Here is a 57,671-nt window from a genome sequence, read left to right as displayed (position 1 = left end):
TAGGTATTCATCTAGTACGTACACGTGTAAATCAGGAATTGGTTCGCCTATTAAACTGCTGGATTTCTTTGCAATCATGTCTCGATTGAGTACATTGTACGTAACGTGAACGGTGGTTTCTGTAATGCCATACATGTTAATTAGCTTTGGCTTGCCGTCTGAGTGACGGCTGTACCAATCTTCTAATCTGCTAAGCTCTAATGCTTCACCGCCAAAGATGACATAGCGGAGTGATAATGCTTGACCAAGTGTTTGTTGTTCCTTGTCTACCTGCATGAGCTGATAGAAGGCGGATGGTGTTTGATTAAGCACAGTCACACCTTCATCGACTAGAAGCTGCATCATCTCATCTGGAGAACGAGAGATGGTATGAGGAACAATGACAAGTCGCCCTCCATTTAAAAGGGGTCCCCATATTTCCCAAACTGAAAAGTCAAAGGCATATGAATGGAACATTGTCCAAACATCCTCTTCATCGAAATGGAACCAATGTTCAGTAGATGTCAGAAGACGGATGACATTTTGGTGTGGAATGACCACTCCTTTTGGTTTCCCTGTAGAGCCGGACGTATAAATAATATAGGCCGGATGCAGAGAAGATAGCGACTCAATTCTGTCTATATCAGCCGGGTTGTGATTTGGCGTAGTCAGCAATTGATCAATTGTTTCTTTTTCGTCTAACAAAATCAAATCGCAATCAGCAGGGAGATGCAATGCAGCTGCTTTTGTTGTGATGCTGCAAACTGGTTTTGCATCTTGTATCATGTATGCCAGCCTGTCTGCTGGATAATCAGGATCAAGCGGAACATAGGCTGCGCCTGCTTTATGAACGGCTAATAAACTGACGAGCATATCAATTGATCTAGGCAGGGCAAGTGCAACGAACTGTTCTGGTCCAACGCCTCTTTGTATTAATAAATGAGCCAGACGATTGGCTTTGTTGTTTAACTCTTGATAAGTAAGCTGCTTCTTGCCATCCGTTACAGCCACTCGATCAGGGAATTGCTGCACCGTTTTTTCCAATAAGGCTGGGAGATTAGGTGCTTGGTCTGACTGAGCGAATGTCTGTTTGTCAGGGAGAAATGTTTGTCGTTCTTGATCTGATAAAATGTTCACTTGACCAATCGGCAGATGTGGGAACTCAGCTATCTCTGTTAAAAAGCGCTTCATTCTGTCAGCGATTGCTCGAACGGTACTTTGTTTAAATACATCTGTGCTGAATTCAAACAATCCTGTTAATCCTGCTGCTGATCCAGTTTCAGTTCTTTGTTCTGTCAATTCGATGGTCAGATCAAATTTAGCTGATCCCACTGGTTTCACGTAGAGATCCGAATCAAGTTGTGTCAGCTTCATTTCCGCCTTCGGTGTATTTTGGAAGGCAAGCATGACTTGGAATAATGGATTGCGTGATCTGGAGCGGGTTGGATTTAGGATTTCCACTAGCCGTTCAAATGGCAGATCCTGATGCTCATAGGCTGCTAAGTCAACGTTTCGCACTCGCTTCAATAGCTCACTGAAGGTTGGATTACCAGCTGTATTTGTACGTAATACTAGTGTGTTTACAAACAATCCGACAATATCGTCAAGTGCATCGTCATTCCGTCCAGCAATTGGACTGCCGATTGGGATATCTGTCCCCGCCCCAAGGCGTGTCAGTAATGCTGCAAGTGATGCTTGAAGCACCATGAACAAACTCACTTGATGCTGTTTCGCAAGCTCAAGAAGGTTTTGATGTAAAGCCGGTTCGATCGTAAAATCTATCGTCGCACCGTTGAAGCTTCCTTCCTGTGGACGCGGGAAGTCGTAAGGAAGCTCCAGTTCTTCAGGCAGGTCATGTAAGGCATCTTTCCAATAGCTGAGCTGCTTGGCAAATAGACTATTCGTCTCTTTTTCACTGCCCAACAGTTTCTGCTGCCAAATAGCATAGTCAGCATATTGAACAGGTTCCGCGGGCAAGGAGATGGATTTTCCTTGTATACGGGCTTCATAAGCAGCCGCTAAGTCTCGTGTCAATGGTGCAAGTGACCAGCCGTCACCAGCGATGTGATGCAGCAACAGAAGCAGCACAGACCGATTGGCATCAAGCATGAATAATTCAGCTCGCAGTGCAGGTTCTTCTTCAATCTGAAAGCTATAGCGAATGGCTGCATTTAATTGATTCTCAATTTGTTGATCACTCGAAGCTGTGACATGGAGTTCAGGCTGAACACTTTTTGGGTGTAAAATAACCTGTCTTGGCATGCCATTCTTATTTGGAAAAATGGTTCTAAGGGTTTCATGTTTTTCAGTGATATCTGCCAAAGCACCAGTTAGAGCTTGTTGATCTAGTGTACCTGTCAGCTGAATGACAAGTGGAATATTGTAAGTTGGACTTGGCCCTTCAAGGCAATGAAGGAACCAGAGCCGTTTTTGGGCAAAGGATAACGGTATCTCATCTGGCTTGTTTTCTACCTGAAGCGGCGGCCGAATGTCCTTCGCTTTGTCCAACTGCTGCGCAAGTTCAGCAACCCGAGGTGATTCAAAAATGGTACTCATGTTTAGGTCTGCACCAAATGTATCGCGTATACGTCTAAGCAGACGAGCGGCAAGTAAAGAATGTCCACCTAAGTCAAAGAAACTATCATCTATGCCAATTTGAGGTACGCCAAGGGTTTCTGCAAATAAACTACATAACATGTCTTCTTGGGGTGTTCTAGGTGTACGCTCGGAACTAACTAAAGACATATTTGGCACCGGCAATGCTTTGCGATCGATTTTGCCGTTTGGTGTAAGTGGCAGTTCCGGCAAAAAGACAACAGCAGAAGGCACCATGTAGTCTGGAAGTAATGCAGCCACAAATTGCCTGAGCTCTGAAGGGTGAAGAGCTGAGTCGTCTGTCAGCACAACATACGCACAAAGCAACTGTTGCCCAGGTTGATCTTCACGAACGATCACAGATGTATGCTTTATAGCTTGATGCTGCATAATCACGGTTTCAATTTCACCTAGTTCAATACGGAAGCCGCGAATTTTAATTTGATGATCGGCGCGGCTAATATAATCAATCGAACCATCTTCACGCCATCTGGCTAAATCACCAGTGCGATACATTCTCGTGCCTTTTGTGCCGAACGGATCAGCGACAAATCGTTCTGCCGTTAAGTCGTATCGTCCAAGATATCCTCTTGATACTCCTTCACCTGCAATATAAAGTTCACCGATTGATCCTGCTGGAATTGGGTTTAGTCCTTCATCTAAAATGTAAATGCTCGTATTCCAAATGGGTTTACCAATTGCCGGCCCGCTATTCTCCCGGTGTGCTGTGACATTTTCCATCGTAGACCAGATCGTCGTTTCTGTAGGTCCGTACAAATTGGTAATGTCGCATTGAAGAGATTGCAGTGTGTGCAAAAGGGAGGCAGGAAGTGCTTCTCCTCCAACAAGAACACGCATACCTGTGATCGCGTCAGGGTATTCATCTGCCAATGCATGCCACAACGTTGGTGTTGCCTGCATGATTGTGACTTGATGAGAACGAATCATGTCTGAAAGCTTGGCTGGCTCTTGTATCGTTTCTTTTTTTGCCAATAAAATAGCTGCCCCATGTAAGAGTGGGAGGAACATTTCTAGCCCGGAAATATCAAAGGCTATGGTCGTTACCGCTAAAAGCTGGTCTCCTTGATCTAATAAAAATGAGTCTTGCATGGACAATATAAAGTTGATTACATTTCGCTTTGTTACAACAACACCCTTTGGTTTGCCTGTCGATCCTGACGTGTAGAGGATATAGGCGGGGTGATGTGGAGAGCCCTCGTTCCATGTAGGATTGAGATGCGGACTGCCTGCTATCTCCTGATAAAAAGTTGCATCATCCAGTTGAACGATGTGCGGATAGTCCAAACCATCTGCTGTCTCATTGATTGTGAGCAAGCACGCCGGTTTGGCATCTTCTAGCATATAGGCGACACGATCGTTAGGATAATCAGGGTCTAGTGGCAGATATGCGGCGCCCGTTTTGACGACGGCTAATAGACTTACGACCATATCGATGGATCGAGGCAGAGCGATTGCGACGAATTGTTCTGGTCCAATGCCACGATTTTTCAAATAATGAGCTAATTGATTTGCCCGCTGATTCAACTCTTCATAGGTCAAAATGATTCCTTCAAACTGTAATGCTTTTGCTTGCGGCGTTTTGCTCACTTGTTTTTCAAATAGTTCCCGTAATGATTCTTTTGGTAATTCTCGTTTTGTATCATTCCAGTGCTTGAGAATGTTCTCTTTTTCTTCAGACAAAAGAAGGTTGAATTGACTGATTGTCTGATCTTGCTCTAGTCCGGTTATTTCCTCCAGCAATTGAAGAAAACGATGTTGATGAGCGTCAACGGCTGTCTCTTTGTAAACGGCAGGGTTTGCATCAAAGTCGATTTGAAATCCGTTTCCATCCGCACGGTCGTATATGTTGATCGATAAATCATCTACTGGTCCTGCTGAGAGATTGTGTGCTCGACCAATGCTCTGATCGAACTTGAGATCATAATCAAATGGCATGATATTGATCTGTGGACCGAATAATCGTTGATTTCTTCCGATGAGCTTAAAGTCTCTCCGCATGTCTTCATGACGATATCGTTGATGAGGACGAATGGCTTTCAGTTCATCAGATACTTGACGAACAAGTGCTGAGAGCGTCATTTCTGGTTTGCATGTTAAACGAAGCGGTACCAGGTTCATGACCATTCCAGGTGTTTGCAAGGCGCACGATCCAAGGCGCATCATCACAGGTAATCCTAAAATAATATCATGTGCACCCGTCATACGATGCATATAGAGTGCGGATGCGGCAAGAATCATTTCATGCCACGTACCACCGAAGGCTTGGGCGTTTTTTTTCATTTTGCTTACCTTTTCGGCATCGTATCTAGCCGTTTTTCGGATAAAATGATCCGACGTTCTTGGGGCAAGCTCAGCAAGGCTGACAATTTCCGGTTGATCAGCAAAACGATTTTTCCAAAATGCTCGATCATCTTCAAATCGATTGGACTGTTGATAAGCGATCTCTTCTTGGACTACATCATGTAAAGCTCCAAATGTTTGAGGAGGCACAGGTGTCCCTTGCGATAGGGCTGAATAGATCTCAGCAACACGACGTGCAATGAGCGAAAAGGCGAATCCATCAATGGCAATATGATGAATGCGCTGATACCAAATAAATCGGTCGTCAGCAAGTTGAAAAAGCACTTCACGGAATAATACATCTTTCTCTAAAGAGACTGGTGTGGAAAGGTCGGCTTTCATCCATGCTTTAGCCGCATCAAACGGCTGTTTTTCATTTTGTAAATTGACATATTGAAATGGGATCTCTTTCTTAGATGTTTTCCATTGCTTTGGACCGTCAGTATCCTCAACGAATTGCATATACAAGGAATCTGCTTCTAAGACAGTCTTTCGAATGGCTGCTTCAAAGTGTATGGGATCAATAGAACCTTTAATCTCTATATACTCAGCTGTATTGAAAATAGGGTTAGATGGATCAAGCTGCTGCGCATACCAAATGCCTGATTGGGCACCGGTTAGTGGGAATGAATCGACGGACTGGATCGACAAGGGCCTAAACCTCCTTTACAAGTAATCGATATTTGGGATAGATGGCTGTTTTTCTGGGAAAAGAAGAGTCCGCCAACACATGAGCGTTGGATTTGCTGCAAGCTCAACGAAATTGACTGTTGCTCCTTGCTGTCTCCACTTTTCCGCTAGACTCATCATTCTGATAGAATCAAGTCCAAGGTAGACAAGATTCTCGTCAAGCGGTATTTCATTCGGCTCGATTTGGAGATATTCAGCTACTTGGTGAACGATAGCATCAAAGGATAAATCATCACCATCTGCGTCTTGTCCTGTTAAACGACGAATGATTTGATTGGTCGTAGTGGTGACCGCACAGCGTTCAGCTGCATAGGTCATTGCCATTTTGTGATGCTTAAGTGAAAAGTCAGCGACGGCATCGGCGACAAAAAAGGTTTCAATATCGAGCATGAATGCTTCTGCGGCTGTCAGCATACATCCAATATGTGCATATACGCCAGTAATGATCAGTTGATCACGTCCGCCTTCGTGAAGAAGATCTAAAAAGTTGGATTTTTTGAATGCGCTATAACGCCATTTTGTCAGCATTGTATCTGATTCAGATGGAGCAAGCTGATCAATGATTTTTGTCAATGCTTCATCATCACCAAGACCAGGTCCCCAAAAATCTGTTAATAAGGCACGATCCTTCGGGTCTTGATCACCAGGTTGAGCTGTATAGACGACTGGAATGCCGAGTTCTTTGCATGTATCACGTAATTGTTCAATATGCTGCACTAACTCTGTAATCGGTGAAGTATCTTGTTGAAAAGCATTTAAAAAATATTGCTGCATGTCATGTATCAGCAGGACAGCACGTTTCGGATCAGGGATCCAATTCACTTTATTTTCAGGTAAATCTTGTATGCTTGGCATTGGATACGCAGGAATAGTAGGGATTGCCATGGTTTTCACTCCTCTTTTTTATACGTTGGCAGTATGGATTGCAGCTAATTCTCTTAATGCTTTTTTACTGATTTTGCCTACACCTGTTTGTGGGAACGCATCAATCCATTCAATGCGGTCAGGAATTTTATAGGCAGCGAGCCCGCGTTCTCTTAGAAATAACTTTAAGACATGCGGTGCTGGTTTGTTGTTTCCTTTCGCAATAACAAAGGCACATGAGCGTTCGCCAAGAAATGGATCTGGCATGGACACCATGGCGGCATCATGAATGTCAGGATGCGCAAGTAAATGGTTTTCAACTTCTTCAGCAGCAACCTTTTCGCCACCACGATTGATTTGATCCTTGTCTCTGCCTTCTACAACAACATTTCCTTCTTTGGTTAATCGCACGATGTCACCTGTTCTGTAGAAGCCATCTGGTGTAAATGCTTTTTTGTTTTGTTCATCGGCTTTATAGTAGCCGCGAATCGTATAAGGTCCTCTTGTTAAAAGGTGTCCAGCCACTTCATTTGGGACGGGCTTGTCCTCATCGTCTACCACTAGTACCTCATCATATTCAGACATCGGGCGTCCTTGTGTATGGATAATGACATGTTCAGGGTCATCCAATCTGGTATAGTTGACCAGACCTTCTGCCATGCCAAAAACTTGCTGTAACTTACACCCAAGGGCAGGCATCACTCGTTTTGCTGCCTCAGCACTTAATTTAGCACCACCGACTTGTAAGACCTCAAGACTCGATAAGTCATCTGATCGATGAGGAGCGGCTTCGAGCCAAATCAATGCAATTGGTGGAACGACAGCGGTAATGGTCGCCCGTTCTTTTTCAATGAGTGGAAAGACGACATCAGGGCTTGATCCAGGTGCAAGAACGACTCTTCCACCAGCGTATAATGTCCCAAGAACGCCAGGCGAGCTTAATGGATAGTTGTGTGCAACTGGAAGTGTGGCTAGATACACACTATGTTGTGTGAGCTCGCACACCTCATTGCTTTTCCAAAGGCTATAAATATAGTCATCATGTGTACGAGGTATGAGCTTAGAAAGGCCTGTGCTGCCTCCAGATAACTGAAGAAACGCAATGTCGCTTGCCTCTACATGTATTTGTGGATCGAGCGCTGGGTCCTTTCGCAAATCATCCAAGTCTAGGAATTCCTCAGCTTCTCCTGCAACAATGACATGAGGTAATGAGGGAAGCTTTTCTTTCACTTGACGTGCGAGTGATCGATAATCAAAGCCGCCATCGACATCTGGTATGACATATGCGTCTGCTTCGGCAAACTCAATAAAATAAGTGATTTCACTGCTTCTATGAGATGGCAGTGAGAAGACGGGTAAAGCACCGATTCGAAATAAAGCGAAAACGACTTCAAAAAAAGCAGGAATGTTAGGAAGCTGCACGACAACTCGACTTCCCTTTTGGATTCCAAGCTGATGAAAACCGGCGGCAAGACTGCTGACGCGCTCATCAAGTTCTTGATAGCTCATGTGTGTATCGGCGTATGTAATCGCTGTTTTATTCCCTAACGATACGGCGCGTTCACGAAGCATCCCGCTAAAGGTTTCTCCACGCCAACAGCCGTTTTCACGGTAGCGTTTTGCAAATTCTTCTGGCCATGTAGGTGGTTGAACAAACATGTCTTTTGTCATCTCCTATGTATTTTTATAGCTGATGGATGCCCATCGCATGAAGCATCGTATTGAATTTTGCAGATGTTTCGGCTAGCTCTTCTTCTGACTTTGATCCTTTGACCACTCCTGCACCAGCAAAGAGGCGAAGGGAGTGACCTTCAGCTTCTGCACAGCGAATGGTGACAATCCAATCTCCATCACCATTTACATCTGCCCAACCGACCATTCCTGTGAAAAATCCTCGATCGAAGGGTTCAATCGCTTGAATGGCTTCACGTGCATCTGCTGTAGGTGTTCCGCATACTGCGGGTGTTGGATGGAGGCTAAGCGCTATATCAATGGAGGACACATTGGAATCTGTTAATTCACCTTTGACCACAGTAGATAAATGCCACATCGTTTCTGTCTGTATGACGGATGGTGATGCAGGTACATCTAACGTATGACAGTAAGGAGCAAGCGCTTTAGTGACAGCATCGACAACCACTGCATGCTCGTGTAAATCCTTTGCAGAAGTAAGAAGTTCATCGTGACGACGCTGGTCTTCTACGGGGTCTGAACTGCGTGGCCGAGAACCAGCGAGTGGATTGGAAATCACAGATGAACCAGTTTTTGAAAGAAGCAGCTCAGGGCTTGCCCCAAGAAGTGTGCGCTTTTGGGAAGATTTCGGATCAGCTACGTTTGCAGCAAACGTATAACCAGTTGTATTATGACGAGCCAGCCGTTCGAGTATTGCTTTCGTAGGAATATCTTGATTTGATTTGAGATGGAGAGATCGAGAAATGACGATTTTGCTAAGCTCTCCTTTTTCAATTTTAGCTAACCCTTCGTTCACACCATTCATGTAGACTTCAGGAGAAGGGACAGGTGTCACCTCATAGGATGGTGATGTCACTTCTGAATCCTCATCACCTTGATGAAATTCGAGTGGATCGCTAAACTGTACATGGACTGGCACATTTAAACGAACGGGTTGCGCCGGATCAAACGGAACAGCACCAGCAACAATCGGTGCTTGAATACCAGCTTGTTTGGCAGTCTCAAAAACATGGGCTACCTTTGTGGATAGTTCATCGAGTTGATTGGTTTTAATATGCTGGAATATCCCCTCTGCAAGTAACGCTCGTTTAGGAGAAGCAAGGAAAAATGCTCCTGGCTGATAGTCTTGGATCAGCTGTACTTTTTCTTCTGTCGACAATAATGAATGTTTCATGAAAAGGCCTCCTTTTTGATAAAATGCTAAATTCCGAGTGTTGCACCACCATCAATTGTGAGATTCTGCATCGTAATATGACTGGATTGCTCAGATGCAAAGAAGATGACTGCATCAGCAATCTGTTGAGGGTCAGCGATTTTTTGTAAAGGAATACCGGTTTTATACGTCTCTAATGAACCTTTAATCACCTGATCTGCTCCTTGCTCATCAGACCATAAAGCCCATTGCATAGGTGTTGCGGTAGAGCCGGGAGAGACGACGTTGCATCTGATGCCATAGGTAGCCAGCTCTAATCCAAGCGTTTTTGTAAAAGAAGTAGCTGCTGCTTTTGAAGCGGCATAGGCAGCCATATTCATTCTAGGAATGGCACCTGCGTTAGAACTGACAGTCACAATGACCCCCTCTGATCTTTTCATCATGTATGTGGAGACAGCTTGGGATACGTAAAAGAGACCATGTGTATTGACTGCGAAGGTTTGGTGCCAGTCATCTGTACTAATCTGATCAATCGAACTGATCCGAAGAATGCCTGCTACATTGACCAGTAAATAAATAGGGCCAAGCTGCTTTTCAATTTGATCGACAATGTGCTGAACAGATGCTTGATCGGTAATGTCACCTAGATAGGCAAAGGCACGTATGCCTTTATCATTCAACTTCTGCACGGTGCTTTGCAGCTGATCTTCATTTGTGTCAACTGCTGCAATGATCGCACCTTCATCGGCTAGTCTTTTGGCTACTGCTTGTCCGATACCTTGTCCTGCGCCTGTAATAAGGGCAATTTTATGAGACAGACCACTCTGTTTCATGTGTTCACTACCTTTCTTTCAAGTCTGTAGTTGTTAAAGGGTCTTGATGATAAAATGCAAAACGAAAAGCGTCATTCATCAGCACCGGCAAAACAGACGTATGTCCTTCTTCAGGAAATTCGTGATAGGTCGTATGCAAGCCATACGAGGATAAAGGCAGCATACGATTGGCTAGAGACTTTGCATGAGCATTCATTTGACATGGATGATGTTTTTCTAACTCACCTACACCTACAAGTAGCCTTACATCCATAGGCACTTGACGGATGCGGCTGGTAAATTGGTGTTCTTTTTCTAGAAATAATTCTTTGTTCCAGTGGATAGAAGGACTGCCCGCAATATATGTCTGATAAGCGTCAGGGTGCTCAAATAGTGTGTGTAATACAAAAAGTCCGCCAAGAGAATGGCCAAATAGTGTTTGACGACTTTGATTAATCGGAAAGCGCTGCTCAATATATGGCTTAACCGTCTTTTCTAAAAAAGAAAAGAAAGCAGAGGCGCCGCCATATGTATGGATGGAGAAGTCCTTTCTTTTACCTCCAATGGAAACGTCAGGGCCGGTAAGAGTGAGATCATAATGCCTAAGCGGATGATAGGGCGCTTCTGTCTGATAGCCAATTCCAACAATGATAGCAGGTACGACACCTGTTTTTTCAGGTCTTCTTGACTGTAAACGGATGGCTTCGACCATTGTGCCAAAAAGTGAATTCCCATCAAGCACGTACATGACTGGAAAACCAGTTTCGGGAGGAGTGGTATTCGGTTTAAATATAAAAAGTCTGTATGGGTGTGTTGTGATATCTAGTTGCTCCGTCCCATGTATAAAAAAAGGACGGCTTTCTCCAAAAAGTGAATCATCAGTACCCATTCCTTCAGTGCGTTTGGCCATATGTGAAAAATCCCCTTTCTCAAATTGACCTCATATGATGATAAAGGCAGGCTTGCGGATAGTGGATGAGTGTAGTAATAAAAATTTAAATGAAAATGATTCTCAATTATCACGCAAGCAAATCAAATGATAATGTTTATCAATTAGGAAGTCAAATGTTCATAAAGTTGTATAATCGATAATTCGATCTAAATATTCAGAAAATAAAGGACTAACTAACTACCAAATGATTGGAAATAGAGAATGCCGGATTTTGTCATTAAAACAGAGTAGAAATGCCAAAAAACCTTGACAGTATCAAAAATTTACCATTTTCTTCTGTTTGAATCAGGATTAAATATAGGTTTTTCTTCTTGAAATAATTTTGAGAAAAATAAGTCTATAGACCTTCTTGTGTTTTTAGAAAAAAAGAGGTGGGTTTTGGGGAAAGTTAGTGTTTTTAATTCACAACTTATTCAATATCATGCTTAAATTCATAGACAATTTGAAGACAAGATCGCAGGGAATGTAGGTAGAATGAAACCCCCATTAGGAAAACTGAGGCTACTTGAAAATCAGCTCAAGCTGAAAAATACGTTTACAGTGGCGAAATATCATGAAGCGAAGCAATCATGACAAGCACTGTAGAGTGACGAAATAACATATATCATCAAAAATGAGGCAATAAAAAAAGTAAGGGATGTGCCCTTACTCTTTGATCAATTGGTGTACATATCTGTTAACATCATTCACTTAAAATCCATCTGTGACATCATATTCGTAACGGATATCGGCTTTGACATTGCTCATAGTAGATCTCGCGGTAGCTTTTGCGTTGTACTTAAAGCTCCATTTTTGAGCGACTCTTAATTGATCATCCAGAGATATACGATAAGAACCACTTGTTGCAGAGGAGAAAAGTGATTGATACCAAATATTACTATCACTAGCCATCAGTTTGTGTGTGACATTCCCTTGGTTGGGCGTTTGAGTGCTAGTTGTCGTAATTGATTTAACTACAGCGCGTTTAGGAACTGTGGAATTATTCGTTAAATCCATTGTAATGACTGAAGAGTCAACTCCTAAAAAATTTAAAGAAGAATTCCCCAAGTTCGTAGCAGTCCCTGTAAAATTGAATGTCCCATTTCCAGATTTAATACGATCTTGAATGGAAACAGTAAAATACATGTTACCGGTATATGTACCACGGGTTACTTTCACAAAATAAGTTTCTGAAGATGAAGTCACGTCACCAGTATTTGCAAAAATAAAAGGCGTTACTGAATCAGGATTTATAACTTCGGATCCTGTCCTAGAATATTTCGAATTATACACCTCGATATTCATCCCTGTATATTGCTTATTATACGAACTTCTGACATAAACTCTTTCCCCTTTATTGATCGTAAACTGATAATACGCTTCATTTTCACCTTCAGGTAAGATTGTCGTGTCTGAACGACTGTTTTTCCAATATCCCATTGAACTTGCAGTGTTAGGACTGTTATTCCCCGTAATTGCTGCTTCCGCTGAAGTAGGTGCAAAAAAACTAGTAACAAGCGCCAATAATAATGCTGGTAATAATAAACGTTTAAAGATAGTATTTGTCATATATTAACCCTCCTTGTAATAATTACTATATCGACATTAAACTAACAAATTTTAACTGAATTGCCGATATATTTAATAATCACTATTTTCTTAAAAAAGGAGAATCAAAATGAATATTAATACGTCATATACAGCCAGTTCTTCGAACAATTTGAACCAAATAAACTCTAAAGGTCAATCAGCTATTAAAAGTACAAACGAAGTGATGACCGAATCTGATAGGCGGATGAAAATATTAGATGAAAAATACGAAAAAATAAATGAACAAAATAAACGATTCAAAGATCCTCAGAGCCATATATATGATAAGTATCGAAATCCATACTCTTCTTATTTCAGAAGTGATCTAACTAAAGTGGAGAGAGAAGCTGCTTATACGATGGAAATGAGTTGGGCAAGGAATAATAAAGGTGGACAATATGACTTCAATGATGCTATTTTCCGTAATGAAAAACGGTACGATCCTACCCAAGAAAGTGTAGAAAAGAAACTATTAAATCGTCAGAAGGTGAACGAACAACTGCAAGCTTTGTTTTCTACCAATGGTTTGAATATTCCTAAAAACGCCAATTTAACTTTTACCATTGACCCCAATCATTTTAAATTAGTGGTGAGTGGAACAACAGACGAAACCCTAGCCAAACAAATAGAAGACATATTGAATACAAGCAACAATACAAGAGAACTATTTTTTCATATTATGAAAAGTAGAAATGATGATTCGACTCAATTCACGCCGAATTCACTTGCAAAGTTCCACCTTGTCAATCAAATCAAAACGGTGACAGGCTACGACTTAAAAGATTTAAGCATTGTAAACGGTCAATTTGTAACGGATACCGGAGCGAACATTTTTGATATCTACAAAGAAGAACTTCTGAAAAACCCATACACAGCAGAAAATGCCCGCATTGCTGCATCACATTATGGTGCACAGCTCTTTGATCTAGCGAAGAACGGGTATGATTCTATTCCCGATTTGGTGTTATCTATTAGTTATCAAAATGGCTCCTTACAAGACATTGGGCAACAGGTGAATTATGGAGTTAAGAAAACGATAGATTAAAAAACGCACCTGATATTTGCAAGGTTTGATCATGTGCGTGTTCATGCCATGTTGGAGTATCGATCATATGTGTGAACAACAGCTACAAATTCCATTAGCGATACAAAGGACTCTATAACAATTTATGTTACAGAGTCTTTTCTATTTGAAGTGTGTTGTTTCGCTGTTCAACAAAACATCGACATGGTAATTTTGACTATAGTTGATGTTTTTCACTTTTTTATTGATGAAAATGTTAAAATGATGAGTAGCGTATTTTTTTATGAAAGGACGGTGCTTGGCATGACGGAACTTCTCGATGACCGGCTGCCGCCGCAAAATATAGAAGCCGAGCAGGCCGTATTAGGTGCTGTTTTTTTAGAACCATCTGCGCTAACGCTCGCTTCTGAAGTATTAATTCCAGAGGATTTCTATAGAATGTCGCATCAAAAGATTTACAATGCGATGCTTGTACTTGGTGATAGAGGGGAACCGGTTGACCTTGTCACGGTGACATCAGAACTTGCCAATACAGACTTACTAGAAGAGGTAGGCGGGATTTCGTATTTAACCGATATTGCGAACTCTGTCCCAACTGCCGCAAACATTGAATATTATGCAAAAATTGTAGAAGAAAAATCCATTTTAAGACGTCTGATCCGTACAGCGACAACCATTGCACAGGATGGATATACGCGTGAGGATGAAGTAGAAGATCTATTGAGTGATGCTGAAAAAACCATTATGGAAGTGGCTCAGCGTAAAAACTCAGGAGCTTTCCAAAACATTAAAGACGTTCTTGTTCAGACATATGATAATATTGAACAGCTTCATAATCGAAAAGGTGATATCACTGGGATTCCAACGGGTTTCTCAGAGCTTGACCGGATGACAGCTGGCTTCCAGCGAAATGACTTGATTATTGTAGCGGCTCGTCCGTCCGTAGGGAAAACAGCCTTCGCGTTAAATATTGCACAAAACGTTGCGACCAAGACAGATGAAAGTGTCGCCATCTTTAGTTTAGAGATGGGCGCTGAGCAGCTGGTCATGCGTATGCTTTGTGCCGAGGGAAATATCAATGCACAAAACCTAAGAACCGGTAATCTCACAGAAGAGGACTGGGGTAAGCTGACAATGGCGATGGGTTCGCTATCAAACAGTGGGATTTTCATTGATGATACACCTGGCATTAGAGTCAGTGAAATTCGCTCGAAATGCCGCCGTTTGAAGCAAGAAAACGGGCTTGGCATGATCCTGATTGACTACTTACAGCTCATCCAAGGGAGTGGACGATCAAGCGATAACCGTCAGCAAGAGGTATCTGAAATTTCTAGGGCTTTAAAGTCACTAGCAAGAGAACTTGAAGTGCCGGTCATTGCCTTATCACAGCTTTCTCGTGGGGTAGAGCAGCGTCAGGACAAACGTCCGATGATGTCTGATATTCGTGAATCAGGAAGTATTGAGCAGGATGCCGATATTGTGGCGTTCCTTTATCGTGATGATTACTATGACAAAGAATCAGAGAATAAGAACATTATTGAAATTATTATTGCGAAACAGCGTAACGGTCCAGTTGGAACGGTATCACTGGCTTTCGTGAAAGAATATAACAAATTCGTCAACTTAGAAAGAAGATTTGACGATGCGGGTGTTCCGCCCGGTGCTTAAAGCCCAGCTCAAGAAGCTGGGCTTTTTTTGATCCATCTACATCGAAAGAATGACTGAAAAACATTCGAAATGAGGAGGAGTGGGAGAAAAAGAGAGCGTATACTAAAGGGAGAGAAAAGGAGTGATGACTGATGAAGTTTCAACAATTCGAAGCCGCTCAATTACGCATCGCACGTCCGACCGTCAACATGAAAGAGGTTGTTTCTTTTTATGAAGAAGGTTTAGGGCTGAAACGAATTGGCTCATTTGATCAGCATGAAGGGTATGATGGGGTCATGCTTGGGCTTCCTCACCAGCATGTTCATCTGGAAATCACCAAACATGAAGAAGACGAAAGCTTGCCTGTTCCCCACCCAGAGCAGCTGCTTGTATTCTATATTCCGAATGAAGAAGAATTTCAGCAGATGAAAAAGAGACTGATCGCATTTGGCGGACGGCAAGTCACCTCTACAAACCCGTACTGGGATCGAGGAGGCGTGACGATTGAAGATCCAGATGGATATCGAGTGGTGCTCATGAATACAGAAGGAATTACACCTGATTAAGAAAGACTCCCATCTCGTGGGAGTCCCAGCGTGTAGACAAACCCTCGCATTCGGTGTCAGTCCTGCGTGCTGGTGCTCACGAATGATAAATTCGCTCCGCGCCAGTACTCGTCCTTCCTAGGGCTGCAAAGGTTTTCTATCACGCTGAAAAAGAAGACAAAGGGCTAAAATCAAGTTCATTTTAGCCCTTTGTCAACAATCTGAGACTCCCATCTTGTGAGAGTCTCAGATTGTTAGCAACGAGGCGTGACACGGAGCTTCAGTGCTTTTAGTCCATACATACCGCTGCTTGTCATTGGGACGTAAGAGAGAAGCTCTAGTGATTCATATCGTGACTGTATGGCTTTGATGGCAGTGCAGGCTTCCAGGCGAGCAAGTGGTGCGCCTAGGCAGAAATGAATGCCGTGGCCGAAGCCAATATGAGGATTAGGATGCCGGTGTATATCGTACTCATGTGCGTTTGGAAATTGATGCTCATCCCGGTTCGCAGACGCAAGAAAGACAATCACACTGTCTCCCTTTTTCAAGACTTTCCCTCCAAGTTCGGTGTCTTCTGTGACATACCGGACGATGGTAGGCGCAGGGGCACGAAAACGGACAGCCTCCTCCACAGCACGAGGAATGAGGTCAGGTGATTGAGCGAGCGCTTCATACGACCCCGGATTTTCTAACAAACTAAAGATCATATTGGAGATCAGGTTGGTGGTCGTTTCGTTGCCTGCTAACAGGAGCAGATTGCAGAAAGGAATTAATTCGTCTGCGGACAGCTTGTCTCCATTTTCCTCCGCTTGAATTAAAAGCGAAATCAAATCATCACTAAGGTTCTGCCGCTTCTCTTCAATGATGTCAGCAAAAAACGCCATCATGTCCGCTTCGCCTTGATCCCGTGTTTTCTGCCATTCAACGACATCTCTTTCTTCTTCACTTTTAGGCATGCTGACGAGAATATCGGACCATTCTTTAAAGGATTGTTTATGTTCTGTTGGCACACCTAAAAGCTCTGCAATGACAATCACAGGAAGCGGATAGGAGATGTCTTGAACAAGATCAATCTCTTCCTTACCTTCTATTTGTGCAATGAGATCATCCATTAACTCTTGAATGCGTGGTTCCCACAATTTCATCACCCGGGGTGTAAAGGCTTTGCTTACAATGGAGCGGATTCGTGTATGTTTTGGCGGGTCCATCATGACCATTGTTTTCATCAGTGAATGTTTCCGGTGGTCTTGAGGAGGTTGACTAGAAAAGGTATCTTTATCGATGGTGACGCGCTTTGCTTCTTCATAGGTGAAGACACTCCATGTTTGGCTGTGTTCATCAAAATGAATAGGAGATTCTTGACGCATTTTGGCGTACCAATCAAATGGGTGATACGGGTCCTGCTTATTTTTCCCTCTTAATAACGCTTTTTGAACGGCACTAGGTGTTGTTGTTTCCATGATCATCACTCCTTATGGGTTGTCAGATGATTCCTTTTTTTCACTGTGTTAGATTTAAAGGTAATTCATCAGGAGAAAGGATTCAACCAACAGAAAAGCGAAATCTGTTGAAGAAAATGGGAAGGGGAGAGCGGCTTGTGGCGGACTGCTACAGAGGGGATAAGCGCGCAACTGAATCAAAGCAACAATTAAGAAAAGCATTATTTCAGTTATTAAAGGAGAAGGAATGGGGGAAGGTTTCTGTACAAGATTTGACGAACAAGGCAGGGATCCATCGCACCACCTTCTATCAGCATTATGAGGATAAGTTTGACTTAGCTCAGCAGGTCATGGATGAGATGTTTGATGTCATGAAAACCGCTATTTTTGCTCCTGTACATGAAAATGAGTGGAAGAGCGATCATGCAGCATATGTGTATATTTACCGCTTTTATCAGCATTTGCAGGAACATGAAGAGGAGTATCAGATTCTCTTGAAAAGGGGAAGAGAGCTTAATATTCATCAGATGGCCAGTGCTTTTTTTGAAGAAAGCTTTACTTTGGGGCTAGAAGAAGTCACAGGTTCACCACCTGATCCACAACACGTTCCTCTCGAGATGCAGAAGCAATTTGTCATTTCTGCTTATGTTGGAACAGCTGAGTGGTGGCTGAGAAAAGGCAGACCATATTCACCCGACTTTATGGCAAGTTCGATGATTCAATTGATTGAAAATCACTGAACAAACGGAAATGAGAAAAACAGTAATTTTGATCGAAATCTTCTTGTTTAAGCGTAGAATGAGCAATTAAAGCGCTTTTCCTCACATGTAAAACGAACAAAATTTGATTTCGAGATATTAATGTTCGGATTTCACGTTGACTTTTTCATTGTCCATTGATAAAATAAATGTGTTTGAAAGAGATAACGTTTTGAAAGGTTAACGGAGGTGCACGATATGTCTTCAGTAGTCGTAGTAGGTACGCAGTGGGGTGACGAAGGGAAAGGGAAAATTACCGATTTCCTTTCAGAAAATGCAGAGGTGATTGCCCGTTATCAAGGGGGAAACAATGCAGGTCACACAATCAAATTTGATGGAGTGACTTACAAGCTACACCTCATTCCGTCCGGTATTTTTTACAAAGAGAAAACTTGTGTCATCGGTAATGGAATGGTGGTTGATCCTAAAGCGTTGGTCACTGAGCTTGCGTATCTTCACGAACGGAATGTGAGTACAGATAACCTCAGAATCAGCAATAGAGCCCATGTCATTCTGCCTTATCACTTAAAATTGGACGAGGTAGAAGAAGAGCGGAAAGGGGCTAACAAGATCGGTACGACGAAAAAAGGAATCGGACCAGCTTATATGGACAAAGCTGCCCGCGTCGGAATCCGTATCGCAGATTTATTAGATCGTGAAGTATTTGAAGAGAAGCTTGCCCGTAATCTAGAAGAGAAAAATCGTCTTTTAGAGAAAATGTACGACACAGAAGGCTTCAAAATTGAAGATATTTTAGATGAGTATTATGAATATGGTCAGCAAGTGAAAAAATATGTCGTGGACACATCTGTTGTATTGAACGATGCTCTAGATGAAGGCCGCCGTGTTCTTTTTGAAGGGGCACAAGGCGTTATGCTTGATATCGATCAAGGGACATATCCGTTCGTGACGTCATCTAACCCAGTGGCTGGAGGCGTGACGATTGGTTCTGGTGTAGGTCCTACGAAAATTCAACATGTGGTCGGCGTATCAAAAGCTTACACAACTCGTGTAGGTGATGGCCCATTCCCGACAGAACTCCATGATGAAATTGGCGATCAAATCCGTGAAGTTGGCCGTGAATACGGTACGACAACTGGCCGCCCGCGCCGTGTTGGCTGGTTTGACAGTGTTGTTGTCCGTCATGCGCGCCGTGTGAGCGGAATTACAGATTTATCTCTTAACTCCATCGATGTACTGACAGGGATTGAGAAATTGAAAATCTGTGTTGCTTATAAATTGAACGGAGAAATCACTGAAGAATTCCCAGCAAGTCTAAATGAATTAGCGAAATGTGAACCTGTCTACGAAGAAATGCCAGGATGGACAGAGGATATTACAGGTGTGAAGAATTTAAGTGAACTGCCTGCAAATGCCCGTCATTACTTAGAGCGCATTTCACAATTAACAGGTATTCCACTTTCTATTTTCTCAGTCGGACCAGACCGTTCCCAAACGAACGTTGTCCGCAGCGTGTACCGTCCATCATTATAGACTGATCAGACACCAGTAAAATCACACATTTTACTGTTGTCTTTTTTGTTTAAATATTCCTTAATTTCTACGGAACTGACTTCCCGATATTACCAAAATATGATAACTGTATAAAAGGGAAGGAGCATTCTAGTGAAAGAAAGAATACGATTATTAGATATTTTACGAGGTTTTGCGATATTAGGTACATTGGGTACAAACGTCTGGTTTTTTGCATACGCAGGGGATACTTTTGCGACAGATCAGATTGCGGATGAATATGAAAATGGCAGTTTTCTTGAAAGTCTTGTCTCTATGTTCGTTTATGGCAAAATGCTATCGCTGCTCACAATCATGTTTGGCGTAGGGCTAGAGCTGAAATACCAGCAGGCGAAAAGAAAAAATATGACTTGGCCGGGTACATATTTATGGATTCTTTTATTCTTATTGATTGAAGGCTTTGTCCATTTTGCGCTAGTGATGGAATATGATGTGCTCATGAGTTACGCCGTCACGGGTTTGCTTGTGGCGTTTATTGTCCGTGGAGGAAGTCGGCGTATCAAAAAAGGCATGATTGTCTCGGGTGGCCTTCATTTGTTGGTGATGGTTTTTCTCGTTGTATTTTCTTTCTCTGAATTGGAAACTGAATCCTATGACGAGAGCAGTGAACCAGCGTACGAAGAACAACTGCCGGAGACATGGATATCTCAAGTTCAAGACCGATTACAGCACTTTTTGATGTACCGAGAAGAAGCGATCTTTATTATCCCAATGAATACCTTTTTGTTTTTATTAGGTGTGCGGATGATGAGAGCCGGTGTATTTTATGCAAATGAGCGTGGGCAATCTCTGCGGAAAACATTGTTCCGAATGGGTTTGTGGATTGGACTGCCGCTGAATGCGCTCGTCTTCGTACCAAATGACATAGTAGAATTTGTGGTGCGCTATGTGTTTTCGCCATTCCTCTCTATTTTCTATATTGCTGTCGTGGCGAAGCTTCTAGCACGCACGGAGTCATGGTTCATGTGGACTTGGTTTGAATATGTAGGGAAAATGGCGCTTAGCTGCTATATCCTGCAAAATGTCATCTGCTCGCTTCTTTTTTACAGCTGGGGATTGGGTCTTGGCGGTCAAATCAACGCCCCCCTTATCGTCTTGTCATGGTTGTTGATCTCCCTGCTGCAAATCGCCATTTCAGCCCTTTGCTTACACGTCTGGCGAATTGGGCCAATGGAGTATATCCGATCACGGGCACTTCGCCGTGTGACAATGAAGAAAGCATCTTAAAGGGGAATAGATACAATGTTTTTCAAAAAAACGACGAAAAGAGAACAAGCCAATGCACAAAAAGCAGCAGGATCGGCGTTTGTTTTTTATCTTCTAGCATTAGGAGGACATGCGTCTTACGCTTTTTTTCAAGGTGAGAGTACACCTGTGACTTTTGTGATTTTAATGACAGGTCTTCTTGCGTTTTTCACCGCAGATTGGCTATACAACAAAAAACATTCATAAAAAAGAAGCCCTCTGATGAGAGCTTCTTTTTTATTTTAGGCTTTTATATTGGCCTTTTAAATTTTTACGAATGTATTGAATGATTTTGCGCAGTTCGTTGGCGTGCGGTCTGCCAAATGGACTTGTTTGTCTTTGCTGATAGAGGACTTGGCCTTTTTCATTTAATAAGAAATAGGCAGGTTCTCCGTGCACCCCGTGGTCTTCGTATGGGGCATCTTCCCCGTGATAGAAGACTTCATAGGCTTTCAATGATGTGAGGTTTTGGTCAGACATGATGGGGAAAGAAAGTCCCTCTTTGTCTGCAAATTCTTTCAAGTCTTCAGCGTTATCCGTTGAAATCGTCATTAAGTGAATATCCTTGTCTTGAAAATAGGATTGCTGTTTTTCCAGCTCTTTTAATTCCTCGACACATACTGGGCACCATGATCCTCTAAAGAAAACGATGAGGTGCCAGCTTTGATGCTCCTCTAAATGTTTGTAAAACTCAATGTGATCGCCCTGCACTGTTGGCAGTGAAAAATCGGGCATTTTATCTCCTAATTTAAATGAACTCATCCTATGCTTCCTCCTTTTTCAATCACCATGCTGTTTGTTTCTTGTATAACCAATATTGGTCGGAATCAAACGTTTCTGTGTGCTGGATTGGGCAGTAGCCAATGATTGAATGAAGGCGCTTGCAGAATTAGGCGGTTTAACAGAAGATATCAAATCCGACACTTTTTTTAAAAAAATGTCGAAAAACGTATTGCCATATGTAATTACTCTATGATATTATAAATCTCGTTGTTGCAAAGGTCTCTGAAACTTGTTAGGATGCGATGTTCCAGCTTTTTTAAAGCGATTGGTTTGACGCAGTACAACTTCTTCAGAATTACTTTTCACAAACCGAGAGCCATTAGCTCAGTTGGTAGAGCATCTGACTTTTAATCAGAGGGTCGAAGGTTCGAGTCCTTCATGGCTCACCATGTTTTGGCCCGTTGGTCAAGCGGTTAAGACACCGCCCTTTCACGGCGGTAACACGGGTTCGAATCCCGTACGGGTCATTGATTTACTTTAGCGTTAAGCTAATTTTTCCTCACTTGCTTGAAGGAGCACCACGATTGCTTTTTCGGGCAAGTTACTGAGGTCCGGTAGTTCAGTTGGTTAGAATGCCTGCCTGTCACGCAGGAGGTCGCGGGTTCGAGTCCCGTCCGGACCGCCATTTATACATATTCATCTTTTGATGATGGCTCGGTAGCTCAGTTGGTAGAGCAACGGACTGAAAATCCGTGTGTCGGCGGTTCGATTCCGTCCCGAGCCACTTCCAAACGCATCTGCAATCGCAGGTGCGTTTTTATTATGAAAAGAAGGCATAAAAAGGGAGAAGCCGGACCTAGGTAGGGCCCGGCTCCATAAGAAGAAGACGTTACATGTATATAGACGTTTGGTGACTGGAAAAGTTTCAATAAAAAAGGAAAAAGTCATCAAATCTTTTGGGTGAAGTTCTTCTATCCAACGTTTACTAGCAAAGAAAGCCGTTATTATTTTTATCTTTGCCTCTTAAAACGTTATAATAGACAGTGAGCCTTTTTTTCGTAAATGAAGAAGGCATAATGAGACATGCAAAATGGAATGACATAGATGCTAAAAATGCAGGAGGAAATCACAATGGAAAAAAAGATTCTTGTCGTAGATGATGAAAAGCCGATTGCGGATATATTGGAATTTAACTTAAGAAAAGAGGGCTACGAGGTTCATTGTGCGTATGACGGAAATGAAGCCCTTGAAATGGTAGAAGAAATTAAGCCAGACATCATTTTGCTCGACATTATGCTGCCGAACAAAGATGGCGTTGAAGTATGCCGTGAAGTGAGAAAGAAATATGATATGCCGATTATCATGCTGACAGCAAAAGACTCTGAAATCGATAAAGTCATTGGTCTTGAGCTTGGCGCGGACGATTATGTCACAAAGCCATTCAGTACACGCGAGCTGCTTGCACGTGTAAAAGCAAATTTAAGAAGACAGACGGCTGCTCCGCAATCAGAGGAAGAATCTGAATCAAATGATATCGAGATTGGTTCACTTGTGATCTACCCAGATGCGTATGTCGTGTCTAAGCGTGACGAAACGATTGAATTAACGCATCGTGAGTTCGAATTGCTTCATTACTTAGCGAAACATATTGGACAAGTCATGACACGTGAGCACTTACTGCAAACGGTTTGGGGCTACGATTACTTTGGAGATGTCCGTACAGTAGACGTGACAGTCCGCCGTCTTCGTGAAAAAATTGAAGACAACCCTAGCCACCCGAGCTGGATCGTGACAAGACGAGGCGTCGGCTACTATTTAAGAAACCCAGAGCAGGACTAAGATTCTTATGAGTAAAGTAGGTTTTTTTCGCTCGATTCACTTTAAATTGACCTTGATTTATGTGCTGCTGATCATTGTCGCCATGCAGATCATTGGCGTGTACTTTGTGAAGCAGCTAGAGCAGTCCTTAATTAATTCATATGATAATTCCTTGAATCAGCGAATCTACTCGTTATCGTATTACCTAGAACAAGATTCATCGAAAAGCAAGGCAGAATTAAAAGAGGATGCTCAAAAGATATTAAACGATTTTAACAACAAAGATGAGTCTAATGAAATTTCTGAAGTCAGCTATATTGACGAAAGCAGAGAGGTCATTGCCTCTGTGAATAACGGCAGTCAAGAGATTGCCGGGAAGAAAATCACAGATCAAATCATTAGCCGTATTTTCGCGGTTGGCAAAGACTACGAGAAAAAATTCTATGACCCAGAATCGAATAAACGAGTCCGCATATCAGCAACAGCCGTGAAAAATGAGAACCAAGAAACCGTTGGTGTCATTTATGTGGTCTCATCCATGGAAAGTGTTTTTAACCAAATGCGAACGATCAACACCATTTTGGCGACGGGTACACTCATCGCACTTGGGACGACCGCTCTACTTGGTATATTCATATTCAGAACCATTACACACCCAATTTCGGATATGAGAAAGCAAGCGATCGAGCTCGCCAAAGGGAACTTTTCCAGAAAGGTCCGAAAGTATGGACATGATGAGATTGGTCAGCTAGCAACGACATTTAACCATCTGACGAGAGAGCTGGAGGAAGCGCAGCTGATGACAGAGGGTGAGAGGAAAAAGCTTTCTTCTGTTATCGCCTATATGACCGATGGCGTCATTGCCACGAATCAAAACGGGGCCATTATTCTATTAAACAGCCCGGCACTAGAGCTTTTGAATGTTTCACGTGAAACAGCTCTAGAGATGCCGATCACATCCTTGCTTGGCTTAGAAGAAACTCATACATTTGAAGATCTAGTCGAAAATCAAGACTCCATGCTGCTAGAAATTGAACGTGAAGATCAACTGTCTGTTTTGCGTGTCAATTTCTCAGTGATTCAGAAAGAGCATGGGAAGATTGATGGCTTGATCGCGGTCATTTATGACGTAACCGAGCAGGAAAAAATTGATGCGGAACGTCGTGAATTCGTGGCGAACGTATCGCATGAGCTGCGCACACCGCTTACGACGATGCGAAGCTATCTTGAGGCACTCGCTGAAGGTGCGATTGGTGATAAAGAGCTTGCGCCAAGGTTCCTCAGTGTTACGCAAAATGAAACAGAGCGCATGATTAGACTTGTGAATGACCTGCTCCAGCTGTCTAAGTTCGACAGCAAGGATTATCAATTCAATCGTGAGTGGACGAATTTTATCAGGTTTATCTCGCTCGTCATTGATCGTTTTGAAATGACGAAGGAGCAGCATGTCGATTTCATCCGCAACTTGCCGCAGCGTGAAATATATGTGGAAATTGATCAAGATAAAATCACTCAGGTGCTCGATAATATCATTTCCAATGCTATGAAATACTCGCCAGAGGGTGGACACATTACGTTCACTGTCGATTTGGATGAGGAGCAAGGTCTTGTGTTATTCAGTGTCAAAGATGAAGGAATCGGTATTCCGAAGAAGGATATGGATAAAATCTTTGAACGTTTTTATCGAGTGGATAAGGCAAGAACAAGAAAGCTTGGCGGAACCGGCCTAGGCCTTGCGATTGCAAAAGAAATGGTTCAGGCTCATGGCGGAGATATTTGGGCTGACAGCATTGAAGGAAAAGGAACAACGGTAACCTTTACCCTTCCGTACAATGAAGAACAAGAGGATGATTGGGATGAAGCGTGAGACCTTTAAAACCATTATATTGACAATCCTAATTGCGATCAGTCTTGTGTTTACGTGGAATATTTGGATGTTCCAGCCCGTCATGCAGGATCAGGCGGATGCCGGCACACAGGTCGTGGAAACGAAGAAGATTTCAAGCGACGAGCCTCGGAGTCTCATTGATGTCGTGAAACCGCGTGAGATGTTCATCCATTCCAATGGAGAGCATTTCAAAGTGGATCAAAAGGAACTCTTCCAAAACTTTTGGAATGATGTGAGCCTGTGGGATGTCAAAGAGATTGCCGATGTGTCGGACCAATATTCCGAGCAGAAATTTAAGAATTTCTTCTATGGACGCGAGGGGCAAGGCAAAACATTGGATCTTGTGTTCAATGATCCGATTCCGATTGATATTTTCCAAGCGCTGTTTAAATGGCCGAATAAATCCATTGAATACAACTCATTTGACCGGATGATTGTGCCGTTCGCTCAGCCGGATAAGGCCAATAAGAAAGTCTATTTGGTTTCATACAGCAAGGAAACGGTGCTTGAGCTGACGATTGAATCAGCCAACTATCGTAATCTGATGGATAGTATTGCAGCCGCTCAAAACGAGATGCCGCGCTATGATCTATATACTTTCTCTACGAATTCAAAACGAGATTTCCTTCTGCCGCAGAAGCAAAAGCAGCTTGAAGCGAAAATGTTCTTTATCGAAACGATTAAGACAAGCAAATTCAAGGACGCTTTGTTTACAGACCCAAGTCTAGTTGGGGAGGAATCTAATTTAAACCGGACGGTGTATACGGATGGAACGAGTCGTCTTGAAGCAAATCAAAAAGACCACCGCATCCAATATCAGCATCGTAATATCAATTCTAGTACCGTATTCCAAACGGGAGATTTGATCAAGCGAAGCGTGAAGTATTTCAATGATACCGGAAGTTTTACCGATAATTATCAATACTTCGGCATTAACAGCAACCAGCAGCTGTCCTTTAATATGTTTATGGATGGACTGCCGATCGTCAACAGCACAAAACATCCATTTGGTATGACATCACTTGAAGTACAATGGGCGAATGATGACATCTTGAGTTATAAGCGTCCAAACTACATTCTCGGCAACAAAGCGAGTCAGAGTGAACAGGTCAAACTGATGAATGGGACAGAGCTGAAAAACTTGATCATCAAGCAGACGAAGTATGATGATTTAGAGAAAATTGAACAGATTTTCCCTGCCTATCAAGCGACATCCACGGCATCAGATCAGGATCAAGCGATGTTTGTCTGGCTAGAGCCGGTATGGTGTATGAAATATAACGGAAAAACCGTCATTTTAACGAATGATTTGCTGACAGAGGGGAGCGAGAATCATGGAGTGGAATAAGACCAAAACGATCTTTATCCTAGCCTTTCTCGTTCTCGATATCTTTCTAGGTTTTCAATACTTTGAAAAGCGATCGACCGATCATTTTGCGATTATCGAAAAAACAGATACGCTGGAAGAAATGAAGGCAGACGGAATCAAATATGGCAATCTATCAGATGAAGCGAAGATTGGATACCGCATTACAGCTGAGAAAAAGCAATATACGAAAAAGGATGTCGATGGATTAGCTGATCAAAAGACGAAAAGCACATTCCCGAAAACCGAGAAAGATGATCCTGTCACCCTGCTTGAAATGACCTTCAATAAACCAGTTGCATTGCCGAAAAAAGATATGAAAACAGCAGCGACCAATCTTGTGAGCCAGCGTTTACTGGATGGCAAGAATTATAAGCTCTGGAGCATCGATGAAGAAACAGGTGAAATCGTCTTTTTCCAAACGTATAAAGGAAAATACATCTTCCAAGAAGGTCTTGATGACACCGAAACCATCGGGAAGATCACATTGGATGTGAACGATCAAAACGAGGTCGTCTCGTATCGGCAGTCGATGGTGACATCGATTAATGAAGTGAGAAAAGAAACCCTTGTCCCGGCGCTTGAAACGGTGAAGGACTTATATACACAAAATATGCTGAGCCAAAACACGACAGTGAAAAAAGTGGAGCTTGGCTACTACACGCAATACCCAGGTGCAAGCACTCAAGTCATGGTTCCTGTATGGCGAGTAGAGATTGAAGGCGTGGCAACTGGTTCAAAGAAAAAGACAGAGGAAGAATATTTGATCAATGCCATTGATGGCTCAACACTTGATCATATAGAGAAAGAAGACAAATCTTCATTGGAGTGAGAGAACATGAGCTTGCAGTTCAGTGTACTAGCGAGCGGAAGTACGGGGAACGCTTTTTATTTAGAAACAGACGAGCATGCTTTTTTAGTAGATGCGGGCTTAAGCGGCAAACAAATGGTAGAGCTGCTTGGTCAAATCGACCGAAAGCCAGAAGACTTGGACGGAATTTTTGTCACACACGAGCACTCAGATCATATTAAAGGACTTGGTGTGATGGCAAGAAAGTACAAGCTTCCTGTTTATGCAAATGCGAAAACATGGAAGGCGATGGAGTCACATATTGGGAAAGTGGATACGGAGCAGAAATTCCACTTTGATATGGAGACGGTTCAATCATTCGGCGGTCTCGATGTTGAATCATTTGGCGTATCACATGATGCGGCAGAGCCCATGTTTTATGTATTCCATTATGGCGGGCGTAAACTTGCCCTCATGACGGATACAGGCTATGTGAGTGACCGGATGAAAGGGATTATTAAATCAGCCAATACGTTCGTATTTGAGAGCAACCATGATGTCGGCATGCTGCAAATGGGGCGCTACCCATGGAGTATCAAACGCAGAATTTTGAGCGATGTCGGACACGTATCCAATGAAGATGCAGCTCTTGCTATGACAGACGTGATTGGAGACGCCACCTCACGCATTTATTTGGCCCACTTGAGTCAAGACAACAACATGAAGGACTTAGCCCGTATGGCGGTCCAGCAGACGCTTGAAATGAAGGGCTTTGTTGTAGGGGATGGCTTTGATTTATATGATACGGACCCGAAAAAAGCAACCCCACTTTGCGCCGTATGATTTTTACAATCGTATGATTAAGATAAGAGCTTCTTACCAACACTATATACATCATCTATTCACTGAAAGGAAGGAAACATAGTGGATTATCGCGATGTAGAGTGGAAGCCGAGACGAAGCAGAAAAGGATATTTCCTATCTGGTCTGATCGGTGTATTGGTAGGAGCTTTTTTAATGGGATTCTTTTTCCCCTATGTGTCTGGACAGAGCGGCAGCCCCTTTGGCTGGCAGTCAGCTGGAGATCAGCAGGCATCAGATGGCCCTTTAAAGACCGTCAATGTGAACGTGAATGATGCGGTCACAAAAGTGGTATCGAGTATGTCGGATACAGTTGTCGGCGTCATTAACATTCAAAAGTCGAGCTTTTGGGAAGAAGGCGGTGAAGCAGGCAGCGGGTCAGGTGTGATTTATAAAAAAAAGGGTGACACCTTTTATATCGTGACCAACCATCATGTCATCAAAGGCGCAAACCAGCTTGAAGTGAGCCTTCAGGACGGGACAAGGATCGGGGCAAATCTTGTCGGAAGTGATCAGCTGATGGATTTAGCGGTACTGACGGTCAAAAGTGATAAGATCAAGAAAACCGCCGCCTTCGGCAATTCAGACCATGTCAAACCAGGTGAGCCTGTCATCGCCATTGGAAATCCATTAGGCCTTGAATTTGCTGGCTCCGTCACACAAGGTGTGATTTCTGGAACGGAGCGTGCGATCCCTGTTGATTCTAATGGGGACGGACAGACGGATTGGAATGCGGAAGTTTTGCAAACGGATGCCGCCATTAATCCTGGGAACAGCGGCGGAGCCTTGATCAATATGGACGGCAAAGTGATCGGCATCAATTCAATGAAGATTGCTGAGTCAGAGGTGGAAGGGATTGGGCTGTCTATTCCTGCGAATCTGGTGATCCCTGTCATAGAGGATTTAGAGCGCTATGGAGAGGTGAAGCGTCCGTACCTTGGTGTTGGGATGAAATCACTAGCAGATATTGCGAGCTATCATTGGCAGGAAACGTTAAAACTGCCATCAAAGGTCACAACCGGAGTCGTCGTGATGAGTGTCGAGCCTTTGTCTCCAGCAGGGAAAGCAGGGTTAAAAGAGCTGGATGTCGTGACGTCGTTTGACGGCAAGGAAGTACAAAACATCGTCGATCTGCGTAAATATCTTTATCAAAAGAAAGTAGGCGACAAGGTAAAGGTGCAATTTTACCGAAGCGGAAAGAAAAAATCAGTCGAGATCAAACTCTCCCAAACCGATCAGTTCGGTGGCTAGCCAGTTCCTATAAGGGACTGGCTTTTTTTACATGCCCGGCATATGATAAAGAAAAGGGGGAGATACGATTGGTCACATTACTACCAATGTCGCAAACAGATTATGACGTCTTGATAGAGAAGGCTATTAAGCGGTACGCAGAAGAAAAGGTACTCGCAGGGACGTGGGGTCAGGAAGAAGCGCAAAAGAACGCAGAGGAACAATTTGACCGGTTGCTTCCTGAAGGCCTTCAGACAGAGGATCATGAGTTGTGGAACATCTTACATGGAGACGAATCCATTGGGTGGGTATGGCTTTGCTATGATCCAGATCATCCCCAACATGAAGGCTTTATTTATAATTTTATTTTGTTTGAAGCGTATCGAGGAAAAGGCTTGGCAAAACAGGCCATGACTGCATTAGAAGAGCAGGCAAAGTCATTAGGTGTGAAAAAACTATCGCTGCATGTCTTTGCCCATAATCAAATCGCCCGCTCACTTTATGAGAAAACGGGGTTTGCTGAGACTGGGATTTACATGAGCAAGCCTTTATAAAAAAAGAGAAGTACCGTGCGGCGAGCGTACGGTACTTTTTTATGTGGACATCATGGCATCTTGCGTCGTGACTCGGTATAGGTCGACTTTGCATTTCACAAACGCACGGATGATGGCTGGGACTTGAGCTTCTGAACGAATCAACAATGAGGTCTCGTCATCTCTGATCACAAGGTCTGTTCCCACACTTTGTAAGTACTGCGTGAGAACAGGCTTCACCTCATCATCAATCCATGCATGCTTGAAGGTGGCACGAATGGTTGAGGACGTGATGGTTTTCTCTTGAGGATGAGTACTTGAGGACACGATTTTTCCTTCAGATATGAAAGCTGTTTTGGTACAAATAGGCTGGGTGAACCTTGGCTCGTCTGCTGTTAAAAAGACAGTTTTTCCTTCAAATTTTAACGATTCAATCACCCGCTGGATATGTAAGATAGAATCTGCATCAATATCCGCAAAAGGCTCATCAAGTAAAATAAAGTCAGGCTGATGAGCGATGGCTTGAGCCATTCCGAGCCGCTTTTTCATCCCAGGTGTAAAGGCACCGACTTTCTCTTGATGATAACGATGTAAGCCAACAAATTCGAGTAATTCTTCATAATAGCTCGTTTTTTGGCGAGTACCCGTAATTTTAGATAAATAGGCAATATGCTCAATAGCAGTCAGCCCTTCATATAAATCTGTATATTCAGGCAGAACACCGATATGATGACGTACTTTTTTTAACGACGTCATGTTCATCATGATAAACGTGCCAGAGGTGGGACGGGAGATCCCTGTAATGATATTAAAAAAGGTTGTCTTACCAGCACCCTTCGGTCCAATGAGGCCGAAGATATCCCCTTGATGGATATCAAGATCAATATGATCTATTGCGACTTTTGTCCGATATTTTTTTGTCAGCCCTTTTGTGTGAAGCACTTAGACATCCCTCCTCTGAAACAGTAGTGCCGTTCCAACGAGTAAGACAACAGTCAATGCGGCATTCATCAGCACATAGGTCAGCGGTTCACTCCAGCGCGCATAATAATAAGGCGTCACGTATTGGAACCAGTGAATCAACCGTTCTGAAGAAAGAACAGACATCATGCTCATGATTGGAAATAGAAAGGAAAACAACATGCCAACAAACATCGATTTCTGTGGTGTTGGAAAGAGCATGGACAAAAACAAAGCACAGGAGATGCCGACACTGATAAACGTTAATATTTTTAAGGCATCAGAGAACAGAAAACGATGTGAAATCACCATATTTAAAATATATGTGGTCATAATGCAACTGAGCCAAAACAGCATCAGCCCAAGATATTTCCCGATGACAATGTTTAAACGGGTCGTTTTGCTGACGAGAAAACGAATGGTTTTCAAATGAATTTCGCGGCTCAAAATATCATGAGATAATAAAAAAATAAGGAAGAAACCAAATAACGAAATCACTAGTTCATTCCCAATGGAATAAGGGTCCTTTGCCTGTTCCCACTTCCCTTGATAAGCAGCTATAAATGGAAGACTTGAAACAAAAGTAGATAAAATGAAAATAATAACAATAGTTAAGATGGATTTTGTGCTTTTGAAGAGCTGCTTAAATTCATTCATACAGATGGTCCACACACACTGTACCTCCCTTCATCTTTATTATACCCCTAGAAAAGAAAGACACCATATCTCGCTCTTTAACATTTGCTTAAATTTTATAAAAAAGAAGACTCTTCCAGAACAGTTAACTCATTTTTAAAAATGTTCAGAAAAATATCTTGATTTATCAAAAAACATCATGTATGATAGCTTTAATTCAAGATAGTTAAACAGGCAATGACGAGAGAAAGTACAATCATCAATTTTTCCACAGAGAGCTTCGGCAGCTGAAAAGAAGCAAAAATAATGATTCGAAAAATGGTCTCTGAGCCTCGTGCTGAACATATCCATGATATTAGTAGGTAACGACGAGAGTTGGTACTCGTTATCAAAACCACAGTATATGAGCCAAATTGGAGCTTTGTACTTGTAGAGGCTGTTTAGCGCGAGCAAACAGTAAATAAAGGTGGTACCACGAGACAAATACCTCGTCCTTATGATTCATAGATAAGGATGGGGTATTTTTTATTGTCCACTTTTTTTCATACAAATGTTCAAATGTTCCACGTGAAACACCACAACCATTTTTTCAAATGAAAGGGAGATTAACATGAGTGAACATGCATTGGTTTTACAATCAGATTTCGGTATTGATGATGGAGCGGTCAGCGCAATGTACGGCGTAGCCAATACAGTGAGCAGCGGCATCCGCATTTTTGATTTAACTCACAACATTCCCCAATACGACATTTGGGAAGCGTCTTATCGCTTGCTTCAGACGGTCACATATTGGCCGGAAGAAACGGTGTTTGTCTCCGTTGTTGATCCAGGCGTTGGATCAGAGCGAAAGAGCCTCGTCGTCAAAACAACAAGCTCACACTACATCATCACACCTGATAATGGGACACTTACACATGTCGCACAGGATATTGGCATCGTGGAGGCTCGGTATTTAGATGAAACCATCAACCGTCTGCCGAAGTCAGGAAAATCACATACATTCCATGGTAGAGACATTTACGCCTATACAGGCGCGAGAATTGCTTCAGGTGTGATTTCTTTTGAAGAGGTCGGGCCAAAGGCGAATATAGAGGACATTATTCACCTTCCAGTCGTACAAGCTTATGCGGAAGAAGAAGTAATCACAGGGACGATTGATATTTTAGATGTGCGGTTCGGAAACCTATGGACAAACATTCATCATACGTTATTTGAACAGCTTTCAATCAATTATGGGGATGCAATAGAAGTTACCATTGCCAACGGGCCAAAAAATGTGTATAAAAATATCATGACCTATGGACGATCTTTTGCCGATTTAAAGGTAGGCGAACCACTCGTATATGTCAATTCACTCGATCATTTAGGCGTGGCGATCAATCAAGGGTCATTTGCAAAGGCTTATAACATCGGTACAGGCACAGGCTGGCGCCTTTCGATTCGCAAAGCTCCGCGCATTATATATGAATAAGAGGAGGAAACATCATGGCAGGTAAACAACTTTCAACGAAAACTGTCGTTGCCATCGGGATTGGCGCAGCCGTCTTTGTCATTTTAGGACGCTTCGTCTCCATTCCAACTGGGATTCCGAATACACAAATTGAAACATCGTACGCGTTCCTTGCATTAATGGCCGTGCTATTTGGTCCTATTGCAGGCGCATTGATTGGATTTATTGGTCATCTCATTAAAGATGCCACCACATTTGGACCTTGGTGGAGCTGGATTATCGTTTCGGGTGTTGTTGGTTTATTGATCGGCCTCATTTCGAACCGTTTAAAAGTAGAAGAGGGCGACTTTGGCTGGAAAAAAATCACGCTCTTCAACGCCGTCCAAGCCGGCGCACAAGCATTAGGCTGGTTTGTCATTGCGCCGGTACTCGACATTGTGATCTATGCAGAACCTGCGAATAAAGTGTTTGTTCAAGGCATCGTGGCAGGAATCTCAAACATCATCACAGTCGGTGTACTAGGCACCATCATCATTGCGGCTTATGCGAAAACAAGAAGCAAAAGCGGCAGTCTATCGAAAGAAACATCATGAAGCAAGGTGGAACACATAAATGAAGAAACCGATGATTCAATTCGAACATTTCGGATTCAAGTATCGCAGTCAGGCAGAACCAACATTGAAAGATATCAACCTGACCATCTATGAAGGAGAAAAAGTCCTCATCGCAGGCCCGTCTGGATCGGGAAAAAGCACACTAGCCCATTGTATCAATGGGCTAGTTCCTGCGTCTTATAAAGGTTCTATGGAAGGAAGTCTTCACATCGGCGGGAAAAATGCAGAGAAAGAGAACATTTTCTCTCTTTCACAGCTCGTCGGAACGGTGCTGCAAGATCCTGATGGACAATTTATCGGGCTGACCGTTGGAGAAGATATCGCGTTCACACTAGAAAATGATCAAGTCACACGCGAAGAAATGAAAACACGTGTCGAGAAAGCGGCAAAATTAACAGAGGTAGACGGCAAACTGGCATCATCCGTGCATGAGCTGTCAGGCGGTCAAAAACAACGTGTCGCTATTGCAGGCGTACTTGTTAATGATGTCGACATTTTGCTGTTTGATGAACCACTGGCAAGCCTTGATCCCGCAACAGGTAAAGAAGTGATCGACCTCATTGACCGTCTGCAAAAAGAAACGAAAAAAACGGTCGTGATGGTGGAACATCGATTGGAAGACGTCCTCTTCCGCCATGTCGACCGCATCATCGTTGTCAATGACGGCACAATTGCAGCGGATATGACACCAGATGAATTGCTCGCCTCAAATGTATTAGAAGCGGCGTATTTACGTGAGCCTTTATATGTGAGAGCGATGAAATATGCAGGCATTCCGGTTGAAGCAGGAGATCAGATCGCTAATTTACAGCATCTCACCTTAAACGACGAGGCAAAAGAGAAAATCGAGCAATGGATGGAAGCATCTGAGCCATCAGTCGAGCAGAATGAAGCGCCGGATTTACTAGAAGTGCGTGAGCTGAGCTTTGATTATCCGACAAGACCCAACACACTGAATAACATCTCTTTTACCGTCAAAAAAGGAGAAATGATCAGCATTGCCGGTGCCAATGGCGCAGGCAAGACGACACTATCCAAGGTGCTCTGTGCATTTGAAAAGCCAACAAAAGGGACAATCCTTTTAAATGGCGATGACATCACAGGAGACACCATCAAGCAGCGCTCCGAACGAATCGGCGTCGTCATGCAAAACCCAAATCAAATGATTTCGAAACAAATGATTTTTGATGAAGTCGCCCTCGGTCTCGTTTTAAGAGGCGTAAAGGAAGACGACATCAAGGATCGTGTAGAGCGGGTTTTAAAAGTATGCGGGCTGTATCCATTTCGGAACTGGCCGGTCTCAGCACTTAGTTTTGGACAGAAAAAACGCGTCACCATTGCATCCATTCTTGTGTTAGAGCCAGAAATCATCATTTTAGATGAGCCAACGGCCGGTCAAGATTTTAGACATTACACAGAGATGATGACGTTTTTAGAGCAATTAAATCAGCAGGGCGTCACGATTTTGATGATCACCCATGATATGCATCTCATGCTCGAATACACGACAAGAACCATCGTCATTTCAGATGGAGAAAAAATCGCAGATGATACACCAGCCAAAGTGCTGACAGATCAGCTGCTAGTCCAAAAGGCGAGCTTAAAAGAAACGTCGCTCTATGAACTGGCCCTAAAAGCAGACTGGCCAAATCCAAATGAACTCGTGGATCGCTTCATTGAGGTTGACAGAAAGGAACGAATGACATGGCTGTAGACATGCTGTCTTATATCGATCGCCCGTCGCCAATTCACCGGCTGACAGGGGCAACCAAACTCATTTGCTTTATCTTCTGGTCATCCGCAGCGATGCTCACGTATGATACAGGCGTATTAGTGTTTATGCTAGTTGCCAGTATCGTGTTCTTTCAACTGTCGAATGTGCGATTTCGTGATATCTCTTTCGTAGTGATTGTCTTGGCGATTTTTCTTGTCATCAATAACATCGCCATTTACGTCTTTGCGCCTCAGCAAGGTGTCGCCATCTATGGAGCGAAGCACGAGCTGTTTCACATTGCAGGCTGGTACAATGTCACACTTGAACAGCTTTTCTATCAATTGAACATTACACTGAAATACGTGACCGTGATGCCAGCGGCGCTTTTGTTTATCGTGACAACAAATCCAAGTGAATTCGCCTCATCGCTCAGCCGAATTGGGGTCAGCTACCGGATTTCGTATGCGGTAGCGATTGCTCTGCGCTACATCCCAGATATTCAGCGTGATTTTCGAACGATTGCCATTTCTCAGCAAGCAAGAGGCATTGATTTATCGAAGAATGAAAAACTGGGAAAACGGATTAAAAATGCGCTGTCGATTGTAATGCCGCTGATTTTCTCCAGCCTAGAGCGGATTGAAACGATCAGCAATGCGATGGAATTGCGCGGGTTTGGAAAGCATAAAAAGCGCACATGGTTTACGGCGAAAGACTTTCAAAAAGCAGATTATGCGGCGTTAATCTTTGTTGGAGCGGTACTGATTGTGTCGCTAGTGATTACATTTGTTAGAGGAACGAGATTTTACAATCCGTTTTGATAGAAGGAAGCCTTCACAGGAGTGGAGGCTTTTTTATTTGGTTTGTGGATAAAAGGTGTGGAAAATGGTAAAAGACTATTAACATGTGAATAAATCGGTTATATTGAACAATGAGCGAAACACTTGTGAATAACCAAACAACATATTGGAGGAATTAGAAACTTATGAACAAATCACTTTATGCTTGTGCAGAACATATAGAAACCGTACTAGACATGTACATAGATGATCACGAAACACCGCCAGAATTCAGAAAAATCGAACATACACACAGCTTATCCACAACCTGTGAATTGTGCGATGAACCTGCAATATATATAGTGGGGAACGAATGATCGGACACAAAATACACAAATTTTATCCACAATTGTTGATAACTTATATGAATAACTTGTTCTTAAGGTGGGGATGACCTGTGAATATATCAATTATCACAGTAGGAAAATTAAAAGAGAAATATTTAAAGCAAGGCATAGCCGAATACACAAAACGATTACAGGCATACGCAAAAATCGACATCATTGAGCTCGCAGACGAAAAAGCACCCGAGAATCTCAGCGAGCAAGACATGAAAATCATCAAAGACAAAGAAGGCGAACGCATCCTAAGCAAAATCAACCCAGACGCCCACGTCATCGCCCTCGCCATCGAAGGAAAAATGAAAACTTCTGAAGAATTAGCCGATACAATAGATAAGCTGGCAACATACGGAAAAAGTAAGGTGTGTTTTGTCATAGGCGGATCCCTTGGACTAAGTGATGCTGTCATGCAGCGCGCGAATGAGAAACTGTCGTTTTCGAGGATGACGTTCCCGCATCAGTTGATGAGGTTGGTGTTGGTGGAGCAGATTTATCGGGCGTTTCGGATTGTGCGGGGGGAGCCTTATCATAAGTAGATGAGGTTTTTTTAATCATTCCTACCATAATTAATAGTATCTTGATGTAAAAAGGTTCAGCTTAATGTTCTATAAAAGATGTCTTTGCTAGACATTGTAAACTTAAATCTTATGAGTATCTGATAATGATACATTAAACTTTCCATTCGCTGTCTTCTCTGTTTTATCTTTTGTTGATGCATCATAGGAAAATCATTGAATTTTTCAATAACCAATATTTTTTCTTTTTAAAATCGCTAGGTTTATTCTTACTGTTAATTTTTTATGTCTAATTCCATAACTTATTTAAACAATAGTGAGTAGAAGAATATGAATGATAATGAACCTATTTTGTGAAATCGTAGAGACTAACAATTTCTGTTAAAATATTATTCGATTGAATGAAGTTTTATTGAAATTAGGTAATGGAAAATTAAATAATAGGAGACATAACTTGAAAAAATAAAATATTAAATAGATATGGATATCGCACTTGAACAAGCATTAAAAATATCTGGTGTAAAGATAGAAAGAGAAAGCTTTCTGACCAATACCTTTTCAGAACTTGTATCTCCAGCACATTATCCATATTGATTTACAAGATAGCATACTAGTAAAAGATTAATAATTCAATTATTAATCGGTAGTATAAAGTAAATGTATTAAAAGAAAGGAGAATAAATAATGGCTACATCTATAGAAGTAAATAAACAGAGTGTAAAGCAACTATTAGAAACAGGAAAAGTAAATAAATTTGTTATTCCTGAATATCAACGTCCGTATGCATGGACTGACGAACAGATTCAAACGCTTTTTGAAGACTTAACAGAGTATACAGAAAATGATAATGGAAGCACTTATTTTCTAGGAACGATTGTTTCTTATGAAAATGATAGTGGTGAACAAGAAATTATAGACGGTCAGCAGCGAATTACGTCCTTATTCTTATTGTTACGAGCGCTTTACTTCAAACTTAATTCAATGAAAGAAACAAAGGAAGTAGCAAACTTTAAAGCACAAATAGAATCAGCATTGTGGGAACAAGATGAATTAACAGCTGAGGTTAACTTTGAAAAAGCTCTAATTGAATCTAGAGTTATAAGTGATGAGGGAAACAAAATTTTTGGTCAGATTCTTGTTAACGGGACTACTAAAGAAACTGCAAAAGATAACTATTCACTTAACTATAAATTATTTACAGAGTTAATTGAGAATTATGCTTCAAATGAACCGGAGTTATTTTTTTGGTTTATTAGGAATGTTTTAAACAAGGCAATCTTATTACCAATCACAGCTGATTCCCAAGATACAGCTTTAACGATCTTTTCAACTCTTAACGATAGAGGACTAGCTTTATCCGATGCTGATATTTTTAAAGCGAAAATCTATAATAATTTAAGTGTTGATATTAGAGCTGTTTTCATTGAGCAATGGCAACAACTTGATGATGAAGCGAAAGATGCTGGTGAAAGCATTCAAAAACTATTCTATTATTATATGTTCTATTTAAGAGCCTTAGAAAATGATCGAAATACTACAACTCCAGGTCTAAGAAAGTATTATTCCAGAAATAATTTTGAACAGTTATATAAAACTGATATTATTACAAACTTAAATTCAATGCTGAATTTATGGAAGGTGGTTAACAATCGTGTGGAAATAGAAGATGAGAATTGGTCTAAAAATATCGAGATTAAACAAATACTTGATGGGTTATCTTCGTATCCAAATGAATTTTGGAAGTATCCAGTAGTTATTTATTATCTTAATTATTATCATTTACCAAATTTCGAAAACCTTTTTTTACGGTTTCTTAAAAATTTACTTGCTGTTTTGGCAGCGCGTTACATAGTTACGCCAACTATTAATGTAGTCAAGCGAGGGATTTTAAATCTAAACTCTGAAATTATTAATTCGCCTACACCTATATTTAATTTTAATAAGTTGGATGAACAAGAGCTGAAAATTAAGATTAAAACTGCGCATCGTAATACTGTTCGGATGATTTTAAAGATACTTGCTTATCAAAAGCAGGAGAAACTCCTTCCTGATAAATGGGAAATCGAGCATATACTACCTAAAAAATGGCAATCTAGTTATTTTCCAAATAATTCTGAGGAAGAGATAAAAGAACTTGTGGAGCATTTGGGAAATAAAATACCTTTTGAAAAAAAGCTTAATATCATTGCAAGTAATGGATATTTTAAAAAGAAACAAGACAGCTACAATAAGTCTAAAGTTCAAATCTTATTAAATTTATCTAGCGAACATAAAGACTGGGGAATGAATGAAATTCGAGAAAGAGACATACGAATTTCTGACGAGCTATTAAATGTATTTAATGATTGGGGATTAAATCAACCCGATTTTCTAAGTAAAAGTGAAGAACAACCAACCCCAACCCCTGAAGATTTAAGAGCAATAAGGGAATTAAAAAGAAAAGGTCTAATTTAAAATTTATTTTTTAGAAGCTATGAATTTGAGTGACTTGTGTTAATTTCATAGCTTTAAATATACTTACCGCACTTAGATACGTCACGGATTTAAAAACATCAAATTAAATGAACAGTTAATAGAAAATAATTTTAAAAACTCTTAAAGGAGAACAAGATAATTAAATCATTTGTTATTACTTTTATCGTATTACCTTCATTATTAGGAGCTGCATTGGCATTCACTGTAGAAATACTACCCCTAATATGGAGTATCATTACACAAAAAGGGACAAGCTTGGCATTTAAAGATTTAGTAATTACATTTGTTTTAGGCTATGTAATGTATCTGGTGTATATTGTATATAAAGCGATCATTCACAAATTCAATAAAAATAAAAGTCACTAAAAATATATACAGATACAAAGCGAAATTTTAACAAAAAGCTCTTAAATTATTAATTTAAGAGCTTTTTTGAGTTTTCAGCTATCTTTCTAACGAACATCTCGATCACCATTCTTTAAATAATCCTATATAATGTAATAATTTACATTCAAACAATCTAGATTATTCCGATATATGGTTTATAAGGATAATAGAGGGGTGTAGTATGAATGGCAATTACATTACCAGAAAGTATTAAAAGTACTGCTACTGCAGGAGAACGAATTTTATTTCGAACATTAAAGGAATATCTACCCGAGGATTATATTGTTCATTATGAGCCTAATATCAATGGGTTTAGACCAGACTTTGTGATAATCGGTCCGGATCTAGGAGTATTAGTTTTGGAAGTAAAAGATTACACCAAAAATACAATAAGAGAGCTAAACGACAATACCTGGGGCATTTTAAATTCTTCTGGTGATTTACATAGAGTGAAGAATCCCCTAGTTCAATCCAGAGAATATGCTTTTAAAATAAAAGATATGCTTGAGAAAGATATTGATTTAATCAATACAGAAGGGAAATATCAGTTTAAATTAAAGTTTCCTTATGGTTATGGTGTCGTCTTCACTCGGCTTCATGAAGAACAACTTTTAAAAAATAAAGTATATGAGGTTATTGATCCACATTTTATTTTATCGCGTGATCAGATTGATCCGGATAATGACCATTTTGATCCTGAGATCTTAATAGAAAAATTGTTTGATATGTTTCATGTGCCTTTCAAGTTAAATACGCCACTATCATCTGACGAATTAGAAAGGATTCGCTATCATCTATACAAAGAAATACGCGTTGGAGCAGATGTTGAACCAGTCCCATATCAAGAAAAACTGTTATTATCTTTTCGAAACATCAAAACGATGGATCTGCATCAAGAAAACTTGGCTAAACAGATTGGTGATAAACATCGGCTAATTAGAGGAGTAGCAGGAAGCGGTAAAACCTTAATCTTAGCGACTCGAGCAAAAATGTTAGCTGAACAACATGCGAATTGGAAGATATTAATACTCTGTTACAATGTAGCTTTGAAACAAAATATTAAACAAATGATTCATTCTAAATTTACAGAACCAGATGAATTTCTGACATCCGATCATAGAAAAACACCAAATTTAAATAATATACAAATATTAAATTTTCATCACTGGATTAAAAAAGATCATGGTATTTCAGAACTTGAAATAGATGATTACATTGAAAAAGTAGAAAATGATGCTTTAACTCCTGTAAAGTATGATGCCATTTTAATTGATGAAGGGCAGGACTTTGAAGGGAGCTGGCTGCATCTCATCAGCTTATGCTTAGATCAAGAGACGCAATCTTTACTTTTAGTAGAAGATAGAGCGCAAGATATCTATCGGAAAAGTAGAAGCTATGTGAAAGATACGGGGCTTGATTTTAGAGGTAGATCTAGAATCTTAAATATAAATTATCGTAATACGTCACAAATTGTGGATTTTGGATGGAAATTTTACGATAGCCATAGAGCTTTAGATCTTAAATTAAAACAAGAACAGACAGAGACAATCGAAATCATCCCTCCAAAAAAGACGAAACGTAAAGGGCCAGAAGTAGAGCTTTTAAGATGTAATAACTTTAAAGAAGAAATAGAGGAGATTACTAAACAAATAGTGGATCAACATAATGAAAAGAACATACCTTACTCTGAAATGGCTATTTTATATCGTATAAAGGGATATAATAACCATTATATATCAGCGATTCAATCTGAATTTCAAACAAAGAATATTCCTTACAATTGGATAACTGAAAATGGTGCAACCAAACATAAGTTCAATCCAGAGGAAGAGACAGTCAAAATTTGTTCTCTCGATAGTAGTAAAGGTCTTGACTTCCACTCAGTTTTTATTGTGAAAGCTGATCTGATGCCATTAAAGTATGAAGAGGATCAAGAAAAAGAAGTGTCTTTAATGTATATAGGAATGACTCGTGCTAAAGAGTACCTATCAATATCTTATTCAGGTGTTTCTTCGTTTACTCAGTATTTTGAGGATGCAAAGCAAAAAGAGCCGACATTTAATCAATAATTTTAAATAGTAAAAGGTACGGGAATTATTCATTTCTCATACCTTTTTTCATGTAAGAAGAAAAGAAGACTCTTCTTAATAAATATCGTATTATATATAATGAAAACTTAGTTCAAGAAACGATTACAGCAGGTATTGGGAACGATCACATATTCAATCTACAATTACTCAAAGGAGACTTTCATGGGTTTCAAAGCTGACTTTAAACATGAAATACGTAACGTAATAAAAGACGTAGAAAAAGAAATAAATAAAACGTGGAAAATTGATTATAAAGGGCATTCTATAGAAATTACAAACCAGATAAAAGAAGAGCAACTAATCATTGATGGTGTGACAGTTGATAAAAAACAACGAAAAAGTTTATTGACTCATATGATCCCTTATTCAAAATTGTCAGGGATATTGGAGCTTCAAGATGGTACAAAACACAAGGTGTCCGTTAAACTTGGTGGGTATGTACGATTTCGTTGTATGGTGAAGGTAGATCATGAAACGGTTTTAGATGAATCAATGAAGATAGACCTTCTACCATGGGATCATAAAGAGAAAATCGTTCCCTTTATTCAACAACAAATTCAATCACATCATAAAATAGTAGACGACCGTTTACCCGATGAAGATTATTTATTTGACGAAAATGAACCACGATTGGCTCCCGGTTTATCTGATTATTATGTAGATGAACGACCTGCCCCTTTTTATGTGAAGAAATTATTGAAGCTTTTTGAAAAACAACTAAATCATCCTACAAATGAAACAAGAAAGAAAACATATGAAAAAATCATTTCTAATAATATGGCGAGCCGCAGCAGTGAGCTAATTGAACGATTTCAGCAAACACAATGGGATGAATCCCGTGTACAGCAAGAAGCGTTATGGCTTCTTGAACATGCAGCACATCGGGAGGTCGTCAAATTTGCAGTTATGATATTGGGATGTACGAACTGTGAAAAATACAAAGAGCTTTTATTCACAATAGGTATGCATGAAGAATTTACTTCTTATGTCGTGATTGCATTGAAGAATGGCACAATTCAAGGAAACGAACATGTTTGGCGTCTTGCAAAGTCTGTTGATGGATGGGGGAAGATTTCGGCTGTTGAGCAATTGGAAGCATCGACGCCAGAAATAAAACGATGGTTACTAACAAAGGGCTGCGAAAATACAATCATGAATGAATACTTAGCTTATACTTGTGCTCTTAATGGTGATCTGGAAACAGCTTTATCAGAAGATGAAATTTCCAAAGAATTATACGATGGAGCGAGTCTCATCATTCAAGCATTATTAGAAGATGAGGTTTCTATCTACGGAATCGATGAGTATTCAAATGCAAGCTCAGTTCTCTGCCGATTTATTCACCATGCTCATAAGCACTGTCAATCAATTGAGGACTTTTATCCAATATTGAAAATAAATGAGTTTTTAAATGATGAACAAGAGATTTGGGACGACCGATTGAATGCTTCATGGAAACAGGAAGATTATAAGGCTATCCAGGAAGCTGTTCAACCGTTTATCAATGACAGTAGATGGCCAAAGCTTGCAACCGATTCGTTACAACAGGGTTTTAGCTCCCAAGCACTTGAAATCGCTCTCTTTTATCGTTTAGATGTGATTGAGCATCTATTTGCTTTACTTGAGAAAGATCCGGCAAATAGTGAAATATACTTTGCTGTGATGGACACAAGTCAACACCCGCATATTAGAGAGCTTTGCACATTTGCAGAAACACATTTATCGTTATCAAACCTCTCAGATGATGAAGTGGCTTGTCTACAATATATTGTGCAAGATTTATATGAACACGAAGGTGTAGGATTGCCATTGATTCAAGCTGCACTTAGATCAGATGATGGAAATTTACAGTATCATGCTTTAAGTGTATTAAAAGAATGGTCTCCTTCGTATTCTCAGCAAGCGGCCACAAGAGAATTGATTGAACATATTGCTGTGAAGACAAAGGATAAAGAAGATCGAAAGCTAGCCAAATACTTATTAAAGAAATAGGATTCGGTTTACATTCGCACTACGAGAATAAAATCTAAATATTAGAAAGCAGGCACACCATGCACACAATCAAAAAAATAGGCAAAACCTTCTCCTACATCACACCAGTATCACTCACCGACCGCCCCATCCTAGGCATGGTCGTAGGCAATAACAAAACATTAATGATCGATGCTGGAAACTCAGAAGATCATGCGAACTATTTTATCCAAAAGACCTTAAAACAAGAGAACGCTACACCTGATCTGGTGATCCTCACGCATTGGCATTGGGATCATATTTTTGGTCTGCCGGCGCTTCCTGATTCGGTTGCAATTGCTTCGGCAAAAACCAGAAAGGAAATGGAGAAGCTTCTTCCGTTTTCTTGGTCAGATGAGGCGATTGATGAGCGGGTGAGGGAAGGAACGGAGATTGAGTTTTGCGCGAAGGCCATCAAAGAAGAATATAAGAATCATCGAGAGATTCAGGTCGTTTTACCGGATGTCACGTTTGATCGTCGGATGGAGATTGATCTTGGCGGGGTGACTTGTGTTGTGCAGCATGTTGGAGGCGATCATGCCGCAGATTCAGTGATCGTGTATGTGAAAGAGGAAAAAATCCTGTTTCTTGCTGATTGCATTTATCCGAAAATGTATGCTGAAAAAGTACATTATACGGTAAAAGAAATCTTGCGTCTTTTAGATGAGTTAGATGCTTTTGATGCGGATACGTATATTCCTTCGCATCAAAGACCATGGACAAAAGAGGAGTTTCGTCAGGAAACAGACCAGCTTCGGATGATGGCGAAATACACAGATCTTTGTGGTGGAGATCAACAGAGAATCACGATAGAATATCAAAATTACGTGAACAGAGAATTGAAAGAAGATGAACTAGAAACCATTGCTTACTTTGTAAATGGTTATTAAATAATTGTGGTGACTAAATAGAAAAAGTCTCGTTTGAGGGAAATCACTCAAATGAGACTTTTTTATTTCTAAGGCAAACCTACAACATCTTCTGCATCACGAACTGTGACAGACATCTGTTTTGCATTAATAATAATGACACAATCCCAAGTGGGCTTTATTTGCAGCTCATCATTCTCATCAATACGAATAATTCCTTTAAATTCAACAGTCTGTTCGAGAAAGACCATTTTCTTTTCTGTATCATCTTTGACGGCTGTTAAATGTTCAGGATAGTGAATCGTCCAATCATAAAAAGCGGTTTTCTTCATAGTTCCTCCTATTTTCATTCGTACACATCTCCGAATACTTCTTTTGTTTGCCGGATTGTCAGTGATTTATTGGTTGGATTAATTGAAATGACACAATCCCAAGTAGGTTTGATTTGTAGCTCGTTGTTGTCATCCAACCAGATGATGCTATTTAGTTCAATAGATGGCTCTAAAATGACCATTTTCTTTTCATGATGATCGGTAATAACTATTAAATATGCTTGTAAATGGATAGTCCAGTCAAAAAAAGTGATTTTTTTCATTGTTTCTCCTCTCATCATCGCTTATATTTCCATTATAACCTGAGTGTTTTCTGACACTATTTTATATCAAGTTTTCCATTACTAGAGAGGTAACTTACAAATGGACAAAATAACTAACCCATACGACACGTTCAAAACCAAAATATCGAAATATCCAATTGAACAAAATCATTGGCAAGCTTTCAAAGATGGAACAACGATTAAACAGTTAAAAGCAGGTACATGCATAATCAAGGCTGGCGATCCGGTGAAGCATGCCTATTTTTGCATAACAGGGCTCTTCCGTCTCTTCTATTTGTTACCGGATGGAAGGGAGCACAATGTGGCTTTTACGTTGGAAGATGATTTTGCTACTTCTTATGCAAGTATGATCAACGGGCAGCCTTCTCCTTATTCGATTGAAGCGATGGAGGATTCTATTGTGATTGAAATTCCGTATGATCTGCTTCAAATGTTGATGGACAGCAGTCATATGTGGGAGCGGTTTGTTCGGGTGAGTGTAGAAAGGTTGTATACGAGAAAGGAAGAGCGTGAGAGGGAACTGCTATATTTGCCAGCCATTGAGCGATATCAGGCGTTTTTATTGAAATATCCCGGGTTACATCAACGTATCGCTCAATATCATATTGCCTCATATATCGGTATTTCTCCAGTTTCGCTGAGCAGGCTGCTGCATCCTGCTGAACATTAACCTATGTTAATGCACATTCTCTAGAACTGGCGTACAATCATCACATCATAGAAGAATCGAGGGGCTTGATGATGAAATATATGATGGTTGTTTTATTAGAGTTCTATCCATCTTGGCTTGCTTTACCACGAGAGGAGCGCAGAACCCATGCGGCTTCGCTGCAAGAGTTGATGCAAAAATATGAGGAACATGTGACGGTGCGCTTTTTTGATGCTGAAGCTCTTCCAGGTAAGGATTACACAGATTTTGTGATGTGTGAAACAGATGACCTGAAGTTCTATCATTTTATGTGGGAAGAGATTAGAGATTCTATTCCTTACACAAGTGGTTATGTCAAAATGAAAGAAGTCATCATGGGAATGGAAGATGCTTTTCAAACATATGAAAAAGAATCTCTGAAAATGGATCAGTAATCGAAAACCACCTGCTATCAGGTGGTTTTTTGCACATTCTATTTTTTGGTATAATCAGTGGTAAGGTAAGAACGGATAAATTTTTGAACTGAATCGGAGGTAATTATGAAGCAGCTGTATATGAAGCAAAAGGTATTTAGTCTGAGCGGCAGGTTTACAGTCAAGGATCAACAGGAGAATGATGTATATGTGGTCGAAGGCAGCTTTATGAAGGTGCCAAAGACGTTTACCATTTTGAATACAGAACGAGATGAAATCGCTGTGATTACGAAGAAAATGTTTACCTTTTTACCGAAGTTTGTAGTAGAAGTTGATGGTCAAGAGGTATTGACGATCAAAAAAGAATTTACGTTCTTCAAAGCCAAATATTCAATTGATGCTGCTGGTATCGAAGTACAAGGGAACTGGTGGGATATGAATTTCCAAGTGCTGCAAAGCGGCGAAGTGATTGGTCAGGTAAAAAAGGAATGGTTTACTTGGGGTGACAGCTATAAGGTGGATATTTTGAAAGAAGAGATGGAGCCTGTGATGATTGCATTGGTTGTTGCGATTGATTGTGTGAAAGCGGATGAAGCGGCGTCTAGGTCTTCGTCGACGACGACGACTAACTAGAAACAGAATATAGTCATCCATAAAACACCTCAAAGAGCTTAAAGCTTTTCGAGGTGTTTTTGTAAATTGAGTTTTAATTGCTAATTCTTATGATTCATATATTATGAATTTTTTGGGTCATACTCTATTATTTAACTTTAGTGTTATAATAATCAAATAAATTGATTAAGGAGTATGAAAATGAAAAAAAAGACGTTATTTATTATTGGTAGTAGTGTAGTTCTGTTATTTATTATTATCTTTTTGGTAGCTGGACGTTCAGCAAATCCAGCAGATTTGGCAAAAGAATTTAAGGAAAAAGTGGAAAATGGGGATGCAAAGGGCCTAGTTAAATTAGTGAAGCTTCAAAATAAAGAGATGTCATGGGATAAAAATGATGCTGAAAGCATTATTAACTATCTAAAAAATGAAAGTAAAGAATTTGAAAATCAGGTTGAGTTATTAGAGTATCAAGCAAAGTATTATAATTCAGACGGTAAGGATAGTACATTTACTGAGAGTCTATTTGGAAAAGCCTTTTTGTCTATGGGACCATTCTTTATAGATAAAGAGAAAGGTTTTTTAGGGAGAGAGAAATATACGATTAAAGCGAGAGCTTATAAGGTAGAAGTGGAAGCCGCCAAGGGTGCTGAAATTTCTTTTAATGGAGAAAAAATCAACTTAAAAGACAGTAGTTCTAAAATGCTGGGCTATTACGGACCAGGTGTATATGATATAAAAGGAGAAAAAAAATTTAATTATACAACAGTAAATGATGAGGAGGAATTCACTCTTTTTGATGCCGATTCTTTTGAAAAAACAGTCAGTCTTAATTTTTCAGGTAATAATGTAGATGTTTCATCATCGATACCTAATACAGAAATAGTAGTGAATGGAAAAGGAACTGGAGAGAAAATAGAAGAAGGTACGACTTTTGGTCCTGTGAAAGAAGGGATCACTCTACAAGGTAAGGCTAAATTCCCATGGGGAGAAGGCAAAAGCAAAGAATATGAAGTGAAAGTTGAAGAAGATACAGATACGTCTTCTGTTTTCGGAGGATCAACAAATCAGTATGATTTAACACCTAATCCAATCATTGATAAAGCTTTTAAAGAAAATATGAAACAGGTGATAAATGATTTCGCAAAGCAGAGGGTCGAGGCTAAAAATTCTAAGGATGCAAATAAGTTAAAACGAGTGTCTGATAATCTTAAGAAAGAGTTTATAGAAGTGATTGCTGGGTATGATTCAAAAAATTATTATGAGGGAAAGGCACTAGGCACAAGAATTGATTTTTCGAAGGCTACCTATGAAATTGGAAGTGGAGGATCACATCTAATACATATTCCAGTAGAGTTTCATGATAAAGAAAGAGAAGTTCTTGAATACGTCGACAGTGAAAGCGAAGAAGGATTTTTAGAAGTTGAGCTTACTCTCGAATATATTGAAGATAAAAAATCATGGATAATTAGCAGTGTTGAAGACGATTACTCGTATAGTGATGATTATATGACAAGCACAGAGGTAGAAAAAACAAGTTTTTAATTTAGCAAAAGAAATGAGATAATTTTTACAGAAAGTACAATTTCTTTTAAAAGGAAATTGTACTTTCTGCGTTCCAATACTAATGGCCAGAAAGCAAAAGAGGTGAGCAAACGAATGACATTCCCATACAAAGTATTTCAAACAGTCGTCGAATGCGGTAGCTTTACAAAAGCTGGTGAGAAGCTTGGGTTGACGCAGTCGGGTGTGAGTCATAATATGGCGAAGCTTGAGTCAGAGCTTGGGATTGTGCTACTTCATCGGAATCGAAACGGGTTGTCGCTGACAGATGCAGGTGAGCGAGTGATGCCCCATATTCGCCAAATCATTCATCATGCGTCATTGCTTGAGCAGGAGGCGGCGTTGATTCAAGGGATGGAAGTGGGGAGTATCAAGATCGGCACGTTCTCTAGTTTTTCTTCAAAAATGCTTCCGCAGCTCATTCATCGTTTTACGAAAAGTTATCCCAATATCCAATTGGAGTTATACGAAGGCGGCTATGAAGAGATTGAAGAGTGGATCGCATCTGGCACAGTTGATCTTGGGTTTTTAACACAGCCATCTAGAGATTTGGAAACTGTTCCACTGTTTCAAGATGAATTGGTTGTGCTCATGCAAGAGAGTCATCGTTTCCATACAAAGAAGGTGATGGAAGTGGCTTCGTTCCAAGATGAACCATTTATTATGCCAAAAGCGGGCTGTGATCGACTCATTAAGAAATTATTAAAAGAAAGAGGCGTGAAGCCCCATGTTTTGTTTGAGATTGGGGACAACAATACGATTATCTCTATGGTTCAGGAAGGCCTTGGGCTCACGATCATTCCGAAGTTGATTTTGCCGCCTCAGGTGCCTCATGCGAACGTAATTCCACTTGAGACCCGTGTTTATCGCGAAATCAATATGGCGTTTAAATCTTTTAACGCAGCCTCTCCCTCTACCAAAAGATGGATTGAAGCGGTCAAAGATCATTTTAAATAGATTCAGCTTGAACGAGAGTCTCTATTCAAGCTGATCAATTTATAGCGTGATCACCCCACGAATGGTAATAACCGCTGCACCTGCTACTTTAATGACCGGCTTTGCTTCATTCGGAATGACCGTGATACGAAGCAATCCTGGTCTGCCGATTGCATCACCTTGGGCAATGCGCAGATGAGTGGTTTCTTGCTGAGGAATGATCCCTTCCAAATACAGATATCCGGCCAATGCCCCGTTTGCTGCTCCCGTTACAGGATCTTCGGGTATGCCAATGCCAGGTGCAAAATCCCTTGTATAAAGATCAAAGTCCTTTGTGGATTGAAACGTATAAAGATGAGTCGTTGTGATATCCTGCTCTTTATTCATTTTTCCTAAAGCTGCTAGGTTTGGTGCTGCTTGATCAATGTCATTCTGGTGTTTCAGCGGAACCAGGAGATGCCAGTTTCCGGTGTTTGCTAATTTTATAGGATAGGATGGATCAATTCTGTCACTGCTTATACTGAGCATGTCACTAAGCTCTTCTACATCGATGATAAAATCTCGCGTCTTTGGCGTGACCTGTGTCATCTCGACATTCACAACTTTGCCATTCTCTTCGTGCCATACAACGGGAACATGGCCGATCTTTGTTTCTAACACCACCCCTGATTTTTCTTTAGCCATCCCTAGCTCCGTCGCTAAAAGCCAAGTCAACCCAACCGTCGCATGCCCGCAGAAATTGACCTCTTCCGTTGGAGTGAAATACTTCACTCGATAATCGGCTTTCTCATCATGTGCCGGTAGCAAGAAAACGGACTCGGGTAAGTTCAACTCCTTGGCGATATTCTGCATCTCATCCTCCGTTAACCATTCCGCATCCAACACCACCCCAGCGGCATTACCTCCAAATTTCTCAGTTGTAAACGCATCGACATGATACACCCTAATATCTTTCATCTGACGAATCCTCCTAAACATATTGTTATGTTCATCATAAATGTGTAAGATGCATTCGTAAAATGAATCTTTTGAATGTGATGAATTGGAATTGTTCATGTAATATCAAACAACTAGGCGGTAAGGCTGAAAAAAATAATGATAGTTCAAAAGGCAGGTTCAAAGAGAATCTGCTTTTTGTAGTATGCTTGAACAAAACAAAAAGAAAGCGAGGGGGTCAGCATCGCTTTAGGAGGATATATCAATATTGGATTGGTATTCTATGATGACATTCATTTAACAACCACTTTCCACCAACTGATTGACTATTTAACAAAGAAAGGCATTTCAATAACGAAAGTAAAGTTTAGTCAAGACGCTAATGGCGAAGCATGGATCGAACATGATATAAAAGAGAATAAAATCAAAAACAATTGCTTGGAAGGCTATTATACAGAATTTGAATTGGAGGGAACATGTCTAAAACATACAACCATGAACATACAAAAAGAAGCTGGCTTTGTGGGATTCGTTCTATATTTAAAGTGGACAGAGGTTGTTTCACATGATGTCGTTCGTATTCAACAGGAGATCGTACAGTGTCTTGTAGAACTTTATCATACTCTTCCGTTTGAGTATGCATTCATTGGTCATGAAATGGAAGTCGAGATTCATCCAGATGATGTTGAAAAGAGTCTGCAAGAACACCATGCTTTTCCAGTTGTTCTTATAGGTAAAGAGGATTATTTAGTGATTTTTTACGGTGATACTGCCATTGACGGGCTAACTACTCAAGAGAGAGGGAAGAAATATTTAAAGGTTAAAAGAGAACAGTAGAAAAGCCTCCTGAATGTCTCAGGAGGCTTTTTCCATCCATCACCCATAATAATTATTCGCCTGAATAAAAAATTGGGATTGCATGTAGTTATATGTGATTTTCGAGAAGTCGAAGGGCTGGCCGTTAGTGAGATGAAAGACGGTTTCGACACGAAGAGCAGGATCGTCTTGTTTAAGTCCGAGGTGCTTCGCTTCGGTTTCATTCAGTTTGCCAACTTGCAGGTACATGTCAGAAAAGCCCACTTTAAGACCAAGGCCTTCACTAATGAATTTAAATACAGAATCGGCTGCAATTTCTGTGTTGAGGTAAGGAATAATGGTTTTCCGGTAATAGGACTCTTCTAAACATAAAGTTTGTCCATTGATGTAACGAATGCGTTTAAGGTAGAAAACATCCTCATCTAGTTCAATGTTTAAATTCAGCGCAGCTTCTTCTGGCGGTTTGACGGTATCTAACGTGAGAACTTCTGATGTCAGTTGAAATTCCTCTAAATCTTTTTTGAACCCTTGGTTGGATAAAAGGCTGATATAGCCTTTGCGCCTGTGCCTTCTCACAAAGATGCCGCTGCCCCTCACCTGATAGACAATCCCTTTTCTTTCGAGTAAATCTAATGATTTGATAATTGTACTTTTGCTCACAGCAAATTGATTCATGAGCGTCTCAAGCACAGGGAGTTTGTCTCCTTGCTGCAGCTCATGTGTGACAATATATTTTTCAATATCGCTCGCAATTTGTTGATACTTTAACATAGCCATTCCTCTTTGTTTTCACGATTTATTGTCTTTGTATTATAGCACATCCCGATTTCTCTTTGATATGCAAACTCAAATTATATATGCATTGATAAATTGTAACGGTATAATTATAATGTACATATACTAGTAGTGATAAAGGGGGGTTTTATATGTCAAAAGTGAGGGATTATCAAAAGCTTGCAGAAGACATCTTAGAAGCAGTTGGCGGAGAAGAAAATGTGGTGAGTGCTGCAAGATGCGCCACGAGGCTGCGTTTGGTGCTGAAGCGTTCTAATCCAAAGGCAAAAGAAGCAGTCAACGCCATGCCTGGTGTCATTACAGTGGTGGAAAACGGTGGTCAGTTTCAGGTTGTGATCGGTCAGCATGTAGGTGAGGTATATGAGCATTTTTCCAACCTTGTTCAGCTCCAAACGTCGGATGATGATCAGCCGAATGAAAACAAAGGAACGATACTGAATCGGGTCATTGCGACCATGTCCGCTGTGTTCGCGCCATTTGTGTATATTTTAGCCGCAGCTGGTATTTTACAAGGTGCACTTATCTTAATAAATTTGATATTTCCAAGCTTCTCGAAAACAGGCACTTATGAAGTGTTTAGCTTTATTTCTTGGGCACCGTTTACGTTCCTGCCTATTTTTATTGCGATAACTGCAGCCAAGCATTTCAAAACGAATATGTATATCGCGGTTGCTTGTACAGCTGCGCTTGTCAGTCCTTCTTGGACAGAGATTGCTGGACGTGTAGCATCAGGGGAAGGTGTGACCTTTTTAGGGATTGCGTTATCTGAAACGGTTTATACATCATCCGTCTTGCCACCGCTTTTCTTAGTATGGATACTTTCCTATGTAGAAAAATTCTTAAACAAACGAATTCATGAAGTCGTCAAACCGCTATTTGTCCCATTTTTATGTATGGTCGTCATGGTTCCGTTAACCATTCTATTAATCGGTCCTCTTTCGACAGCAGGTGCAAATGGAATTGCAAACGGATACAATGTTTTAGCTGAAAATGTACCAGCTCTGGCAGGGGCCATTATCGGCGGTTTCTGGCAAGTACTCGTGATTTTCGGTGTTCACTGGGGCATCACGCCAATGGTACTTGCGAACTTTGAACAATATGGACGTGACTCTTTTCAGGCATATCAAACCATCGCTGTTATCGCTCAAGTCGGTGCTGTGCTGGGAGTTATTTTAAAAGCAAGAAATCGGGAAACACGGAAAGTTGGGGTTTCAGCTGGAATCACAGGACTCTTCGGTATTACGGAGCCTGCGATTTACGGTGTCACCTTACGTTTTAAAAAGCCGTTTATTTTCGGGTGTATTTCTGGAGCGGTCGGTGCCGTAGTGGCCAGCTTCTTTACGCCTTATTACTTTGCATATGCAGGGCTGCCTGGCCCGCTGACCATTGTGAACGGAATCAGTGCAGATTATCCAACGTCTATTATTGGTATTTTGATTGGTGTGGCCATTGCGCTGATTTTACCAGTTGTGCTTATTCAAATGTTCGGATATGGAGAAGATACAGTAGAACAGTCAGCTAGTGAAACATCTATTAAAGATCAAGACGGAGAAACGACACAAGCTTCTATGAACAATGAAGAAATGATCACGGCTCCACTTACAGGAAAGGTGCTTTCGTTATCTGAAGTGCCAGATGCCGTATTTAGCTCTGGGGCGATGGGGAAAGGTTTTGCCATTCATCCGACCGATAACAAACTGTTTGCACCGTTTGATGGCAGTGTCGTCATGCTTGCACCAACAAAACATGCGATTGGTCTGCGTTCTGAATTTGGTGTAGAGTTACTTGTTCATGTAGGAATTGATACGGTCTCTCTAGATGGATCGGCATTTACACTCAATATCAAAGAAGGCGACAAGGTGAAAAAGGGTGACTTGTTGATGACATTTGATCAGGAAGCAATTGAAAGCAAAGGATTACAAACAATCACACCTGTTATCATTACCAATACCCAAGCATACGAAGATGTGATTGTAGAGGAACGTTCGACATGTCAGCCAACTGACGTCATGATGACAATTGTGAAATAGGAGGAATAGATAATGACTTTACCAAAAGATTTCTTATGGGGCGGGGCATTAGCCGCTCATCAATTCGAAGGTGGATGGAATGCAGCTGGCAAAGGGCCGAGTGTTGTAGATGTCATGACAGCAGGTGCTCATGGTGTTCCAAGACAGATCACGGAAACGATAGAAGAAGGAACTTTTTATCCAAACCATGAAGCCATTGATTTCTACCATCGTTACAAAGAAGATATCGCCATGTTTGCTGAAATGGGATTAAAATGCTTGCGAACATCGATCGGCTGGAGCCGAATTTTCCCTAAAGGAGATGAAGAAGAGCCGAATGAAGCAGGCTTACAGTTTTATGATGATGTGTTTGATGAGCTGATTAAACATGGAATCGAGCCTGTCATTACGTTGTCTCACTTTGAAATGCCCCTTCATTTGGCAAGAGAATACGGCGGATTCCGAAGCAGAAAAGTCGCTGAATATTTCGCGAAATTTGCGGAAGTATGCTTCAATCGTTACAAAGACAAGGTCACGTACTGGATGACATTTAATGAGATCAATAACAAAATGGACGTCAACAACCCGTTGTTCCTTTGGACAAATTCAGGGGTATCTGTCAAAGAAGGCGAAAATGCCAAAGAAGTCATGTATCAAGCGGGCCATCATGAATTGCTTGCAAGTGCATGGGCAGTGGCAAAAGGAAAAGAGATCAATCCGTCCTTTCAAATTGGAGCGATGGTGTCCCACGTGCCAATTTATCCATATTCCTCAAACCCAGAGGATGTCATGCTGGCAGAAGAATATATGAGACAGCGCTATTTCTTCCCAGATGTCCAGGTGCGTGGCTACTATCCAAGCTACGCGTTAAAAGAATTTGAGCGCGAAGGCTATCACATTCCATTTGAAGAAGGCGATGAAGAAAGTTTAAGAAAAGGAAAAGTAGATTACCTTGGCTTTAGCTATTATATGTCAACAACGGTCAAAAGCGATGCAGTATCTGATCACAAAGGAGACATTGTCAATGGAGCACTGCCACATGGTGTAGAAAATCCGTATATCAAATCAAGTGACTGGGGCTGGTCCATTGATCCGACAGGTTTAAGGTATACATTGAATCGTTTTTACGATCGCTATCAAATCCCGCTATTCATTGTGGAAAATGGCTTTGGTGCCATTGATCAAGTGGAAGAAGACGGTTCTATTCATGACCCAGAGCGAATTCAATATCTCGCTTCTCATATTCAAGCACTGAAAAAAGCGGTTGAATATGACGGTGTGGACCTCATCGGCTACACACCTTGGGGCATCATTGATATCGTGTCATTCACAACCGGTGAAATGAAAAAACGCTACGGCATGATTTATGTTGACCGTGATAACGAAGGTAATGGTTCAATGAAGCGTCTTAAAAAAGATTCGTTTACTTGGTATCAAAACGTCATCGCAACGAATGGTGAAGAAGTGTAATAAAGAAATGACTGGCCCGGATGAGCTTGGGATGCGCTTGTTCGGGTTTTTTTATTTCCTATGCTTCAATGTAGCCTGAATACAAAGAAAAAATAGAGTGATCACAATAAAATAATTCATTGGATTGTGGAAGACATTGATACTAAATGCTAATTGAAGAAGAATCCAAAAACCGAATATCACTGTAACAGCTGGGATGATTTTTTTATACACATTGATTCTCCTTTCGAGAGTAGTTTGTTTTTAGGTGGCATTGTCTCATATCATTGCAGAGATGAAAAGAGAGAAAGATATTAATAGGTTCTATTGCACAATTTGGTATAATTGATCTATAAAAACGATAAATGGTAGATAAAGAATAGGAGTTGTTGAAATGAATCAAACTCTGCAAATGGGTGCCAATACCGTACTAAACTCTCCAAAGGGGCAATTATCCATCAGTTATGAAGTCTCATCTGCAATTGATATTTCTTTAACGGCGTTTCTCTTAACAGATTCAAATCTAGTTCAAGGAGATAATGGCATTATCTTTTACAATCAGCCGGAGAGTGCTACGGGTGTCGCGACACTTTTACCAGCAGAGATATCAGATCAGTTGAAAAGACATCAATTGAATTTTGATATGAGCAAAGTGCCTGTCGGAATCACGAAAATGGCTATTACACTAACAGAGGATCGAGGAATCGGCTTTTCTCATGTGAAGAATCTGCAAGCAGAAATTCGAACAGGTGATGAGGTGCTATACCTAACACCAGTAAGCTTTACAAATGAAAAGGGTATTGTCGTAGTAGAGCTATACATAAGAAATAGTGAAACGAAAGCACGATCCATCTGGCGTGGCTTCGATTCTGGATTGGAAGGGCTATGCAAGCTTTATGGGGTGGAGGTTGAACCTGATGAACAGGATGTTTCTACACCTCCTGAAATGGTTTCTGAAAAACAAATTAATGAGCCTGCTCCAATGAACACAGCCGCTAAAGAGAAAGTCGCTGCACCTATTAGCTTAGAGAAAGTTCAAGGTAAAATTAGTCTAGACAAAGGTCATAAACCGATCATCATTGAAAAAACACCAGAGATTACGGCTACAGTATCTTGGGAGTCTGGCACCGATTATGATATTTACGCATTGGTCTATACGAAGTCAGGAAAACAAATAGATGTGGCCATGTTTGGCGCAAAAGGTGTTCCCGCTCTCAAAAGTTACGGTAACGGGGCTGTTGAGCATATGGGAGATGTCGGTAGAGATCGTGAATCAATGAAAACAGAAGTCATTAAACTAAGGTTAAATGATGATATCCTTGCGGTGGTACCCGTTGTTTACTCTGCTCAATCAAATGGAACAGGTTCTTTCTATAGATATAGAGTGTCTATGAGTATCGATAATCATCAAGGAACGTCTGTCACGATTCACGCGAAACATGCAAATGACAATGATCGAATTTATTCTTGTGTTCCAGGTATACTTCAAAACACAAATGATGGCGTGATCATCCGTCCACTAGAGCTTTACAGTAAACCAAACTCTGAGCGTAGACCGAAGTTAAAAATGAAATATTCAAATGAGATCGATGTTTTGATGGATAAAGGACCAATCAATGACTATAAGTAACGTGAACATGTGGCTAGACAGAGTATAATGAACTGTCTGGCTTTTTCTATATCCTACAATTAATAAACTCGTTTATCCGAATTAGCGGGTAAATTGGATAGAGAGTTCATTCCATTTTTTATGTCATTTAGCCTATTTTTCCGTTTTGAAGGTCACGGTAAAATAGACTTTATGATCAATAATGGAGGGAGTGGCTTAATCTGGGCAAGATACTTGATGCAAAAGCACTAACCAGTGCCATGGATACAAGGGCAAAACACTATCAGGAACTCCGTGAAGAAAT

The 57,671-nt window shown here is 40.9% G+C and carries 48 protein-coding genes, 4 tRNA genes and 1 other annotated feature (1 of these 53 running past the window's edge); of the genes, 37 read left to right on the top strand and 15 right to left on the bottom strand.

Annotated features, from left to right (window positions below):
* From EBQ12_RS16700 to EBQ12_RS16670, 7 genes are all read right to left on the bottom strand, one after another.
* Positions 1-5,586, bottom strand: partial view of an amino acid adenylation domain-containing protein gene (locus tag EBQ12_RS16700; protein WP_125590790.1) — the 5' portion only. 1,563 nt of this gene lie to the left of the window's left edge; the window shows 5,586 of its 7,149 coding nt (coding positions 1-5,586); it begins with the start codon at positions 5,584-5,586; its stop codon lies beyond the left edge, outside the window.
* A 15-nt stretch (positions 5,587-5,601) separates the two neighbouring features.
* Positions 5,602-6,510 (bottom strand): isochorismatase family protein, encoded by a 909-nt coding sequence (locus EBQ12_RS16695; protein ID WP_125590788.1) that lies wholly within the window; start codon positions 6,508-6,510, stop codon positions 5,602-5,604.
* Positions 6,511-6,528: 18 nt separating this feature from the next.
* Positions 6,529-8,148, bottom strand: coding sequence for a (2,3-dihydroxybenzoyl)adenylate synthase (locus EBQ12_RS16690; protein WP_079919790.1), 1,620 nt, complete (start codon positions 8,146-8,148; stop codon positions 6,529-6,531).
* A 25-nt stretch (positions 8,149-8,173) separates the two neighbouring features.
* Complete coding sequence (gene dhbC, locus EBQ12_RS16685) at positions 8,174-9,355, bottom strand: isochorismate synthase DhbC (RefSeq protein WP_125590786.1); 1,182 nt, start codon at positions 9,353-9,355, stop codon at positions 8,174-8,176.
* Between the two features lie 26 nt (positions 9,356-9,381).
* Positions 9,382-10,167 carry a 2,3-dihydro-2,3-dihydroxybenzoate dehydrogenase gene (locus EBQ12_RS16680; protein ID WP_079919794.1) on the bottom strand — a complete coding sequence of 262 codons (786 nt, stop codon included), beginning with the start codon at positions 10,165-10,167 and terminating at the stop codon, positions 9,382-9,384.
* A gap of 7 nt (positions 10,168-10,174) precedes the next feature.
* Positions 10,175-11,056, bottom strand: a complete 882-nt coding sequence (locus tag EBQ12_RS16675) for an alpha/beta hydrolase (protein WP_125590784.1) — start codon at positions 11,054-11,056, stop codon at positions 10,175-10,177.
* A gap of 732 nt (positions 11,057-11,788) precedes the next feature.
* On the bottom strand, positions 11,789-12,646 hold the full coding sequence (locus EBQ12_RS16670) for a hypothetical protein (protein WP_041092106.1): 858 nt from the start codon (positions 12,644-12,646) through the stop codon (positions 11,789-11,791).
* Positions 12,647-12,755: 109 nt separating this feature from the next.
* Here EBQ12_RS16670 and EBQ12_RS16665 point away from each other — a divergent pair, with 109 nt between their 5' ends.
* The 3 genes from EBQ12_RS16665 to EBQ12_RS16655 all read left to right on the top strand — a co-directional run bounded on the left by EBQ12_RS16665 (position 12,756) and on the right by EBQ12_RS16655 (position 15,904).
* Positions 12,756-13,712 carry a DUF4885 family protein gene (locus EBQ12_RS16665; RefSeq protein WP_125590782.1) on the top strand — a complete coding sequence of 319 codons (957 nt, stop codon included), beginning with the start codon at positions 12,756-12,758 and terminating at the stop codon, positions 13,710-13,712.
* A gap of 282 nt (positions 13,713-13,994) precedes the next feature.
* A complete protein-coding gene (gene dnaB / locus EBQ12_RS16660; RefSeq protein WP_003214779.1) occupies positions 13,995-15,359 on the top strand; it encodes a replicative DNA helicase in 1,365 nt (454 codons plus the stop codon).
* Between the two features lie 131 nt (positions 15,360-15,490).
* Positions 15,491-15,904 carry a VOC family protein gene (locus EBQ12_RS16655; RefSeq protein ID WP_125590780.1) on the top strand — a complete coding sequence of 138 codons (414 nt, stop codon included), beginning with the start codon at positions 15,491-15,493 and terminating at the stop codon, positions 15,902-15,904.
* A 233-nt stretch (positions 15,905-16,137) separates the two neighbouring features.
* Here the strand turns inward: EBQ12_RS16655 and EBQ12_RS16650 are convergent, their stop codons facing one another.
* Positions 16,138-17,343, bottom strand: a complete 1,206-nt coding sequence (locus EBQ12_RS16650) for a cytochrome P450 (RefSeq protein ID WP_125590778.1) — start codon at positions 17,341-17,343, stop codon at positions 16,138-16,140.
* 137 nt (positions 17,344-17,480) lie between these two features.
* On the opposite strand from EBQ12_RS16650, the gene EBQ12_RS16645 reads away from it, so the two are divergent.
* The 4 genes from EBQ12_RS16645 (at position 17,481) to EBQ12_RS16630 (ending at position 21,065) form a co-directional block, all read left to right on the top strand.
* Positions 17,481-18,062 (top strand): TetR/AcrR family transcriptional regulator, encoded by a 582-nt coding sequence (locus EBQ12_RS16645; RefSeq protein WP_241215654.1) that lies wholly within the window; start codon positions 17,481-17,483, stop codon positions 18,060-18,062.
* Between the two features lie 216 nt (positions 18,063-18,278).
* Positions 18,279-19,574, top strand: coding sequence for an adenylosuccinate synthase (locus EBQ12_RS16640; RefSeq protein WP_007497400.1), 1,296 nt, complete (start codon positions 18,279-18,281; stop codon positions 19,572-19,574).
* A 132-nt stretch (positions 19,575-19,706) separates the two neighbouring features.
* Positions 19,707-20,840, top strand: a complete 1,134-nt coding sequence (locus EBQ12_RS16635) for a DUF418 domain-containing protein (RefSeq protein WP_125590775.1) — start codon at positions 19,707-19,709, stop codon at positions 20,838-20,840.
* A gap of 15 nt (positions 20,841-20,855) precedes the next feature.
* The gene (locus tag EBQ12_RS16630) at positions 20,856-21,065 is read left to right on the top strand and encodes a hypothetical protein (protein WP_125590773.1); all 210 of its coding nucleotides are present in this window, start codon (positions 20,856-20,858) and stop codon (positions 21,063-21,065) included.
* Positions 21,066-21,095: 30 nt separating this feature from the next.
* On the opposite strand, the gene EBQ12_RS16625 is transcribed toward EBQ12_RS16630, so the two are convergent.
* Positions 21,096-21,620 (bottom strand): peroxiredoxin family protein, encoded by a 525-nt coding sequence (locus EBQ12_RS16625; protein ID WP_079919806.1) that lies wholly within the window; start codon positions 21,618-21,620, stop codon positions 21,096-21,098.
* Between the two features lie 334 nt (positions 21,621-21,954).
* Here EBQ12_RS16625 and EBQ12_RS16620 point away from each other — a divergent pair.
* The 11 genes from EBQ12_RS16620 to EBQ12_RS16570 all read left to right on the top strand — a co-directional run bounded on the left by EBQ12_RS16620 (position 21,955) and on the right by EBQ12_RS16570 (position 30,088).
* Positions 21,955-22,030 (top strand) — tRNA-Lys (locus EBQ12_RS16620).
* 6 nt (positions 22,031-22,036) lie between these two features.
* Positions 22,037-22,108 (top strand) — tRNA-Glu (locus EBQ12_RS16615).
* Between the two features lie 81 nt (positions 22,109-22,189).
* A tRNA-Asp gene (locus tag EBQ12_RS16610) sits at positions 22,190-22,266 on the top strand.
* Between the two features lie 26 nt (positions 22,267-22,292).
* Positions 22,293-22,365: transfer RNA gene (locus EBQ12_RS16605), tRNA-Phe, on the top strand.
* Positions 22,366-22,712: 347 nt separating this feature from the next.
* The gene (gene yycF, locus EBQ12_RS16600) at positions 22,713-23,420 is read left to right on the top strand and encodes a response regulator YycF (RefSeq protein ID WP_017359978.1); all 708 of its coding nucleotides are present in this window, start codon (positions 22,713-22,715) and stop codon (positions 23,418-23,420) included.
* Between the two features lie 7 nt (positions 23,421-23,427).
* The gene (walK, locus tag EBQ12_RS16595) at positions 23,428-25,266 is read left to right on the top strand and encodes a cell wall metabolism sensor histidine kinase WalK (protein ID WP_007497390.1); all 1,839 of its coding nucleotides are present in this window, start codon (positions 23,428-23,430) and stop codon (positions 25,264-25,266) included.
* The gene (yycH, locus tag EBQ12_RS16590) at positions 25,256-26,635 is read left to right on the top strand and encodes a two-component system activity regulator YycH (protein WP_017368443.1); all 1,380 of its coding nucleotides are present in this window, start codon (positions 25,256-25,258) and stop codon (positions 26,633-26,635) included. The genes walK and yycH overlap by 11 nt, the downstream gene beginning before the upstream one ends.
* Complete coding sequence (locus tag EBQ12_RS16585; protein WP_024718467.1) at positions 26,622-27,485, top strand: two-component system regulatory protein YycI; 864 nt, start codon at positions 26,622-26,624, stop codon at positions 27,483-27,485. Before yycH ends, EBQ12_RS16585 begins: the two co-directional genes overlap by 14 nt.
* Positions 27,486-27,491: 6 nt before the next feature.
* The gene (locus tag EBQ12_RS16580) at positions 27,492-28,286 is read left to right on the top strand and encodes an MBL fold metallo-hydrolase (RefSeq protein WP_007497388.1); all 795 of its coding nucleotides are present in this window, start codon (positions 27,492-27,494) and stop codon (positions 28,284-28,286) included.
* An 81-nt stretch (positions 28,287-28,367) separates the two neighbouring features.
* Positions 28,368-29,555, top strand: a complete 1,188-nt coding sequence (locus EBQ12_RS16575) for a S1C family serine protease (RefSeq protein WP_035704177.1) — start codon at positions 28,368-28,370, stop codon at positions 29,553-29,555.
* A 68-nt stretch (positions 29,556-29,623) separates the two neighbouring features.
* Positions 29,624-30,088 carry a GNAT family N-acetyltransferase gene (locus EBQ12_RS16570; protein ID WP_125590771.1) on the top strand — a complete coding sequence of 155 codons (465 nt, stop codon included), beginning with the start codon at positions 29,624-29,626 and terminating at the stop codon, positions 30,086-30,088.
* Positions 30,089-30,127: 39 nt separating this feature from the next.
* Here EBQ12_RS16570 and EBQ12_RS16565 read toward each other — a convergent pair whose 3' ends face one another.
* The gene (locus EBQ12_RS16565) at positions 30,128-31,009 is read right to left on the bottom strand and encodes an ABC transporter ATP-binding protein (RefSeq protein ID WP_060832801.1); all 882 of its coding nucleotides are present in this window, start codon (positions 31,007-31,009) and stop codon (positions 30,128-30,130) included.
* Positions 31,010-31,699 (bottom strand): ABC transporter permease, encoded by a 690-nt coding sequence (locus EBQ12_RS16560; protein WP_008347476.1) that lies wholly within the window; start codon positions 31,697-31,699, stop codon positions 31,010-31,012. It abuts the gene before it with no gap.
* Between the two features lie 192 nt (positions 31,700-31,891).
* Positions 31,892-32,162, top strand: a binding site (T-box leader).
* A 111-nt stretch (positions 32,163-32,273) separates the two neighbouring features.
* Here EBQ12_RS16560 and EBQ12_RS16555 point away from each other — a divergent pair.
* From EBQ12_RS16555 to EBQ12_RS16510, 10 genes are all read left to right on the top strand, one after another.
* Positions 32,274-33,134: an SAM hydrolase/SAM-dependent halogenase family protein gene (locus EBQ12_RS16555; RefSeq protein WP_007497378.1), complete on the top strand. Its 861-nt coding sequence runs from the start codon at positions 32,274-32,276 to the stop codon at positions 33,132-33,134.
* A gap of 14 nt (positions 33,135-33,148) precedes the next feature.
* Positions 33,149-33,706: an ECF-type riboflavin transporter substrate-binding protein gene (locus tag EBQ12_RS16550; protein ID WP_024718471.1), complete on the top strand. Its 558-nt coding sequence runs from the start codon at positions 33,149-33,151 to the stop codon at positions 33,704-33,706.
* A 19-nt stretch (positions 33,707-33,725) separates the two neighbouring features.
* Entirely contained in the window at positions 33,726-35,441 is a 1,716-nt protein-coding gene (locus EBQ12_RS16545) for an ABC transporter ATP-binding protein (RefSeq protein WP_125590770.1), read from the top strand.
* Entirely contained in the window at positions 35,432-36,259 is an 828-nt protein-coding gene (locus EBQ12_RS16540; RefSeq protein WP_125590768.1) for an energy-coupling factor transporter transmembrane component T family protein, read from the top strand. Before EBQ12_RS16545 ends, EBQ12_RS16540 begins: the two co-directional genes overlap by 10 nt.
* A 164-nt stretch (positions 36,260-36,423) precedes the next feature.
* A complete protein-coding gene (locus EBQ12_RS16535) occupies positions 36,424-36,594 on the top strand; it encodes a CxxH/CxxC protein (protein WP_008360116.1) in 171 nt (56 codons plus the stop codon).
* An 80-nt stretch (positions 36,595-36,674) separates the two neighbouring features.
* Positions 36,675-37,154 (top strand): 23S rRNA (pseudouridine(1915)-N(3))-methyltransferase RlmH, encoded by a 480-nt coding sequence (gene rlmH, locus EBQ12_RS16530; protein WP_079920278.1) that lies wholly within the window; start codon positions 36,675-36,677, stop codon positions 37,152-37,154.
* Positions 37,155-37,817: 663 nt separating this feature from the next.
* Positions 37,818-39,587 (top strand): DUF262 domain-containing protein, encoded by a 1,770-nt coding sequence (locus EBQ12_RS16525; protein ID WP_098680394.1) that lies wholly within the window; start codon positions 37,818-37,820, stop codon positions 39,585-39,587.
* 593 nt (positions 39,588-40,180) lie between these two features.
* Positions 40,181-42,064, top strand: a complete 1,884-nt coding sequence (locus EBQ12_RS16520) for a 3'-5' exonuclease (protein ID WP_125590766.1) — start codon at positions 40,181-40,183, stop codon at positions 42,062-42,064.
* A 183-nt stretch (positions 42,065-42,247) separates the two neighbouring features.
* A complete protein-coding gene (locus tag EBQ12_RS16515) occupies positions 42,248-44,077 on the top strand; it encodes a hypothetical protein (protein ID WP_125590765.1) in 1,830 nt (609 codons plus the stop codon).
* A gap of 59 nt (positions 44,078-44,136) precedes the next feature.
* On the top strand, positions 44,137-44,985 hold the full coding sequence (locus EBQ12_RS16510) for an MBL fold metallo-hydrolase (RefSeq protein WP_125590763.1): 849 nt from the start codon (positions 44,137-44,139) through the stop codon (positions 44,983-44,985).
* A 68-nt stretch (positions 44,986-45,053) separates the two neighbouring features.
* On the opposite strand, the gene EBQ12_RS16505 is transcribed toward EBQ12_RS16510, so the two are convergent.
* Positions 45,054-45,296 (bottom strand): hypothetical protein, encoded by a 243-nt coding sequence (locus tag EBQ12_RS16505; RefSeq protein WP_125590761.1) that lies wholly within the window; start codon positions 45,294-45,296, stop codon positions 45,054-45,056.
* Between the two features lie 14 nt (positions 45,297-45,310).
* Entirely contained in the window at positions 45,311-45,577 is a 267-nt protein-coding gene (locus EBQ12_RS16500) for a hypothetical protein (protein ID WP_241215653.1), read from the bottom strand.
* A gap of 82 nt (positions 45,578-45,659) precedes the next feature.
* Here EBQ12_RS16500 and EBQ12_RS16495 point away from each other — a divergent pair, with 82 nt between their 5' ends.
* From EBQ12_RS16495 to EBQ12_RS16475, 5 genes are all read left to right on the top strand, one after another.
* Positions 45,660-46,250, top strand: a complete 591-nt coding sequence (locus EBQ12_RS16495) for a Crp/Fnr family transcriptional regulator (RefSeq protein WP_125590759.1) — start codon at positions 45,660-45,662, stop codon at positions 46,248-46,250.
* A gap of 71 nt (positions 46,251-46,321) precedes the next feature.
* On the top strand, positions 46,322-46,663 hold the full coding sequence (locus EBQ12_RS16490) for a darcynin family protein (RefSeq protein ID WP_039165381.1): 342 nt from the start codon (positions 46,322-46,324) through the stop codon (positions 46,661-46,663).
* A gap of 105 nt (positions 46,664-46,768) precedes the next feature.
* Positions 46,769-47,275: an LURP-one-related/scramblase family protein gene (locus EBQ12_RS16485; protein ID WP_125590757.1), complete on the top strand. Its 507-nt coding sequence runs from the start codon at positions 46,769-46,771 to the stop codon at positions 47,273-47,275.
* Positions 47,276-47,455: 180 nt separating this feature from the next.
* Positions 47,456-48,799: a TcaA 3rd/4th domain-containing protein gene (locus tag EBQ12_RS16480; RefSeq protein WP_125590755.1), complete on the top strand. Its 1,344-nt coding sequence runs from the start codon at positions 47,456-47,458 to the stop codon at positions 48,797-48,799.
* A 114-nt stretch (positions 48,800-48,913) separates the two neighbouring features.
* Positions 48,914-49,774, top strand: coding sequence for a LysR family transcriptional regulator (locus EBQ12_RS16475; protein ID WP_125590753.1), 861 nt, complete (start codon positions 48,914-48,916; stop codon positions 49,772-49,774).
* Between the two features lie 39 nt (positions 49,775-49,813).
* Here EBQ12_RS16475 and EBQ12_RS16470 read toward each other — a convergent pair whose 3' ends face one another.
* Entirely contained in the window at positions 49,814-50,710 is an 897-nt protein-coding gene (locus tag EBQ12_RS16470) for a PhzF family phenazine biosynthesis protein (protein WP_125590751.1), read from the bottom strand.
* A 252-nt stretch (positions 50,711-50,962) separates the two neighbouring features.
* Between EBQ12_RS16470 and EBQ12_RS16465 the strand changes: the two genes are divergently transcribed.
* A complete protein-coding gene (locus EBQ12_RS16465; RefSeq protein ID WP_164511664.1) occupies positions 50,963-51,526 on the top strand; it encodes an Imm64 family immunity protein in 564 nt (187 codons plus the stop codon).
* A gap of 39 nt (positions 51,527-51,565) precedes the next feature.
* On the opposite strand, the gene EBQ12_RS16460 is transcribed toward EBQ12_RS16465, so the two are convergent.
* Positions 51,566-52,276: a GntR family transcriptional regulator gene (locus EBQ12_RS16460; RefSeq protein WP_052321090.1), complete on the bottom strand. Its 711-nt coding sequence runs from the start codon at positions 52,274-52,276 to the stop codon at positions 51,566-51,568.
* A 155-nt stretch (positions 52,277-52,431) separates the two neighbouring features.
* On the opposite strand from EBQ12_RS16460, the gene EBQ12_RS16455 reads away from it, so the two are divergent.
* From EBQ12_RS16455 to EBQ12_RS16445, 3 genes are all read left to right on the top strand, one after another.
* Positions 52,432-54,330, top strand: a complete 1,899-nt coding sequence (locus EBQ12_RS16455; RefSeq protein WP_125590747.1) for a beta-glucoside-specific PTS transporter subunit IIABC — start codon at positions 52,432-52,434, stop codon at positions 54,328-54,330.
* A 9-nt stretch (positions 54,331-54,339) separates the two neighbouring features.
* Positions 54,340-55,779, top strand: coding sequence for a 6-phospho-beta-glucosidase BglA (gene bglA / locus EBQ12_RS16450; protein WP_125590745.1), 1,440 nt, complete (start codon positions 54,340-54,342; stop codon positions 55,777-55,779).
* Between the two features lie 373 nt (positions 55,780-56,152).
* Positions 56,153-57,388 carry a TerD family protein gene (locus EBQ12_RS16445; RefSeq protein ID WP_125590743.1) on the top strand — a complete coding sequence of 412 codons (1,236 nt, stop codon included), beginning with the start codon at positions 56,153-56,155 and terminating at the stop codon, positions 57,386-57,388.
* Positions 57,389-57,671 lie beyond the last annotated feature (283 nt).

This window comes from Bacillus sp. 2B09, assembly GCF_003946835.1.
Classification (GTDB): Bacteria; Bacillota; Bacilli; order Bacillales; family Bacillaceae; genus Bacillus; species Bacillus altitudinis.
Note: the sequence above shows the minus strand (reverse complement) of the source record. Positions and strands in the feature narration are given on the sequence as shown.

Bases quoted from the DNA above. Each gene is read 5' to 3' on its own strand.
- EBQ12_RS16695 (WP_125590788.1), bottom strand. From the start codon at position 6,510: ATGGCAATCCCTACTATTCCTGCGTATCCAATGCCAAGCATACAAGAT.
- EBQ12_RS16690 (WP_079919790.1), bottom strand. From the start codon at position 8,148: ATGTTTGTTCAACCACCTACATGGCCAGAAGAATTTGCAAAACGCTAC.
- dhbC (WP_125590786.1), bottom strand. From the start codon at position 9,355: ATGAAACATTCATTATTGTCGACAGAAGAAAAAGTACAGCTGATCCAA.
- EBQ12_RS16680 (WP_079919794.1), bottom strand. From the start codon at position 10,167: ATGAAACAGAGTGGTCTGTCTCATAAAATTGCCCTTATTACAGGCGCA.
- EBQ12_RS16675 (WP_125590784.1), bottom strand. From the start codon at position 11,056: ATGGCCAAACGCACTGAAGGAATGGGTACTGATGATTCACTTTTTGGA.
- EBQ12_RS16670 (WP_041092106.1), bottom strand. From the start codon at position 12,646: ATGACAAATACTATCTTTAAACGTTTATTATTACCAGCATTATTATTG.
- EBQ12_RS16665 (WP_125590782.1), top strand. From the start codon at position 12,756: ATGAATATTAATACGTCATATACAGCCAGTTCTTCGAACAATTTGAAC.
- dnaB (WP_003214779.1), top strand. From the start codon at position 13,995: ATGACGGAACTTCTCGATGACCGGCTGCCGCCGCAAAATATAGAAGCC.
- EBQ12_RS16655 (WP_125590780.1), top strand. From the start codon at position 15,491: ATGAAGTTTCAACAATTCGAAGCCGCTCAATTACGCATCGCACGTCCG.
- EBQ12_RS16650 (WP_125590778.1), bottom strand. From the start codon at position 17,343: ATGGAAACAACAACACCTAGTGCCGTTCAAAAAGCGTTATTAAGAGGG.
- EBQ12_RS16640 (WP_007497400.1), top strand. From the start codon at position 18,279: ATGTCTTCAGTAGTCGTAGTAGGTACGCAGTGGGGTGACGAAGGGAAA.
- EBQ12_RS16630 (WP_125590773.1), top strand. From the start codon at position 20,856: ATGTTTTTCAAAAAAACGACGAAAAGAGAACAAGCCAATGCACAAAAA.
- EBQ12_RS16625 (WP_079919806.1), bottom strand. From the start codon at position 21,620: ATGAGTTCATTTAAATTAGGAGATAAAATGCCCGATTTTTCACTGCCA.
- yycF (WP_017359978.1), top strand. From the start codon at position 22,713: ATGGAAAAAAAGATTCTTGTCGTAGATGATGAAAAGCCGATTGCGGAT.
- walK (WP_007497390.1), top strand. From the start codon at position 23,428: ATGAGTAAAGTAGGTTTTTTTCGCTCGATTCACTTTAAATTGACCTTG.
- yycH (WP_017368443.1), top strand. From the start codon at position 25,256: ATGAAGCGTGAGACCTTTAAAACCATTATATTGACAATCCTAATTGCG.
- EBQ12_RS16585 (WP_024718467.1), top strand. From the start codon at position 26,622: ATGGAGTGGAATAAGACCAAAACGATCTTTATCCTAGCCTTTCTCGTT.
- EBQ12_RS16580 (WP_007497388.1), top strand. From the start codon at position 27,492: ATGAGCTTGCAGTTCAGTGTACTAGCGAGCGGAAGTACGGGGAACGCT.
- EBQ12_RS16555 (WP_007497378.1), top strand. From the start codon at position 32,274: ATGAGTGAACATGCATTGGTTTTACAATCAGATTTCGGTATTGATGAT.
- EBQ12_RS16550 (WP_024718471.1), top strand. From the start codon at position 33,149: ATGGCAGGTAAACAACTTTCAACGAAAACTGTCGTTGCCATCGGGATT.
- EBQ12_RS16545 (WP_125590770.1), top strand. From the start codon at position 33,726: ATGAAGAAACCGATGATTCAATTCGAACATTTCGGATTCAAGTATCGC.
- EBQ12_RS16540 (WP_125590768.1), top strand. From the start codon at position 35,432: ATGGCTGTAGACATGCTGTCTTATATCGATCGCCCGTCGCCAATTCAC.
- EBQ12_RS16535 (WP_008360116.1), top strand. From the start codon at position 36,424: ATGAACAAATCACTTTATGCTTGTGCAGAACATATAGAAACCGTACTA.
- EBQ12_RS16525 (WP_098680394.1), top strand. From the start codon at position 37,818: ATGGCTACATCTATAGAAGTAAATAAACAGAGTGTAAAGCAACTATTA.
- EBQ12_RS16520 (WP_125590766.1), top strand. From the start codon at position 40,181: ATGGCAATTACATTACCAGAAAGTATTAAAAGTACTGCTACTGCAGGA.
- EBQ12_RS16515 (WP_125590765.1), top strand. From the start codon at position 42,248: ATGGGTTTCAAAGCTGACTTTAAACATGAAATACGTAACGTAATAAAA.
- EBQ12_RS16510 (WP_125590763.1), top strand. From the start codon at position 44,137: ATGCACACAATCAAAAAAATAGGCAAAACCTTCTCCTACATCACACCA.
- EBQ12_RS16505 (WP_125590761.1), bottom strand. From the start codon at position 45,296: ATGAAGAAAACCGCTTTTTATGATTGGACGATTCACTATCCTGAACAT.
- EBQ12_RS16500 (WP_241215653.1), bottom strand. From the start codon at position 45,577: ATGATGAGAGGAGAAACAATGAAAAAAATCACTTTTTTTGACTGGACT.
- EBQ12_RS16495 (WP_125590759.1), top strand. From the start codon at position 45,660: ATGGACAAAATAACTAACCCATACGACACGTTCAAAACCAAAATATCG.
- EBQ12_RS16490 (WP_039165381.1), top strand. From the start codon at position 46,322: ATGAAATATATGATGGTTGTTTTATTAGAGTTCTATCCATCTTGGCTT.
- EBQ12_RS16485 (WP_125590757.1), top strand. From the start codon at position 46,769: ATGAAGCAGCTGTATATGAAGCAAAAGGTATTTAGTCTGAGCGGCAGG.
- EBQ12_RS16480 (WP_125590755.1), top strand. From the start codon at position 47,456: ATGAAAAAAAAGACGTTATTTATTATTGGTAGTAGTGTAGTTCTGTTA.
- EBQ12_RS16475 (WP_125590753.1), top strand. From the start codon at position 48,914: ATGACATTCCCATACAAAGTATTTCAAACAGTCGTCGAATGCGGTAGC.
- EBQ12_RS16470 (WP_125590751.1), bottom strand. From the start codon at position 50,710: ATGAAAGATATTAGGGTGTATCATGTCGATGCGTTTACAACTGAGAAA.
- EBQ12_RS16460 (WP_052321090.1), bottom strand. From the start codon at position 52,276: ATGTTAAAGTATCAACAAATTGCGAGCGATATTGAAAAATATATTGTC.
- EBQ12_RS16455 (WP_125590747.1), top strand. From the start codon at position 52,432: ATGTCAAAAGTGAGGGATTATCAAAAGCTTGCAGAAGACATCTTAGAA.
- EBQ12_RS16445 (WP_125590743.1), top strand. From the start codon at position 56,153: ATGAATCAAACTCTGCAAATGGGTGCCAATACCGTACTAAACTCTCCA.